General features: G+C 67.4%; 52 protein-coding genes (1 of these 52 cut by a window edge). 24 read left to right on the top strand and 28 right to left on the bottom strand.

All coding sequences use genetic code 11. The features are described 5' to 3' along the window. Both HF989_RS07190 and HF989_RS07185 read left to right on the top strand, forming a co-directional pair. On the top strand, positions 1-3,141 hold the 3' portion of the coding sequence (locus HF989_RS07190; RefSeq protein WP_168685219.1) for a Pls/PosA family non-ribosomal peptide synthetase. It extends 690 nt beyond the left edge of the window; only the last 3,141 of its 3,831 coding nucleotides appear in the window; its start codon lies off the left edge, out of view; the stop codon is at positions 3,139-3,141. Between the two features lie 151 nt (positions 3,142-3,292). Further along, entirely contained in the window at positions 3,293-4,156 is an 864-nt protein-coding gene (locus HF989_RS07185; protein WP_168685217.1) for a GDSL-type esterase/lipase family protein, read from the top strand. On the opposite strand, the gene HF989_RS07180 is transcribed toward HF989_RS07185, so the two are convergent. The 5 genes from HF989_RS07180 to groL form a co-directional block, all read right to left on the bottom strand. Beyond that, positions 4,153-5,151, bottom strand: coding sequence for a metallophosphoesterase family protein (locus HF989_RS07180; RefSeq protein WP_246233850.1), 999 nt, complete (start codon positions 5,149-5,151; stop codon positions 4,153-4,155). The two genes, HF989_RS07185 and HF989_RS07180, sit on opposite strands and share 4 nt — an antisense overlap. Before the next feature lie 190 nt (positions 5,152-5,341). Continuing rightward, positions 5,342-6,241, bottom strand: a complete 900-nt coding sequence (ppk2, locus tag HF989_RS07175; protein WP_168685215.1) for a polyphosphate kinase 2 — start codon at positions 6,239-6,241, stop codon at positions 5,342-5,344. A 106-nt stretch (positions 6,242-6,347) separates the two neighbouring features. Then, positions 6,348-6,557, bottom strand: a complete 210-nt coding sequence (locus HF989_RS07170) for a hypothetical protein (RefSeq protein WP_168685214.1) — start codon at positions 6,555-6,557, stop codon at positions 6,348-6,350. Positions 6,558-6,586: 29 nt separating this feature from the next. Then, complete coding sequence (locus HF989_RS07165; RefSeq protein WP_168685213.1) at positions 6,587-6,748, bottom strand: PorH family porin; 162 nt, start codon at positions 6,746-6,748, stop codon at positions 6,587-6,589. A gap of 409 nt (positions 6,749-7,157) precedes the next feature. After that, positions 7,158-8,795, bottom strand: a complete 1,638-nt coding sequence (gene groL / locus HF989_RS07160) for a chaperonin GroEL (RefSeq protein ID WP_168685212.1) — start codon at positions 8,793-8,795, stop codon at positions 7,158-7,160. 225 nt (positions 8,796-9,020) lie between these two features. Between groL and HF989_RS07155 the strand changes: the two genes are divergently transcribed. The 7 genes from HF989_RS07155 (at position 9,021) to HF989_RS07125 (ending at position 16,972) form a co-directional block, all read left to right on the top strand. Then, a complete protein-coding gene (locus HF989_RS07155) occupies positions 9,021-10,373 on the top strand; it encodes a M20/M25/M40 family metallo-hydrolase (RefSeq protein WP_168685211.1) in 1,353 nt (450 codons plus the stop codon). Between the two features lie 173 nt (positions 10,374-10,546). Beyond that, the gene (locus HF989_RS07150) at positions 10,547-13,537 is read left to right on the top strand and encodes a Na+/H+ antiporter subunit A (protein ID WP_168685210.1); all 2,991 of its coding nucleotides are present in this window, start codon (positions 10,547-10,549) and stop codon (positions 13,535-13,537) included. Further along, positions 13,538-14,029, top strand: coding sequence for a Na(+)/H(+) antiporter subunit C (locus HF989_RS07145; RefSeq protein WP_168685209.1), 492 nt, complete (start codon positions 13,538-13,540; stop codon positions 14,027-14,029). It begins immediately after the preceding gene. Then, on the top strand, positions 14,019-15,803 hold the full coding sequence (locus tag HF989_RS07140; protein ID WP_168685208.1) for a Na+/H+ antiporter subunit D: 1,785 nt from the start codon (positions 14,019-14,021) through the stop codon (positions 15,801-15,803). Before HF989_RS07145 ends, HF989_RS07140 begins: the two co-directional genes overlap by 11 nt. Then, the gene (locus tag HF989_RS07135; RefSeq protein WP_168685206.1) at positions 15,803-16,315 is read left to right on the top strand and encodes a Na+/H+ antiporter subunit E; all 513 of its coding nucleotides are present in this window, start codon (positions 15,803-15,805) and stop codon (positions 16,313-16,315) included. The genes HF989_RS07140 and HF989_RS07135 overlap by 1 nt, the downstream gene beginning before the upstream one ends. Before the next feature lies 1 nt (position 16,316). Then, positions 16,317-16,595, top strand: coding sequence for a monovalent cation/H+ antiporter complex subunit F (locus tag HF989_RS07130; protein WP_038613061.1), 279 nt, complete (start codon positions 16,317-16,319; stop codon positions 16,593-16,595). After that, positions 16,592-16,972 carry a monovalent cation/H(+) antiporter subunit G gene (locus tag HF989_RS07125; protein WP_038613063.1) on the top strand — a complete coding sequence of 127 codons (381 nt, stop codon included), beginning with the start codon at positions 16,592-16,594 and terminating at the stop codon, positions 16,970-16,972. Before HF989_RS07130 ends, HF989_RS07125 begins: the two co-directional genes overlap by 4 nt. On the opposite strand, the gene HF989_RS07120 is transcribed toward HF989_RS07125, so the two are convergent. The 3 genes from HF989_RS07120 to HF989_RS07110 all read right to left on the bottom strand — a co-directional run bounded on the left by HF989_RS07120 (position 16,962) and on the right by HF989_RS07110 (position 19,542). Next, positions 16,962-18,092: a glutamate--cysteine ligase gene (locus HF989_RS07120; RefSeq protein WP_168685205.1), complete on the bottom strand. Its 1,131-nt coding sequence runs from the start codon at positions 18,090-18,092 to the stop codon at positions 16,962-16,964. The genes HF989_RS07125 and HF989_RS07120 overlap by 11 nt on opposite strands. Positions 18,093-18,290: 198 nt before the next feature. Next, the gene (locus tag HF989_RS07115) at positions 18,291-19,259 is read right to left on the bottom strand and encodes a LytR C-terminal domain-containing protein (RefSeq protein WP_168685204.1); all 969 of its coding nucleotides are present in this window, start codon (positions 19,257-19,259) and stop codon (positions 18,291-18,293) included. A 58-nt stretch (positions 19,260-19,317) separates the two neighbouring features. Continuing rightward, positions 19,318-19,542 carry a DUF3263 domain-containing protein gene (locus tag HF989_RS07110; RefSeq protein WP_168685203.1) on the bottom strand — a complete coding sequence of 75 codons (225 nt, stop codon included), beginning with the start codon at positions 19,540-19,542 and terminating at the stop codon, positions 19,318-19,320. Positions 19,543-19,557: 15 nt separating this feature from the next. Between HF989_RS07110 and HF989_RS07105 the strand changes: the two genes are divergently transcribed. Genes HF989_RS07105 through HF989_RS07090 form a run of 4 tightly spaced genes read left to right on the top strand, consistent with a single transcriptional unit; the run spans position 19,558 to position 23,012 of the window. Next, on the top strand, positions 19,558-20,136 hold the full coding sequence (locus HF989_RS07105; protein ID WP_168685202.1) for a peptide deformylase: 579 nt from the start codon (positions 19,558-19,560) through the stop codon (positions 20,134-20,136). 2 nt (positions 20,137-20,138) lie between these two features. Continuing rightward, positions 20,139-20,735: a GNAT family N-acetyltransferase, cg3035/Rv0428c family gene (locus tag HF989_RS07100; protein ID WP_168685201.1), complete on the top strand. Its 597-nt coding sequence runs from the start codon at positions 20,139-20,141 to the stop codon at positions 20,733-20,735. 5 nt (positions 20,736-20,740) lie between these two features. Further along, positions 20,741-21,532 (top strand): exodeoxyribonuclease III, encoded by a 792-nt coding sequence (locus HF989_RS07095; protein WP_168685200.1) that lies wholly within the window; start codon positions 20,741-20,743, stop codon positions 21,530-21,532. A gap of 7 nt (positions 21,533-21,539) precedes the next feature. Beyond that, positions 21,540-23,012 (top strand): phospholipase D-like domain-containing protein, encoded by a 1,473-nt coding sequence (locus tag HF989_RS07090; protein WP_168685199.1) that lies wholly within the window; start codon positions 21,540-21,542, stop codon positions 23,010-23,012. Between the two features lie 68 nt (positions 23,013-23,080). On the opposite strand, the gene HF989_RS07085 is transcribed toward HF989_RS07090, so the two are convergent. From HF989_RS07085 to HF989_RS07070, 4 genes are read right to left on the bottom strand one after another with little or no spacing between them, the layout of a single operon-like run. Then, on the bottom strand, positions 23,081-24,088 hold the full coding sequence (locus HF989_RS07085) for an endonuclease domain-containing protein (RefSeq protein WP_168685197.1): 1,008 nt from the start codon (positions 24,086-24,088) through the stop codon (positions 23,081-23,083). A 53-nt stretch (positions 24,089-24,141) separates the two neighbouring features. Beyond that, positions 24,142-24,873, bottom strand: a complete 732-nt coding sequence (locus HF989_RS07080; protein WP_168685196.1) for an ABC transporter permease — start codon at positions 24,871-24,873, stop codon at positions 24,142-24,144. Then, a complete protein-coding gene (locus HF989_RS07075; protein ID WP_168685195.1) occupies positions 24,866-25,804 on the bottom strand; it encodes an ABC transporter ATP-binding protein in 939 nt (312 codons plus the stop codon). The genes HF989_RS07080 and HF989_RS07075 overlap by 8 nt, the downstream gene beginning before the upstream one ends. Next, positions 25,797-26,276 carry an NUDIX hydrolase gene (locus HF989_RS07070; RefSeq protein ID WP_168685194.1) on the bottom strand — a complete coding sequence of 160 codons (480 nt, stop codon included), beginning with the start codon at positions 26,274-26,276 and terminating at the stop codon, positions 25,797-25,799. The genes HF989_RS07075 and HF989_RS07070 overlap by 8 nt, the downstream gene beginning before the upstream one ends. Before the next feature lie 37 nt (positions 26,277-26,313). Between HF989_RS07070 and HF989_RS07065 the strand changes: the two genes are divergently transcribed. Genes HF989_RS07065 through HF989_RS07055 form a run of 3 tightly spaced genes read left to right on the top strand, consistent with a single transcriptional unit; the run spans position 26,314 to position 31,063 of the window. Further along, positions 26,314-27,696, top strand: a complete 1,383-nt coding sequence (locus tag HF989_RS07065; protein WP_168685193.1) for a hypothetical protein — start codon at positions 26,314-26,316, stop codon at positions 27,694-27,696. Then, a complete protein-coding gene (locus tag HF989_RS07060; protein ID WP_168685192.1) occupies positions 27,693-28,694 on the top strand; it encodes a transporter substrate-binding domain-containing protein in 1,002 nt (333 codons plus the stop codon). Before HF989_RS07065 ends, HF989_RS07060 begins: the two co-directional genes overlap by 4 nt. After that, positions 28,691-31,063 (top strand): serine/threonine protein kinase, encoded by a 2,373-nt coding sequence (locus HF989_RS07055; RefSeq protein ID WP_168685191.1) that lies wholly within the window; start codon positions 28,691-28,693, stop codon positions 31,061-31,063. The genes HF989_RS07060 and HF989_RS07055 overlap by 4 nt, the downstream gene beginning before the upstream one ends. A 7-nt stretch (positions 31,064-31,070) precedes the next feature. Here HF989_RS07055 and HF989_RS07050 read toward each other — a convergent pair whose 3' ends face one another. From HF989_RS07050 to HF989_RS07035, 4 genes are all read right to left on the bottom strand, one after another. Next, entirely contained in the window at positions 31,071-32,276 is a 1,206-nt protein-coding gene (locus HF989_RS07050; RefSeq protein WP_168685190.1) for an acetate kinase, read from the bottom strand. Continuing rightward, complete coding sequence (gene pta, locus HF989_RS07045) at positions 32,277-33,626, bottom strand: phosphate acetyltransferase (RefSeq protein ID WP_168685188.1); 1,350 nt, start codon at positions 33,624-33,626, stop codon at positions 32,277-32,279. A gap of 78 nt (positions 33,627-33,704) precedes the next feature. Further along, on the bottom strand, positions 33,705-34,787 hold the full coding sequence (locus tag HF989_RS07040; RefSeq protein ID WP_168685186.1) for an ATP-grasp domain-containing protein: 1,083 nt from the start codon (positions 34,785-34,787) through the stop codon (positions 33,705-33,707). Positions 34,788-34,833: 46 nt separating this feature from the next. Continuing rightward, positions 34,834-36,123 (bottom strand): adenylosuccinate synthase, encoded by a 1,290-nt coding sequence (locus HF989_RS07035; protein ID WP_168685184.1) that lies wholly within the window; start codon positions 36,121-36,123, stop codon positions 34,834-34,836. A 52-nt stretch (positions 36,124-36,175) separates the two neighbouring features. On the opposite strand from HF989_RS07035, the gene HF989_RS07030 reads away from it, so the two are divergent. Both HF989_RS07030 and HF989_RS07025 read left to right on the top strand, forming a co-directional pair. After that, on the top strand, positions 36,176-36,970 hold the full coding sequence (locus tag HF989_RS07030; RefSeq protein WP_168685182.1) for a hypothetical protein: 795 nt from the start codon (positions 36,176-36,178) through the stop codon (positions 36,968-36,970). A gap of 324 nt (positions 36,971-37,294) precedes the next feature. Further along, positions 37,295-38,158: a PRC and DUF2382 domain-containing protein gene (locus tag HF989_RS07025; RefSeq protein ID WP_168685180.1), complete on the top strand. Its 864-nt coding sequence runs from the start codon at positions 37,295-37,297 to the stop codon at positions 38,156-38,158. Positions 38,159-38,239: 81 nt separating this feature from the next. On the opposite strand, the gene HF989_RS07020 is transcribed toward HF989_RS07025, so the two are convergent. The 8 genes from HF989_RS07020 to HF989_RS06985 form a co-directional block, all read right to left on the bottom strand. Beyond that, the gene (locus HF989_RS07020; protein WP_168685177.1) at positions 38,240-39,412 is read right to left on the bottom strand and encodes an FUSC family protein; all 1,173 of its coding nucleotides are present in this window, start codon (positions 39,410-39,412) and stop codon (positions 38,240-38,242) included. 71 nt (positions 39,413-39,483) lie between these two features. Then, complete coding sequence (fbaA, locus tag HF989_RS07015) at positions 39,484-40,518, bottom strand: class II fructose-bisphosphate aldolase (RefSeq protein WP_168685175.1); 1,035 nt, start codon at positions 40,516-40,518, stop codon at positions 39,484-39,486. Between the two features lie 48 nt (positions 40,519-40,566). Further along, entirely contained in the window at positions 40,567-41,763 is a 1,197-nt protein-coding gene (locus HF989_RS07010; protein WP_168685173.1) for a glycoside hydrolase family 76 protein, read from the bottom strand. A gap of 70 nt (positions 41,764-41,833) precedes the next feature. Further along, positions 41,834-42,487 (bottom strand): TrmH family RNA methyltransferase, encoded by a 654-nt coding sequence (locus HF989_RS07005; protein WP_168685171.1) that lies wholly within the window; start codon positions 42,485-42,487, stop codon positions 41,834-41,836. After that, positions 42,480-43,007: an orotate phosphoribosyltransferase gene (gene pyrE / locus HF989_RS07000; protein ID WP_168685169.1), complete on the bottom strand. Its 528-nt coding sequence runs from the start codon at positions 43,005-43,007 to the stop codon at positions 42,480-42,482. The genes HF989_RS07005 and pyrE overlap by 8 nt, the downstream gene beginning before the upstream one ends. Positions 43,008-43,011: 4 nt before the next feature. Beyond that, on the bottom strand, positions 43,012-43,992 hold the full coding sequence (locus HF989_RS06995) for a type III secretion system chaperone family protein (RefSeq protein ID WP_168685167.1): 981 nt from the start codon (positions 43,990-43,992) through the stop codon (positions 43,012-43,014). 43 nt (positions 43,993-44,035) lie between these two features. Beyond that, entirely contained in the window at positions 44,036-44,878 is an 843-nt protein-coding gene (locus tag HF989_RS06990; RefSeq protein ID WP_168685165.1) for a sulfurtransferase, read from the bottom strand. A gap of 21 nt (positions 44,879-44,899) precedes the next feature. Further along, positions 44,900-45,322 (bottom strand): DUF4265 domain-containing protein, encoded by a 423-nt coding sequence (locus tag HF989_RS06985; protein WP_168685163.1) that lies wholly within the window; start codon positions 45,320-45,322, stop codon positions 44,900-44,902. Between the two features lie 69 nt (positions 45,323-45,391). Between HF989_RS06985 and panB the strand changes: the two genes are divergently transcribed. Beyond that, positions 45,392-46,210, top strand: a complete 819-nt coding sequence (gene panB / locus HF989_RS06980; protein WP_168685161.1) for a 3-methyl-2-oxobutanoate hydroxymethyltransferase — start codon at positions 45,392-45,394, stop codon at positions 46,208-46,210. On the opposite strand, the gene panC is transcribed toward panB, so the two are convergent. Continuing rightward, the gene (gene panC, locus HF989_RS06975) at positions 46,207-47,010 is read right to left on the bottom strand and encodes a pantoate--beta-alanine ligase (RefSeq protein WP_168685159.1); all 804 of its coding nucleotides are present in this window, start codon (positions 47,008-47,010) and stop codon (positions 46,207-46,209) included. The genes panB and panC overlap by 4 nt on opposite strands. A gap of 11 nt (positions 47,011-47,021) precedes the next feature. Further along, a complete protein-coding gene (clpB, locus tag HF989_RS06970) occupies positions 47,022-49,568 on the bottom strand; it encodes an ATP-dependent chaperone ClpB (RefSeq protein WP_168685158.1) in 2,547 nt (848 codons plus the stop codon). A gap of 301 nt (positions 49,569-49,869) precedes the next feature. Between clpB and HF989_RS06965 the strand changes: the two genes are divergently transcribed. Continuing rightward, entirely contained in the window at positions 49,870-50,076 is a 207-nt protein-coding gene (locus HF989_RS06965) for a DUF2283 domain-containing protein (RefSeq protein WP_168685156.1), read from the top strand. A gap of 169 nt (positions 50,077-50,245) precedes the next feature. Here the strand turns inward: HF989_RS06965 and HF989_RS06960 are convergent, their stop codons facing one another. Continuing rightward, the gene (locus HF989_RS06960; RefSeq protein ID WP_168685154.1) at positions 50,246-51,577 is read right to left on the bottom strand and encodes a sodium/glutamate symporter; all 1,332 of its coding nucleotides are present in this window, start codon (positions 51,575-51,577) and stop codon (positions 50,246-50,248) included. 78 nt (positions 51,578-51,655) lie between these two features. After that, a complete protein-coding gene (locus tag HF989_RS06955; RefSeq protein WP_168685152.1) occupies positions 51,656-52,486 on the bottom strand; it encodes a carbon-nitrogen hydrolase family protein in 831 nt (276 codons plus the stop codon). A gap of 91 nt (positions 52,487-52,577) precedes the next feature. On the opposite strand from HF989_RS06955, the gene HF989_RS06950 reads away from it, so the two are divergent. The 4 genes from HF989_RS06950 to HF989_RS06935 all read left to right on the top strand — a co-directional run bounded on the left by HF989_RS06950 (position 52,578) and on the right by HF989_RS06935 (position 56,760). Beyond that, positions 52,578-52,829, top strand: a complete 252-nt coding sequence (locus HF989_RS06950; protein ID WP_168685150.1) for a hypothetical protein — start codon at positions 52,578-52,580, stop codon at positions 52,827-52,829. Beyond that, positions 52,826-54,022 (top strand): alpha/beta hydrolase, encoded by a 1,197-nt coding sequence (locus tag HF989_RS10765; RefSeq protein WP_168685148.1) that lies wholly within the window; start codon positions 52,826-52,828, stop codon positions 54,020-54,022. The genes HF989_RS06950 and HF989_RS10765 overlap by 4 nt, the downstream gene beginning before the upstream one ends. A 5-nt stretch (positions 54,023-54,027) precedes the next feature. Next, entirely contained in the window at positions 54,028-55,794 is a 1,767-nt protein-coding gene (locus HF989_RS06940; RefSeq protein WP_168685146.1) for a pyruvate dehydrogenase, read from the top strand. A 186-nt stretch (positions 55,795-55,980) separates the two neighbouring features. Further along, positions 55,981-56,760: a hypothetical protein gene (locus HF989_RS06935; RefSeq protein WP_168685144.1), complete on the top strand. Its 780-nt coding sequence runs from the start codon at positions 55,981-55,983 to the stop codon at positions 56,758-56,760. Positions 56,761-57,007: the final 247 nt, after the last annotated feature.

Below are 57,007 nucleotides of genomic sequence, written 5' to 3'. Positions count from 1 at the left end.
CCGGCCCCGCGCGCGCTGGTGCGTTCCGGGCAGGACTTGGGTCCGTGGTTGATCCGCCGCGACATCACGGTGGTGTCCACCGTGCCCACCTTGGCCGGGCTGTGGCCGAAGGAGGCGCTGGATAATATCCGCTTGCTCATCGTGGGCGGCGAGGCCTGCTCCCAGGAGTTGACCGACCGCCTGGCCGAGGGCCGCGAGATGTGGAACACCTACGGCCCCACCGAGGCGACCGTGGTGGCCAGCGCGAAGCGGCTGTACCCGGGTGAGCCGGTGACCATCGGTTGGCCGCTGGACGGCTGGGATCTCGCCATCGCAAGCGATGACGAGGAGGGCCAGGGAGAGCTGATCATCGGCGGCGTGGGCCTGGCCCGCTACCTGGACCCGGCCAAGGACGCGGAGAAGTACGCGCCAATGGGCGAGTGGGAGCGCGCCTACCGCACCGGCGACCACGTGAAGCTCACGGACCACGGCCTGGCGTTCATCGGCCGCGCCGACGACCAGGTGAAGATCGGCGGGCGCCGCATCGAGCTGGGCGAAGTGGAGGCCAACGTGGCCGCGCTCGCCGGCGTGTACAACTCGGCCGTGGCCGTGCAGGCGCTGCCCTCCGGCGACAAGGTGCTGGTGGGCTACGTCTCCCCCAACAAGGGCACCGACCTTGACGTGCTGCAAATGCGCGAGCGGCTGGCGGAGGTCATGCCGGCGGCGCTCGTGCCGCGCCTGCACGTGATGGAGGAGCTGCCCGTGCGTACCTCCGGCAAGGTGGACAAAAAGGCCCTGCCGTGGCCGCTGCCCGCGAGTGTGGACGCGGTGGGCCTCACCGAGACAGAGGCGTGGGTGGCGCAGCAGTGGGTGGAGGTGCTGGGCCTGGACGTGCCGGGCCGGGACGCGGACTTCTTCGAGCTCGGCGGCTCCTCGCTGGCCGCGGCCGCGCTGGTCACGCGCCTGCGCGATCGCGTGCCCACCTTCGCCGTGCGCGATCTCTACGACCACCCCAGGTTGGAAACGCTTGCCTCGCTTATCGACGAGCTAACGCTCGCCAGCCGCACCTCCCTACGCGAGCGCGCGGTGAAACCCGTCGGCGCGGGCACGCGCGTGGCGCAGACGGTGGCGCTGCTCCCGGTGATGACCCTCAAGGCTGCCACGGCGGTGACCTGGGTGGCCGTCGCGGCAAACCTGCTGGGGCTGACTGAGCTTCCCTGGGCGTGGCTCGCCGCCGCGTTTGTGGTCCTGTGCACCCCGCTCGGGCGCATCCCCGTCGGCGCGCTGGGAGCGCGTGTGATCCGCGGCCGGGTCACGCCCGGCGTGTACCCGCGCGGCGGGGTGCGGCACGTGCGCCTGTGGGCCGCCGAGCGCTGGCTGCACGCGTCCGGCGCGCTGAACATCTCCAGCGCGAACGCCGCCAAGGTCACCGGCCGGATGCTTGGCGCGAGCATCGGCAAGGGCGTGGACATGCACACCTTCGCCCCGGTCACGGGCCTGCTCACCGTCGGCGAGGGCGCGGCCATCGAGCCGGAGGTGGACCTGTCCGGCGTATGGCTCGACGGTGACGAGCTGCACGTGGGCGAGGTGTCGATCGGTGCGGAGGCCCGTGTCGGCGCGCGCTCCACGCTCATGCCGGGCACGGAGATCCGGCAGGGCGCGCACGTGGAGCCCGGCTCGACCGTCACCGGCGACAAGCCGGTGAAGAAGGGGTCGCGCTGGGCGGGTTCGCCCGCGCGGAAGGTGGGCCGCTCCAAGCACCGGTTCCCGGACGAGCGCCCGCCGCGCCGCACGTTGTGGGCGCTGGGCTACGGCCTGACGTCGCTGCTCCTGGCGCTGCTGCCGGCCGCCGCGGCCGTTGCCGGCGCCGCCGCGACGGTGGGCCTGGCGCGCCTCGCGGATACCGCGTCGGTGTGGGGGCTGCTGGTGTTCGCGCCGGTGGGCGGGCTTGTCTACTTCGGGCTCGGTTTGGGGTTGACGTGGGTAGCCGTGAGAGTGGCGTCGATAGGCATAAGGCCCGGCGTGTTCCCCGTGCGCAGCGTGCATGGCTGCGCGCTGTGGACGGTGACCAGGCTGATGGACGACGCCCGCACCCGCTACTTCCCCATCTACGCGGGCTTGGCCACGCCGGTGTGGCTGCGCTCCCTGGGCGCGACAATCGGCGAGCGCGCCGAGGTGTCCACCGCGGTGCTGGTGCCCAAACTGACGGAGGTGCGCAGCGGCGCGTTTCTGGCGGACGACACCATGGTGGGCACGTACGAGCTCGGCGACGGCTGGATCCGCACCGAGCGCACCGTGGTGGGCAAGCGCTCCTTCGTGGGCAACTCCGGCATGGTCGCGCCCGGCCGCAAGCTGGCGAAGCAGTCGCTGGTGGCGGTGCTCTCCGCCAGCCCGAAGAAGTCCAAGGCGGGGTCGAACTGGTGGGGCTCGCCGCCAGAGCGCATGCGCCGCGTGGAGGTGGAGGCAGCCGGCGAGGCGACGTACGCGCCGTCGCGCGCGCTCATGCGCAAGCGCGGTCTGGTGGAGACGCTGCGCCTGCTCGCGCCGATGGCGCAGGCGGTGCTGGCGGCCGTGTTCGCGGCGGCCGCAGTCACACTGCTGGAGCGCTTCGGTGTCTGGACGTACCTGCTCGGCGGGCTGGTGTGGATGGCCGTGGGCGCGCTGGCGGTTGGCAGCGCGGTGGTGGCGAAGTGGGTGCTGGTTGGGCGCCAAAAGGCGGGCGAGCACCCGCTGTACTCCTGGTACGTGTGGCTCAATGAACTGCAGGACCAGTTTGTGGAGGTCGTGGCCGCCCCCTGGTTCTTCAACCACGCCGCCGGCTCCGGGGAGATGAACCTGGCGCTGCGCGCGCTGGGGGTGCGCGTGGGCCGCGGCGCGTGGATCGAGTCCTACTGGTTCCCGGAGACCGACCTGTGCCAGGTGGGCCGCGGCGCGTCCGTCGGCCCGGGCACGGTGGTGCAGACGCACCTGTTTCAGGACCGCGTGATGTCCCTGGACACGGTGGCGATCCAGGACTCCGCGACGCTGGCGGCACATTCGGTGTCCCTGCCGGGCTCCGTCATCGGGCAAGGCGCCACCGTGGGCCCAGGCTCGCTGGTCATGCGCGGCGACGAGGTGCCCGCGATGACGGTGTGGCAAGGCAACCCGGTGGAGCCGCGGTAGCGGCCGGAACCTGGGATCAGGCTCGAAGAAATCTGGGAAATATGTAACGCCGTCTGCCGGTTCCCGATGTATTTGAGGATAGGCCGGGCCACAAGCCCGGCCTGCTGACATCTGGGAAACCGGCTTTTTTCAACGAGAAGGAGCGTGCATTTTGAAGCTTGCCAAGACCATTGCGCGGTGCGTTGCGGGCGCAGCCCTTGCGGCGGGCCTCGTCGCGGCACCGGCCGCGGACGCGGCGCCGAACCGCAACATTGTCACCCTGGGCGACTCCTACACCGCGAACCCCGACCAGGTGCGCAACGCGCTGCGGGACCTGAACTGGCAGCCCGTCCAGGATTACGTGAACAACTACCCCTCCAGGAACGGCTGCCTGCAGGCCCCGAACAACTGGCCCCGCCGCCTCGCCGCGATGGAGGGCGCCCCGCTGGCCGACTGGTCGTGCACTGCGCAGACCTCCCAGACCATGCTGCACCGCCTGGACAACGCCATCGCCAACGGCGACGTGCATCGCGGCACCCGCGCGGTGATCATCGCCGTGGGCATGAACGACTTCGGCCCGTTTGGCATCCAGCAGGGCTTCCAGCCGTGGAACCCGGGCAAGATGGCCTCGGACCTGTCCATGAACATCCGCATTGCCAAGGACAAGATCCGCTACCACGCGCCGCAGGCAAAGATCATCCTCTCCGGCATGATCGCGGTTGCAGACCCAGCCGCGCCCAACATGTTCTGCCCGGTGAACATCGTCCCGAACGCACCGGGCGGCTTCCCGCTGCCGCCGCTTGCCGCCGTCGAGGCCGCGAACGAGGCGAACCAGCGCGCCGCAGCCGCGGCCAACGGCATCCAGTTCGTGCCCATGCGCATGGAAACCCGCGGCAACACCACCTGCGCGCCCGACCAGGCCCGCTTTGTCAACGGCGGCATTGACACCACCGTCCCGGGCGGCGTGACCATGAGCCTCCACCCGTCGCACGCGGGCAACGAGTTCATCGCCCGCCGCCTCTCGCAGTCGGTCTAAAACTGCGGCAGCGGAACCGGGCTCAGCGCCCGGATCTGCTGGCCAAAGTGGGTGGCCACAAACGCGAAGGATCCGCCGAGCACGGCGAGGATCCCCAGCACCAGTGCCACCTTCTCCCCCGTCGAGGAGCCCGCGGCTGCCGGGGTGTTGTCCTCGGCGGGCTGCACCGGCGGCGCGGAGAGGCGGCGCTGCTTGGAAAAGTCCTGGTACTTAGTCATCTTCGCCTCGCCCTCGGGGTTGAGCAGGCTGTGGCCGTCTTTGAAGTCCCAGGCTTCGACGCGCACGCGGTCGTCGTAGATCTTCACGCGCAGGCCGGTCGCCGCCTGCCCGTCCACGATGTCCTCGTCATGGTCGCCGTCCGGCAGGTACTCGTTGAGGATCGCGCGGGTGTTCACCACCGGGAAGCCGATCGCACCTTGCGGGGTGCCGTCGTAGCGCCTAGTGCCCCACCAATTGTTCTGTCGCAGCGAGGAGTGGGAGTGGCTGGTGAAGGCGACCACGCCGTTGTACTTGGACAGCACGTCGGAGACGGCCTCTTCGTCTTCAAAGTCGTTTTGGTACCACGCGGAGTGCGACATGGACACCGTTCCCGGTAGCAGTGGGCGCGTGAACACGAGCGCGGTCACGCCCTGCGCGTCCCAGTGCGCCAGCCGCTCGTCCAACCACCGCAGCTGCTCCGTAGAAACGCGCTGGAAGGGCTCCTTGCCGTCGCGGTCGACATCGGAGTAGTACTCGGTGTTGATGGAGATCATCGGCGTGCCGTTGACCACCACCTCGTCCCACGGCTTTTCCTGACCGGAGTATTCGAGGAAACGGTTCAGGTGCACCTCGGACGTCTCGGGGCCATACATTTCGTGGTTGCCGATGGTCCACAGCTCCACACCCGAGCCGTGCATCACTTCCTCGCGCGCGGCGAGGAATGTGTCCCATTGCTCCTGGCCGCCGTTGTCCACCAAGTCGCCGTTGATTACCAGCGCGTTCGCCTTGTCGGGCATCGCGTTGAGGCGCCGGACGGCCAGCTTGTAATCCTCGGGGTCGTCCTACGTGTCGGAGATGACGTCGATGATCGCGCGCGGCTTCTCTCCTCCCCCCACCGGGGTTGCGCACCTCTTCGGAGCTTTCTAATTAGAGGTACGGACGGGCAGGATCCGACGGCCCCGCTCCGCAGCGCGAGCGCGCTGCCGCCTAATCGCCGATCTGGTCGCGGCCGCGCTTGACAATCAGCGGGTCCGGCTGGCCCACAACCTCGTGGTCCTTATTGGTGTACTCGAACTTGGACAGGATGTAGCGCATCGCGTTGAGGCGGGCGCGCTTCTTGTCGTTGGACTTGATGGTGATCCAGGGGGACTCGTCCGTGTCCGTGTAGCGGAACTGCTCCTCCTTGGCGCGGGTGTAGTCGTCCCACTTGTCCAAAGACGCCAGGTCCATCGGCGAGAGCTTCCACTGGCGCACCGGGTCCACCTGGCGGATGGCAAAGCGGGTGCGCTGCTCCTTCCGGGTCACGGAGAACCAGAACTTCGTCAGCGAGATACCGGAGCCCAGGATCATGTTCTCCAGCATGGGCACCTCGCGCAGGAACTCGGCGTGCTGGGACTCGGTGCAAAAGCCCATGACGCGCTCGACGCCGGAGCGGTTGTACCAGGAGCGGTCGAAGAAGACGATCTCGCCGCCCGACGGGAAGTGCTCAATGTAGCGCTGAAAGTACCAGGAGGTGGACTCGCGCGGCGACGGCTTCTCCAGCGCGACGGTGCGGGCACCGCGGGGGTTCAGGTGCTCGTTGAAGCGCTTGATGGTTCCGCCCTTGCCGGCGGCGTCGCGGCCCTCAAAGAGGATGATGTGGCGCTGGCCCGTGTCCTTGGTCCAGTTCTGCCACTTCAACAGCTCGATCTGCAGGGCGCGCTTTTCCTTCTCGTACTCGTCGCGGGACAGGCGCTCCTCGTACGGGTAGTTCTCCCGCCACGTCTGGATGGCGGTGCCGTCGGGCATAAGCAGGACCGGATCGTCCTCGTCGGTGTCGTCCACGACCCAACCTTCGGTCTCGGCGAGGTCGATCAGCGGCAGGTCGTCGTCTTTGATGTCAGCCATGGTGCACACTCTATTCTGGGCGGGGGAAGTACGCCGGGGAAGCTTTTCAGGGGGATAAGAAAAACCCCGCCGCTTAGCGACGGGGCCTTCGGCGAGTGCGCGTTACTTACGCGACCAGGCCGATGAGCTTGGCGAGGTAGCCAGCCAGCTCACCGAAGTCAGCGAGCAGGTTGAGCAGTGCGCCCGGCACCTTGGTGATGTCGTTGTCACCGGTGCCGGAGGAGAGGGAAACCCAGTTGTTGATGGCCTGTGCAGCATCGACCTTGGATTCGGTGTCCTCGGTGGAGGAGGAAAGGTTGGCGAAGAAGTCCTTCATGTTGTGTGCTCCTTAGATTCAGTAGTGGCTTAGTTGTCTTTAGCGGCCGTGGCGGCATCGCTGCCGTCGGCGATTGCCTTCGCGAACTTCTGCAGCGCGACCGGCAGCTCCTGGAACAGCTTGGTCAGGTTCTTGGCGAAGGTGGAGAAGTTGTCCAGCTGGGTCTGGATGAACTTGAGATCGACAGGCATGTGCGTTCCCTATCTGATTGGCGCCAGCGGACAGCTGGCGGGACTTGTCAGGTACGGACCCCCCTTGCGGGCGTCACAGGCGGTATTTTGCCACAGGAATCAGCCGCGTCAAGGGTTCTTTTACGCTTCCGCCTATCGCATTCACTCTGCGCACAGGTGGTTTTTGTTCACCTTCGCGTAACCTTGGCGGTTCCTGGCAGGAAAATTAGCCCCTGCGTTCTTCCGAAGGTGAACACGGGTTAAATTCCGCGTTGCTCGGCGTCTCTCTGGGGTGTCAAAACTGGTTCCGTAAGGCCTGCCTTTTACACCAATCCGGGGGTGGTCCGGAGGGGCGTCGAGAAGCAGAAGCAGGCCGCTCCGGGCAAGAAAAAACGCGCCCCGAAGGGCGCGTGTGCAGCTCAGGGGCGATTTACATCATGCCCATGGCCTCCGGGTCCATGCCCGGGTTCGCGGAGGCCGGCTCCGGCTTGTCGGCCACGACAGCCTCGGTGGTGAGGAACAACGCGGCGATGGAGGCAGCGTTCTGCAGCGCGGAACGAGTCACCTTGGCCGGGTCGGCGATGCCGTTGGCCAGCATGTCCACGTACTCGCCGGTAGCGGCGTTCAGGCCCTGGCCGTCGGGGAGGTTGACAACCTTGTCTGCCACCACACCCGGCTCCAAGCCGGCGTTGAGGGAGATCTGCTTCAGCGGGGCGGACAGCGCCTCGCGGACGATCTTCACGCCGGTCGCCTCGTCGCCCTCAAGGCCGAGGTCGCCCTCGAGCTCGTTGGCGGCCTGCAGCAGGGCCACGCCGCCGCCGGCGACGATGCCCTCCTCAACAGCAGCCTTGGCGTTGCGGACAGCGTCCTCGATGCGCAGCTTCTGCTCCTTCAGCTCCACCTCGGTGGCGGCGCCGACCTTGATCACCGCAACGCCGCCGGCCAGCTTGGCCAGGCGCTCCTGCAGCTTCTCGCGGTCGTACTCGGAGTCAGAGTTCTCAATCTCGGCGCGGATCTGCTTGACGCGGCCGTCGATCTGCGCCTGGTCGCCGGCGCCCTGGACCAGGGTGGTCTCGTCCTTGGTCACCACAACCTTGCGTGCCTGGCCGAGCAGCTCGAGGCCAGCGGTCTCGAGGGAAAGGCCGACCTCCTCGGAGATGACCTGGCCGCCGGTGAGGATAGCCAGATCCTGCAGCATGGCCTTGCGGCGGTCGCCAAAGCCCGGAGCCTTCACGGCCACGGACTTGAAGGTGCCGCGGATCTTGTTCACCACGAGGGTGGACAGAGCCTCGCCCTCGACGTCCTCGGCGATGATTAGCAGCGGCTTGCCGGACTGCATGACCTGCTCCAGCACCGGCACGAGCTCCTTGACGTTGGAGATCTTGCCGGAGACCAGCAGGATGTACGGGTCTTCCAGCACGGCCTCGCCGCGCTCCATGTCGGTGGCGAAGTAGGCGGAGATGAAGCCCTTGTCAAAGCGCATGCCCTCGGTGACCTCGAGGTCCACGCCGAAGGTGTTGGACTCCTCCACCGTGATCACGGACTCCTTGTTCACGGAGCCGTTGCCCACGGCGTACATCGCCTCGGCGATCTTCTTGCCAATCTCCGGGTCGGACGCGGAGATGCCGGCGGTGGAGGCGATCTCCTCCTGGGTCTCCACCTCCTTGGCCTGGTTGAGCAGGTACTGAGAGACCTTGTCGGTGGCAGCCTGGATGCCGCGCTTGATGCCCATCGGGTTGGAGCCAGCGGCCACGTTGCGCAGGCCTTCGCGCACGAGCGCCTGGGCGAGGACCGTGGCGGTGGTGGTGCCGTCGCCAGCGACGTCGTCGGTCTTCTTGGCAACTTCCTTGACCAGCTCGGCGCCGATCTTCTCGTACGGGTCCTCGAGCTCGATCTCCTTGGCGATGGTCACGCCGTCGTTGGTGATCGTGGGGGCGCCCCAGGACTTCTCCAGCACCACGTTGCGGCCCTTGGGGCCCAGCGTGACCTTCACGGCGTCGGCCAGGGTGTTCAGGCCGTTTTCAAGGCTGCGACGTGCTTCCTCGTCGAATGCGATCATCTTTGCCATGTGAGTGTGTCACTCCTTATTGAATAGAGTTCATCTGACGCTCACTCAGTTCGTCGGTGCAAGCAGGCGCCCGCGACGGCACGGCTGACGAGTGGTCTCAGCCTCACCCGCTTTATTCGTTTATTTGGCACTCGGTTTACGTGAGTGCCAGCCACCATGTTTAGCACTCGGCCGGGTTGAGTGCAAGGCACGCAAGGGGCCGGGCGCTGCTGCTAGCGTGGGGCCATGACTGAACAGACTGCACAGCACTTCTCCCCGCAACGCGACCGCATTTTCAAGGACCTCTCCGAGCTGGTCGCCTTCAACTCGGTGCACTCCACGCCCGCGCTGGCCGACCAGCACGAGGCCGCCTGCGCCTGGACGGTGGAGGCCCTGCAGGCCTTGGGCCTGGACGTGACCCGCTACCCCACCGTGGATGACGCGGACACGATCGTCGGAAAGCGAGAGCCCATCAACGGCGCCCCGACGGTGCTGCTGTACTCCCACTACGACGTCGTCCCCGCAAACAACCCGGAGGCCTGGACGAGCGACCCGTTCGAGCTGACGGAGCGCGACGGCCGCTGGTACGGCCGCGGCGCCGCCGACTGCAAGGGCAACCTGGCCATGCACCTGGAGGCGCTGCGCATGCTCGAGGAGAACGGCGGCACCGACCTGGGCCTGAAGGTCGTGGTGGAGGGCTCGGAGGAGCTCGGCGGCGACGACGGGCTGGGCAAACTCATCGAGGACAAGCCCGAGGTCTTCGAGGCGGACGCCATCCTGATCGCGGACACCGGCAACATGGCGGCCGGCGTGCCCACGCTGACCACCTCCCTGCGCGGCGGCGCCCAGGTGAAAGTGACGGTGGAGACGCTGGCCAACCAGGCCCACTCCGGCAACTTCGGCGGCGGCGCCCCGGACGCGGCCCACGCGCTGATGGTCATTGCCACATCGCTGTTCGACGAACACGGCCGCACCACTATTGACGGCGTGGACACCACCGCCAAGTGGGACGGCGACGCGTACGACCGCGAGACCTTCCGCACCGACGCCACCGTGCTGGAGGGCGTGCAGCTGCTGGGCACCGTCGACGACGAGCCGGCGGACCTGGTGTGGGCGCGCCCCGCGGTGACCATGATCGGCTTCACCTCCACCCCGGTGGCAGAGGCGCTCAACGCCGTCAACGCCCGCGCCGAAGCGCAGTTCAACCTGCGCGTGCCGGCCGGCCAAAGCACCGCCGAGATCACGCAGAAGATGGAAGAGCACATCAAGGCCCACACCCCGTGGGGCGCGAAGGTCGAGGTTGACATCAGCGGCGTGAACGAGCCGTTTGCCACCAACCCGAAAGCCGGCGCCGTTGCCACGCTGGGCGAGTGCCTGCAGGAGGCCTACGGCGCCGACGAGCTGGCCGTCGTCGGCTCCGGCGGTTCCATCCCGCTGACCATCACGCTGCAGAACACCTTCCCGGACGCAGAGATCGCACTGTTCGGCGTTGAGGAGCCGCAGTGCGGCATCCACGGCGTGGACGAGTCGGTGGACCCCACCGAGATCGAGCGCATCGCTGCCGCAGAAGCTGCCTTCTTGCAGCGATACGGCAAGTAGCACCAAATATCGCTAAAATTTCTTCCCAACGGCCGCGCCACTGGTGTTGACGCGTAGATACCCAGATAACTCAGCCCCCTGCTGTGTGAGTATTTCTGTGTGAACTCAATGAGCTCCCCCGCTTGAGGCGCGGTGTGCCCGCACGCACACAACACAAGGAGGGCCGCGCACTCGTGCTGATATTGCTCATCGCTCTCACCGTTGCCACGCTCGCCGCCCCCGTGCTTTTGCGCACGGTGGGCCGCGCCGCGTTCGGCATCATCGCGCTCGTACCGCTTGGCGGGTTCATCTGGGTGGCCAGACTCTTCGCCACAGGGGTGTTCGCCAACGGCGGCGAAATTTCCGCGGCGTTCACCTGGATGCCGTCCGCCAACCTCAACTTAGAGTTCCGCCTCGACGCCCTCGCCGGGCTGTTCAGCCTGATCATCCTCGGCGTGGGCGCGCTGGTGCTGCTGTACTGCTGGGGCTACTTCGATAGCAACCCGCGCCGCCTGGCCAAATTCGGCTTTGAGCTGACGTTCTTCGCCACCACCATGTACGGCCTGGTCATCGCCGACAACTTCCTGCTCATGTACGTGTTCTGGGAGCTGACGTCGGTGCTGTCCTACATGCTGGTGTCCTACTACGGCGAGCGGGCCTCTTCCCGCCGGGCCGCCATGCAGGCGCTCATGGTGACCACGTTCGGCGGCCTGGCCATGCTGGTGGGCATCAACCTGCTGGGCTACAAGGCCGGGATTTGGAAGCTCTCCGAGGTCTCCCAGATCGCGGACATTGAAAACACCCAGGCCATCTCCGCCGCGATCGTGCTGATCATGCTGGGCGCCCTGACCAAGTCCGCCCAGGCGCCCTGGCACTTCTGGCTGCCCGGCGCGATGGCAGCGCCCACCCCAGTGTCTGCGTACCTGCACTCCGCGGCGATGGTGAAGGCGGGCATCTACCTCGTCGCCCGCCTCGCACCCGACCTGTCCGCGGTGACCACCTGGCACCTCGTGGTGCTCTCCACCGGCGGGTTCACCATGCTGCTCGGCGGCTGGATGGCCCTGAAACAGCAGGACCTGAAGCTGGTGCTGGCCTACGGCACGGTGAGCCAGCTCGGCTTCATCATCACCGTCATCGGCGTGGGATCGCGCGAGGCCGCCATGGCGGGCCTGGCCATCACCTTCGCCCACTCGCTGTTCAAGGCCGCGCTGTTCATGATCGTCGGCGCCATCGACCACACCACCGGCACGCGCGACATCCGCGAGCTGTCCGGGCTGGGCAAAAAACAGCCGCTGCTCATGGTGCTGGCGGTCATCTCCGCGGCGTCCATGGCCGGTATCCCGCCACTGTTCGGCTTCGTGGCCAAAGAGACGGCGCTGGATGCCATCCTGCACGAGGAGCTGCTCACCGGCATGCCCGGCAACATCACGCTGGTGGTGCTGGTTGTCGGCTCCATCCTCACCATGGCCTACTCCGTGTACTTCTGCTACGGCGCTTTTGCCACCAAGCGGGAGCAGGCCACCAACGACGCAGGGCAGTCTGAGGCCGTGGAAACCATGCACCACGTGGACTCGAAGCTGTGGATCCCTCCCGCCGTCCTCACCGCCGGCACCGTGGCGTTCGGCCTGATGCCGCAGTTCCTCTCCCGGCCCATCAACGAGTACTTGAACGTCCGCTTCCCGGACGTGGAGGGCTCGAAGCTGGCCCTGTGGCACGGCTTTACGGTGCCGCTGGCGCTGTCCGCCGTGATCATTGCCGCCGGTGCGATCATGTTCTGGCAGCGCGGCATTGTGGCCAAGGCCCAGTTCGAGCGCCCCGCGCTTGGCGACGCCAACGATGTCTGGGACGCCATCATGGGCACACTCAAGCGCTGGTCGCTGAAACTCACCGCGTCCACCCAGCGCGGCTCCTTGACCATCAACCTGGCCATCATCTTCATCGTGCTCGCCGTGGTCCCGCTGTCGGCGCTCATCCTGGGCGATTCCAACAACATCCGCATGACGGTGTGGGACAACGTCTGGCAGGGCCTGACCGTCACCCTCATGGCGGGCCTGGCGTTCTTTGCCACCCTCCAGCACAACCGCCTCTCCGGCGTGATCATGGTGGGCCTGACCGGCTACTTCATGGCGCTCATCTTCGCGCTGCACGGCGCACCGGACCTGGCGCTCACCCAGGCGTTGGTGGAGACCATCTCCCTGGTGCTGTTCATGCTGGTGCTGCGCAAGATGCCCACGGAAACGGAGCCGCGAAACGACGACAACCGCCTGCGCGCCTGGCTGTCCATCGGCACCGGCGTGTCCGTGGTCACCGTGGCCATGACCGCCATGTCCGCGCGCATTGCAGACCCCATTTCCAAGTACATGCCGGAGCTGGCCTACGAGATCGGCCACGGGCGCAACACCGTCAACGTGCTGCTGGTGGACCTGCGCGCAGCCGACACGTTCGGCGAGACGCTGGTGATCGTGGCGGCCGCCACCGGCATCGCCAGCCTCATCTTCGGCACCTTCCGCTTCGAGCCGGAGTCGCGCCGGCCCACCCTGTCCACCACCAAGGCGCGCTGGCTCGCCTCCGGCGTGGAGACGGAGACCGGCCAAAACCGCTCCATCCTGGTGGACGTGGTCACCCGCCTGCTGTTCCCGTCCATGATGCTGCTGTCCGCGTACTTCTTCTTTTCCGGCCACAACGCGCCGGGCGGCGGGTTCGCCGGCGGCTTGGTCGCCGCGCTCGCGCTGACGCTGCGGTACCTGGCTGGCGGACGCCGGGAGGCGGAAGAAACCCTGCCGGTCCACCCGGGCCGCGTGATGGGCATCGGCATCATGTTCACCACCGCCGCGGCAGTGGTGCCCATGTTCTTCGGCTACCCGCCGCTGACCTCCTCCTACGTCGAGTTCACGCTGCCGCTAATCGGCGAGGTCACCGTGCCGTCGGCGCTGGTCTTCGACGCCGGCGTCTACATCATCGTGGTCGGCCTGATCATGCACGTGCTCGCCTCCATGGGCGCGTACCTGGACCGCGAGGAAGACACACGCAAGCAGCGCGCCCGCGACCGCGCGCGCGAGCTGCAGGTCAAAAACGAGGAACGCCGCCGCTCGCTGTCGCGGGGCCGCAGGGCGCGGTTTGCGCAGCGCCAGGCGGTGGCGGCCAGCGGATCGTCCATAAGCAAACGCGAAGAAAGGAGCGAGTAGATGGAAGCGAACCTGTTCCTGCTCATCGGCGCCGGTGTGCTCATCGCGTGCGGGGTGTACCTCATGCTGGACACCTCGATGACGCGCATGATCATGGGCGTGACCCTGATCGGCAACGGCGCGAACCTGCTCCTGCTGCAATCGGGCGGACCCGCGGGCTCGCCGCCGATTATCGGGCGCGACTCTGAAGCGGCGGCCAACGGGGCCGACCCGCTCGCCCAAGCCATGATCCTCACCGCCATCGTGATCTCGATGTCCATGGTGGGCTTCATGCTCGCGCTGGCCTACCGCCAGTACCGCTACCGCACCGACGACGTGGTCGAGCGCGACGAGGAAGACCGCGCCGTTGCCGCCCGGCCCCACACCCCGGGCCCGGAGCGCGAGAACTCCGACGACGCGCCAGCCGGCAAGGCCAGCGCTCCGGGCGAGTCCAGCCCGAAGCCGTTCGAGGACCCGGTGAAAGAAGTGAAGGGGCGCGCCGATGCGAGCTAGCTTTATGACGTTCGCGGACTGGGCCCTGCCCGCCATGCCCTACCTCACCGTCATGCCGATCGTCCTGCCCGCCCTCGCCGCCGGGCTGATCGCGCTGTTTCGCGGCGTGAACCTGCAGCGCACAATCGCACTGGCCACCCTGGCCGCCCTGACCGTCATCGCCGCGGTGATGATCATCGTGGCCGACACCCACGGCATCCAGACCGTGCAGATGGGCGGCTGGGACGCACCGGTGGGCATCACCATGGTGGCGGACCGGCTGTCCTCCATCATGCTGTTCGTCTCCTCCATCGTGCTGTTTGCGGTGATGTGGTACGGCATCTCCCAGGGCCTGCGCGACGGCGACGAGGACGACCCAGTGGCCGTCTTCCTGCCCACCTACATGCTGCTGACCTTGGGCGTGAACCTGTCCTTCCTGGCCGGCGACATGTTCAACCTGTACGTGGGCTTCGAGGTGTTCCTGGTGGCGTCCTACGTGCTGCTCACCCTGGGCGCCTCGCCCCAGCGCGTGCGCGCCGGCATCGGCTACACCTTGGTCTCCCTGGCGTCCTCCATGATCTTCCTGTTCGGGCTCGCCCTGGTGTACGCGTCCACCGGCACGGTGAACATGGCCCAGGCCGGCGAGCGCATGTCGGAGCTGCCCTCCGGCACCAGCGCGGCCATCTTCGCCACCTTCATCGTGGCGTTCGGCATCAAGGCCGCCATCTTCCCCCTGGACGCCTGGCTGCCGGACTCCTACCCCACCGCCGCCTCCATCGTCACCGCCGTCTTCGCGGGCCTTTTGACCAAGGTGGGCGTGTACGCCATCATCCGCGTGCGCTCCACGGTGTTCACGGACGGCTCGCTGGACTCCACCCTGATGGTGGTGGCGCTTTTGACCATGATCGTGGGCGTGATGGGCGCGATCGCCCAGAACGACATCAAACGCCTGATGTCGTTTACCCTGGTCAGCCACATCGGGTACATGATCTTCGGCGTGGCGCTCGGCTCCGTGGCGGGGCTGTCCGGCGCCATCTTCTACGCCGTGCACCACATCCTGGTGCAGACCTCCCTGTTCCTGGTGGTGGGCCTGGTGGAGCGCCAGGCCGGGTCTTCGAACCTGCGCCGCCTGGGCTCGCTGCTCTACACCGCGCCCGTGATCGGGGTGCTCTACCTCATCCCGGCGCTGAACCTCGGCGGCATCCCGCCGCTGTCCGGCTTCCTGGGCAAGGTCATGCTCATCCAGGCCGGCGCCGAGGACGGCTCGTGGCTGGCGTGGGTGCTCATCGGCGGCGCCGTGGTGACATCCCTGCTCACCCTCTACGCCATGATGAGCGTGTGGTCCCAGGGCTTCCTGCGCGACCGCGCCGACGCACCCGAGGGCGACGTCGTGCTCGCCCGCCCCGCCAACTTGGTCGCGCGCGAGGAAACCGTTGCTTCCGGCGATCGCGACGACGTGGGCCGCATCCCCGTGGGCATGTTCCTGTCCACCGCGCTGTTGGTGGCCACGTCCACGGCCATCACGTTCCTGGCCGGCCCGATGTCCAACATCACGGACCGCGCTGCCCAGTCCGCCACAGACCTGTCCATCTACCGCGGCGCCGTGCTTGGCGACGACCCTTCGGACCCCACCCGCGACCTGGACGCGTTCCGCGAGGAAAGCGGCGAGGGCGGCACGCGCGATGCCCTGGACCGCCGCGACAACTCCAGCCCAGCCGGGCCCACGTTCACCGGTGTGACCACCGAGATGGTGCCGGAGCCCGTAGACGCTGAATCGAACGAGGTGGAGAAGTAATGCTTTCTGGACTCTCCAACCGCTTCCGGCCGTGGTCGGTGGTGTGGCTGACCTTCATGTGGATCCTGCTCATGGGCGAGATCAGCTGGGGCAACGTGGTCGCCGGGCTCGCCCTGGGCACCATCATCGTGCTGGCCCTGCCCCTGCCGCCGATCCCGCGCAGCGGCAACCGGGTCAACTGGCTCAAACTCGCCGCGTTTATGGCGGAGTGGCTCTGGGACCTCTTGACGGCCTCCGCCAAAGTGGCGTGGCTGTCCCTGCGCCGGGCACCCCAACCGAGGAACGCCATCCTGCGCGTGCCCATGCGGCTGAGCAACGAGATGGTGCTCTACCTGGCCGCCTGCGCCTACAACCTGCAGCCCGGCGGCACGGCCACCGACATCGACCTGGCCAACCGCGAGTGGACCATCCACGTCCTCGACGCCGAGACCGACGAGGACATCGCCCGCGAAATTGCCAACGTGCAAAAATTGGAACGCCAAATGATCGCCATCTTCGAAGGAGGACGCTGACATGGACAGCACCATCTACACCGTCTTTTTGACCGTGGCCGCAGTGTTCCTCGTCGCCGGCTTCTTCATCTTCGCCTGGCGGATCGTCGTCGGCCCCGACTCCATGGACCGCCTGCTGGCCAACGACGGCATCACCGCCTCCCTGCAGTGCGCGCTGGCGCTCTACATCTGCTGGACGCTGGACACCACGGTGGTCAACGTCATGATCGTCATTGCCCTGCTCGGCTTCATCGCCACACTGTCCGTGGCCCGCTTCCGCAAGAGGGACGGTTCCCTGTGATTACCGACATCATCTCGCTCATCTTCATCCTCCCCGGCGCGTTTCTGGTCTTCTCCGCCGCCGTGGGCACCGCCCGGTTCAACTCCACCCTCGCCCGCGTGCACGCCGTGACCAAGCCGCAGACCACCGGGCTGGTGCTCATGATCACCGGCACCATCATCCGCGTCACCACCGCCGACGACTTCGGCGTGCATGAAAAAGGCGACATCGGCATGATGGTCCTGCTCGTGCTGTTCGCGCTGATGACCAGCCCGGTCACCGCGCAGCGCGTGGGCCGCATCGCCCGCCGCGAGGGCCTCTACGGCGGCGAGGAGCAGCTCAGCCGCAACGACCGTCCGGCCAGCTACCACCCGCGGCGCATGAACCCTAAGGGGTAAGCTCCCACATCTCCGCGCAGGTGGTGTCCACGACGTCCTTCCAGTCGCCGGTGCGGGCGTAGATGGCGCGCTGGCGCTCATACCCCGCGCCGCGCTGGATAATCTCGCGGACTAGGTTCAGCTCGTCCACGCAGCCGAGGTCGGCGGCGACGGGCGTGAGCTCGTCGATAAGCAGCTGCAGCTCGTCTTTCACCCACGCCTCGTCCGTGTCGCGGTTGGTGATGACCAGGGCGTCCATGCCGTAGCGGGCCCCGCGCCACTTATTCTCCGCGACATGCCACTGCTGCAGGGTGGGCAGCTCCGCGCCGCGCTCGAGCATGCGGTCGTAGTGCACGATGAGGCAGTGCGTGAGCGCGACGACGGCCGCGAGCTCGCGCAGGTTGCTCGTCGCGTCCGAGATGCGGACCTCGATGGTGCCCCACTTCGCGGCCGGGCGGACATCGAAGTGCATGGAGCCGGTGTGGTTGATCACGCCCGACGTCTGCTGATCGCGCATGAAGCTGACCCACTCGTCCCAGCTCTGGAACTGGTACGGCATGCCCGCGGTGGGCAGCTGCTGGTAGAGCATCGTGCGGTTGGAGGCGTACGAGGTGTCGATGCCGTCCCACCCCGGGCTCGACGCCGAGATGGCCAGAAGGTGCGGGTACTTGGTCATCACCGCGTTGATGATGGGCCACACCTTGTCCTCGTGGCTGATGCCCACGTGGCAGTGGATCCCCCACAGCAGCATGTGCTGGCCCCAGTACTGGGTGCGGTTGACGATCTCCTCGTACGTGTTCTTCGGGCTCAGCGGGTTAGTGCGGAAATCCGAGAACGGGTGGCCGCCGCTCGCCCAGAGCTTCAGGCCCTTCTCGTCCGCGACCTCCTTGATGGCGGTGAGGTCCTTGTTTAGCGCCTGGATGGCCTCGCTGGTGTTCGCGCAGATGGGGGTGACCAGCTCGATCGTGTTCTGCAGGAACTCCCGCTCGAGGTGGATGTCGGGGTGCCTGGCCTGCACTTCGTCGATGACCTCGGCCGCGCGGGGCACGAGGTCGCGCGTCTCCGGGTCGACGAGGCAAATCTCCCACTCGACGCCGAGTGTCGGGCCTGCGGACCTGGCAAAGTCGCGGAATGGATCCATAGTGCTCGAGCCTATCCGGTGGGGCGCGTTTGGCTGGCTCCGGCGGTGGTTTTTATGCGGGGCGTTTGCCGGGCGGTTGCCGGTTTTTGCCCCTCTGCGCACAGATGGTGAGCTAACGATGGTGAATCCGGCCCGAAACGGGGTATTTTCACCATCCTTAGCTCACCATCTGTGGGCTGGCGGGCCCGGGTGCTGGTGCTAGCGCGCCAGGACGACCGTGACGGCCTCGCGGTTGTTCGCCTGCTCCGGCAGGCTCGCGCCGTCCGGGATGTCGCTCTTCGCGCGCGCGGTGCCGCCGACGCGGCCGGCCACATCCGCCGCCACCTGCTCGGCGCCCGGCACGGCAGGGTCGTAGAAGACGTAGGTCTCCGGGAAGACGCCGTAGACCTGCTCCGGCATGTTCATCACAGCGGCGTCCGCGGAGTCGTTGGCCACGTTGAACTGGCCCTTCAGCTGGTCAGCGGTGCGGCTAGCCAGGTCCGGCACGCCGGAGTTGTTGTAGACGTACACCTGGGCGGAGGCGGCGTCGAGGGTCGCTCCCCCCGGTGCCGGGGCCGGCGCGGGTGCGGGCTGGCCCTCAGCGCCCTGGTCGGGCTGCGCGTTGGGGTCCTGCGCGTCCTGCTCGTCGGCGCGGACGGTGTCCGTCACCGTCGCGGTGGCCCGGGCGTTCGGGTCCTGCGACGGCTGGCTGGGCTGCGCGTTGGGGTCCTGCGACGGCGACGCGGCCGGGGCGGCAGGGGTGCCGATCACGGTGGATGAGGTCGGTGCGGCGTCCTCGCCGGCGCCGTCGTTGTCGTCCTGGGTCAGCTTCCAAATGCCCCACAGCGCCAGAAGCGCCGCCACGGCGATGAGGATCATGGCCAGGCCGCGCTTGGGCAGGCCGCCCTCGGCGCCGCCGGCTGCGCGCTCGGCCGGCTCATCCTCGAAGGGCTCGTCGTAGACCGCTTCGTCGGCGCCACCTGCGTAGACGACGTCGTAATCAGCATCATCCTCGTCTCGGCGGTGCGCACCGCGGTAGGCGGGGTCATCGTCGACGATCTCGGCGTCGATCAGCTCGGCGTCGTACGCAGTCTCGTCCCCACCCTCGCGCAAGGACGGGGTGTAGCGCGTGGAGCCGGCGTCGGGCTCGAGATCGGGGCGGTCGTTGCCAGAGTTGTCTTGAGTCACACCAGTAACTCTAACCACACCAATGCGCGGGGCCGGCGCAACACACCGTAAACCTCAACTAGAGGTTGGGGTGCCCTTGGCCGTCGCGAAGCCGCTGCAACCTCCGCACCAGCTGCGGCTCGGCGGCGAGCGCGTCGGGCGAGTCCAGCAGCCTGTTCAGGTGCTGGTAGTAGCGAATGGGCTGCATGCCCAGCTCGGAGCGCACGGCGTCCTCGCGCGCGCCGACCGACCTGGGGGCGCGCGCGGCGAAGCGGAGCACGGCGAGGTCGGTGTCGGAGAGCATGCCTAATATATTGGCATGACAATCCGACCCATCGTTATCCACGGCGATCCGGTGCTGCACGAGCCCACCAAGGAAGTCACGCAGCCCGTGGAGGAGCTGGCAGAGCTCATCGCCGATATGCACGAAACCATGGACGCCGCGCACGGCGTGGGCCTGGCCGCCAACCAGATCGGCGTGCCGCTGCGCCTGTTTGTCTACCACTGCCCGGACGGCGACCAGATGCGCCGCGGCACCGTGATCAACCCGGTGCTGGAAACCTCCGAGATCCCCAAGACCATGCCCGCGGACGACGGCGAGGACGACGAAGGCTGCCTCTCCGTGCCGGGCTACAGCTGGCCCACCGGCCGCGCGGACTGGGCGAAGGTGACGGGCCTGGACGAACACAGCAACGAAATCGAGGTCGAGGGCACCGGCTTCTTCGCCCGCTGCCTGCAGCACGAGACCGGCCACCTGGACGGCTTCCTTTACACCGACGTGCTCACCGGCCGCTACAAGAAGGAGGCCAAGCGCGTCATCCGCGACAACGGGTGGAAGGAAGCCGGCCACACCTGGCTGCCGGGCACGGACGAAGACCCCTTCGGCCACGACGAGTAGCCGTGTCCCGGATTTTCCGCTCTGACGAGGTCGCGGTCGGCGACCGTGTCGTAGTGCGCCAGCGCCGCGGCGAGCACGCCAGCGACATCATCGGCCACGTGGTCTCGCTGGACCCGCTGGTGATCCGCCCGCAGGAGGTCGGCGGTTTCCCCTCCGCGAAGGAGGCGATCGAGGTCGCGGACGTGCACATCATCAAGAAGCTGTCCCCGCGCACCGTGCGCAACTCCGAAATCCGCGCGCTGGAAGCCCGCCTTGCCGAGCGCCTCGACGTGCACGAGGAGGCCTGGGCCGGCGGCTGGCTCATGCGCACAGGCACCACCGAGGAGGCCAATTCTGCCGTGCCGCTGGGCCCCTCGGCCGGCTTTGAGCCCCTGCCTATCGACGCCATCCGGTCCTTCTACACCCAGCGCGACCTCCCCGTGCGCCTGACCATCCCCGAGCGGATTGGCAAACCGGCGCTGAAGGTCGTCGACAGCGGGTGGACGCTCCAGGACGAGCAGGTTGTGTGGGAGGCGGGGGATGCCTTTGGCGTGGCGTCGATAGGCGATGTGCCCGAGGGAGCACTCGAGCACCACCGCAGGCGGCTGGCGCTAGGCTAGGCCGCATGCGAATCGCCACATGGAACGTGAACTCGGTGCGCACCCGCGCCGAGCGGATCGCCGCCTTCCTCGAGCGCGAGGACGTGGACGTGCTGGCGATGCAGGAAACGAAGACCGCGGACGCGAAGTTCCCCTACGCCACGTTCGAGGCGGCCGGCTACGAGGTCGCGCACGTGGGCGTGAGCCAGTGGAACGGCGTGGCCATCGCGTCGCGGGTGGGATTGGACAATGTCCGCGACCACTTCGACGGCCAACCCGGGTTTGCCAAGAAGGGCGACCCGGAGATCGAGGCGCGCGCCGTGGGTGCGTTCTGCGGCGGGGTGGACGTGTGGAGCCTGTACGTGCCCAACGGCCGCGAGATCGGCGACCCGCACTACGACTACAAGCTGCAGTTCCTCTGGTCCCTGGCGGGCCAGGTGCAGCCGGGTGAGCTGCAGGTGTACATGGGCGACTTCAACGTTGCCCCGCGCGATGAGGACGTCTGGGACGTGGCCTGGTTCGAGGGCAAGACCCACGTGACGGAGCCGGAGCGCGCCGCGTTCCAGATGCTGCTGGAGGCCGGGCTGCACCAGGTCACGCACGAGGACCAGTACTCGTTCTGGGACTACAAATCCATGCGGTTTCAGAAAAACGAGGGCATGCTCATCGACTTCCAGCTGGCCACCAAGCCCTTGTTCGAGCGCGTGGAAAAGGCCTACGTGGATGTGGAAGAGCGCGAGGGCAAAGGCGCGTCCGACCACGCACCCGTGATCGTGGAGTACGACACCCGCGGCCTGGCCTACGACGAGGTCCGATGAGCAACCGATGACGCTCGACCTGTCCTGGTGGCAGTTCGCGGCCATGGTCGTGGACTACGCCATAAAGTTCGTCATGATCGGCGTGGTGCCGGGCGGGCGCAAGCCGTCCTCCGCCAACGCCTGGCTGCTGCTCATCCTGCTCCTGCCGGTGGTGGGTCTGCCGCTGTACCTGCTGTTCGGCTCCACGTTTGTCTCCCGCCGCCGCCACCGCATCCAGGTGCGGGCGCGCCGCGCGCTGGACGGGGCGTGGGCCGGCCCCGACGACACGGTCCGCCACCTCCCGCCCGAGACCGCGTCGCTGGTCCACCTCAACCGCGAGCTCACCGGCTACCCCGCCGTCCGCGGCCAAGTGCGCGCCCTGTGGGCGGACTACAGCAAGACAATGCGGCGCATGGCCACGCTTATCGACGAAGCATCCGCCACCATCTCCATCGAAATCTATGCCGTCGCCTGGGACGACACCACCGACGTGGTGTTCCGCGCCCTGGAGCGCGCCGTCGCGCGAGGGGTGCACGTGCGGCTGCTGTTCGACCACATCGGCTCGGCCAAATACCCCGGGTTCCGCGCGTTGAAGCGGCGGCTGACTGCGATTGGCGTGGACTGGCACATGATGCTGCCCCTGGCACCCCTGCGCGGGCGCTGGCGCCGCCCCGACCTGCGCAACCACCGCAAACTGGTGGTGATCGACTCGCGGGTGGCACTGATGGGCTCGTTCAACCTCATCGACCGCGGCTACCTCATGCGCGGCCACCGACGCGCCGGCCGCCAATGGGTCGACGCATTCGTGGAGCTGGAGGGCCCGATCGTGGGCTCCATCGAGTCCATGTTCGCCGTGGACTGGTACACCGAGTCCGGGGAGACGATGGAGTTGGAGTCGCAGTTCCAGGCGGTGGAGGGGCCGGAGGAGGCGTCGAGAAGCAATGTGCTCCAGCTCGTGCCCTCCGGGCCGGGCTACCTCACCGAGCCGAACCTGCGCATGTTCAACACGATCGTGCACAACGCGAAAGAGCAGCTCACCCTGTGCTCGCCCTACTTCGTGCCGGAGGAATCGCTGCTGGAGGCGATCACCTCCGCCTGCTATCGCGGGGTGCGCGTGGACCTGCTCGTGGGCGAGCGGGCCGACCAGTTCGTGGTGCAGCACGCGCAGTCCGCGTATTACGAGCAGCTGCTCAAGGCCGGCGTGCGCATCTGGGAGTTCCCGGCGCCCTACGTGCTGCACACGAAGTTCGTGCTTGCGGATCCGGGGCGCGAGGGCGGCGTCGGCGTGGTGGGGTCCTCCAACATGGACATCCGCTCGTTCTCGCTGAACTACGAATCGTCCCTGCTTGTCGCCTCCGGCGGGCTCATCAACGCGCTTGAGCAGCTCGGTGCGAACTACCTGGCCGTGTCTCGGGAGCTGACGCTCGAGCGGTGGTCGCGCAGGCCCTGGTACCGGCGGTACGTGGACAACGTGATGAAGCTGACGTCCGCGCTGCAGTAGGGGTACGCAGATGGTGAACCAAGGATGGTGAAACTGGCCCATTTTGGCGCATTCTCACCATGCTTAGTTCACCATTTGCGGCCGAGTTGCTCGGCCAGCGCTTGGGGGAAGAACTGCTGGCGCCGCGGCCCCCTCGGCTCGCACAGGCGCGGCTGCTCCCGCAACGGCCGCGATTCCTCCTCGAGCTTGTCTAGAACACGGCGCACCACCTCTACCTCGTTGCGGTCGATCTCGCCGGTCCTGACGCGCAGCACCTTGAAGCCCTGCTCCCGCAACCAGTCCTCCCGCTCGAGTTGTTTCAGCACCACGTCTTCGGGCTGCTTTGCGTACTTCACCCGGCCGTCGATTTCGATGATGACGTCCCCGGCCAGCAGATCCACCCGGTACGGGCCAATGCTCACCTGGGCGTGGCATGTGATGCCGTGCTCCTGCAGGATCAGCCGCAGCAGCGTCTCGTACGCGGACTCGGACCGGTTGGTGGCCTTCGCGAGCGCAGCCCGCGCCTTGCCAATGCCCTTCGTGCCCTTCATGCGGCGCATCAGCGCCGTGCACTCCTGCCGCACGAGGTCGGCCTGCGCGTCGGTGCACCCCGCCAAGAGGCTTTCAAACGCGATGATGCCGGACCGCTCCCCGGCGCTGCGGGCGATATCCACGGCGGTGCGGACGGCGTTGGTGAAGCGGATCCCGGCGCGCTCGACCACGTCTTCGGCCGGGACCGCCATTCGCTTGTACTCGATACCCGGGCTCTGCGACTTTGCCGACGGCGGCTTGCCGCTCGGCAACGCGACCTGCACGCCAGGCTTGACGTCGGAGTGCACCCACACGTCGCACATGCGGGCGGCCGAGAAGCCGACCAAAATCGCCTTCCGGCTCTGCCTGGACGCGGCGCAGCACCGGAGAAACTCCTGCTCGTAGCCGGGCAACGCGTCCCACTGCGCCTTCTCGACGTACACCGACGCGGTCAGCTGCCGCATCTCGCCATCACGTAACCGCGAGTGGGTCGCCTCGTCGTGCGCGGCGACCCGACGAACGTCCACCAACAGCTCCAGCAGCGCGTTCTTGCGCGAACCTTCCATGTCTGAACCCCCCGTTCAGTAACCCAGCCCGAACAGTACCCAATACGGGCCGCCTACGCGTCGCGGGCCTCCAGCGTGACCAGGCCAGCGGCCCACAGCGCCACCGCCCACACCGCGAAGATGCCCAGCGACGTGCCGAGGGACCAGTACGCGGTGGGTTGGTTGGTCATGAACGCGATGAGGTTGCCAAACGGGAGGTACTTCGCCACGTCGGGGCCGAGGCGCGGGATGAGCACGACGACGGTCTCTACCAGCAGCATCATGCCCATGCCCGTCACCACGGCGCCGGAGGTGTTGCGTACGAGCCACCCCACGCCCTGCTGGAACATGGCAATCAGCGCCATCCCCAGCGGCACGGCCCACAGCGAGCGCCGCGCGGCGGGGTTGCTGGGCCAGTCGGCGGGCACGGTGGCGGTGAGGTCGCCGAGCACGAAGGCGAGGACCAACCCCAGGCATGTGAGCACGGCCGCCAGAAGGGCGCCGAGTGCCAGCTTGACCAGGGCCACCTGCCACCGTTTGGGCGCCACCCGGAAGTTCGTGGCGGGGATGCCAAAGCGGTACTCGGTGGTGACCAGCATGGATTGCTGCACGATCACGATGATGCCCGTGGTCATGGCCACGGTAGCCACCACCTGGAGGGGGATGTACGGCAGGCCGCCGGAGCGGGAAAGCGTGCCGAAGAGTGCGCCGTACAGGGCGCTGAAGAGCAGGATCAGGCCGGCGGTCCACCAGAAGGAGGCGGTGGAGCGCAGCTTGGTCCACTCGGCGGGAAACAGGTTAAGCATTGGTACCTCCCGATGAGACGTACTGGGCGTGGCCCTCGGTGGATCGCATGTAGGCCTCTTCGAGGGAGGCGCGGCGCTCGGAAAGCTCGGACAGTGCCACGCCGGCGGCGAACGCCAGGCGGCCGACCTCGTCGGAGGTGCGGTCGGGCACTTCGATCACCCAGCGGCCGTCAGCGTCCTCCGCGCGCTGAAACGCCACCGCCTCGCGCTCTAACGCGCCGGCCAGCGCGGCTGCCGCGTCCTCGGTCGGCGTGCGCACAATGGTGGTGACCCCGGAGTTGGTGCGGATGAACTCCGCCACGGAGGTGTTGGCCACCAGGCGCCCGCGCCCGATGATGATCAGCTCCTCGGCGGTCTGGGCCATCTCGGCGAGCAGGTGGGAGGACACCAGCACGGTGCGCCCCTCCGCGGCGAGGGACTGCAGCAGGCTGCGCACCCAGCGGATGCCGGCGGGGTCGAGGCCGTTGACCGGCTCGTCCAGGATCAGGTACTCCGGGTCCCCCAGCAGCGCCGCCGCGATGCCGAGGCGCTGCCCCATGCCGAGGGAGAAGCCGCCGACGCGCTTGCCGGCGACGTCGCTCAGGCCCACCAGCGCGAGCACCTCGTCCACGCGCGAGCGCTCGATGCCCGCCGCCTGCGCCTGCCAGAGCAGGGTGGCGCGGGCGGAGCGGTTGGGGTGGACCCCTTTGGCGTCGAGAAGCGCGCCCACTTTGCGCGCGGGGTTCTCGAGGGAGCGGTAGGGCACGCCGTCGATGAGCGCGGTGCCGGCGGTGGGTTTGTCTAGCCCCAGGATCATGCGCATGGTGGTGGATTTACCTGCGCCGTTGGGGCCGAGGAAGCCGGTGACCACGCCGGGTTTGACCGTGAAGGTGAGGTCTTCAACCGCTTGGACGGCGCCGTACCGCTTGGTCAGGCCTTGCACTTCAATCATGCGGATCAGTATGCCCCATCGCTATTTCGAGCACATTGCCTAGCGACGCCGCGAAGCCCGGGTGCAGCGCAAACCCCGAAACGTCGCGCAGTGGCACCCACCGCAGCTCCTCCGACTCCTCGTTGGCGGTGACGGCAAGCGGGGCGTCGCACCGCGCGATGACGGTGGTGTAGCTCCACCCGGGCACGTCGGTGGTGACCAGTTCCTGCACCACCCGGATGCGGCCCGGGTCGATGCCGCACTCTTCCACGGACTCGCGGATGGCGGCCTCGGCCGGGGTCTCGTGGCTGTCGCGGGCACCGCCAGGCACGCCCCACGTGCCGCCTTGGGCGGTCCAGACGGCGCGGTGCTGGAGCAGCACTTTCGCGTTGTCGCCCTCGCCGGCGACGAGGAAGAGGCCGGCCGCGCCGTAGAGCCCCCAGAGTCGTGTGCCGTCGGGTGCGTGGACCCAGCCGTTTCCGTCGCCAAGCATGGCACCCACTGTAGGTGGCAACGGTTATCATTGCGGAATGGTGACGCAGCCGGTGAGCGACGACGCGTGGCTCGACGAGCTTGAAACGCGGCCTGCGCACCCGCGCCTGCACGGCGTGATCCACGGCCCGCTGGCCGGTCCGCTGCGGCTGGGGCGGCGCAGCAAGGCGTTCGCGCAGACCACGCCGGGCAAGATCATTGTGGTGATGGTGCTGCTCACCGCGAGTTTGTTGGCGGCGGGGCTGTCCATGAGCCAGTCCATGGCCGGGCGCAACCAGGCCCTGGACACGGTGCGGGAGGCCACCGAGCCGATGAGCGCCGCCGCCCATCTGCTGTCCACTTCCCTGCTGCGCGCGGACACCATCGTCGCCGGCGGCTTTGTGCAGCCCGGTCCGCTGTCGGAGGAGGACACGCGGGCGTACGCGGCGGCGATCGATACCGCGGTCACCGCAGCCGGCGAGATTTACAAGGGCGCGGTGGAGGCGGACTCCCCCTCCAGCGCCCGGATCGAAGCGCTGGTGGGCGACATCCAGCGCGACCTTCCCGTCTACGCCGCCCTGAACGAGCGGGCGCGCGTGAACCAGCGGATGGGCAACCCGGTGGGCGTGGCGTACATGTCCGAGGCCTCCGGCATCATGCGCTCGCGCATGCTGGTGGCCGCCTCCGAGGTCAACGCGCTCACCCGCGCGGACGTGGCGGCGGAGATGCGCCGGTTGTCCCAGCCCCAGTGGGTCCCGCTGTCCGGCCTGCTGGCGGCCCTGGCGTTCCTGCTGCTCGCGCAGTGGTGGCTGTGGCGCGTGTTCCGGCGCCGCCTCAACCGGGGCTTCCTCGCCGCCACGCTCGCTGTTGTGGTGTCGCTGTGCTGGGTGGGCGTGTCCAACTACCAGTCGTGGCGCAACGGCTCGGTGGGTTACGAGCGCGCCGCCCAGCCGTGGGAGGAGCTCACCGCCGCGCGCATCGACGCGTTGGAGACCCGCACGGACGAAACCTTCGCGCTGCTGCGCCGGCAGTCCGTTGTGCATTCGTCGCGGGCGTTTGACGGAACGTATGCGTCAGTAAGCGGCGCCCTCGGCACGGTCGAGTCCTACGGCGGCAGCCAGCAGCCTATCGACGACGCCCGCGCCGCCCTCAACACCTGGGCCTACGATCACAACGAGCTGGTCGCCGCCCTAAACACCGGCAGCTACGACCAGGCGGCGGCGCTGCTGGCGTCCGGGGGCGCGGCAGGCGAGACGGCGTCCAGGGAGCTCGACGCCGCGCTGTCGGAGCTCATCGCGTCTTCGCGCGGGAGCACCCGGGCTTACATCGACGCCTCCCTGGACGCCACGCGCCGGGTGTCCGCGGCGGTGGCGCTGCTGTCGGTGCTCGCGGTGATGTGCATCTGGCTCGGCATTCGCAGAAGGTTGGGTGAGTACCTGTGAAACGGACGCTGATCGCATGCGTGGCGGTGGCGGCGCTGCTTGCCGGTTGCGCGGACGCGCCGACGCCGGTGGACACACCCGCCGACCCGGAGCTTGCGGCCTCCCCCACCCGCGAGGTGCTGCCGCTGCCGCCCGACGCGACGCTGCAGGACGCCGAGGGCCTGCCAGCCGAGCCGTACGTGCCGCAGCGGCTGCAGTGGGAGGGCTCCCTGAACCCGCGCGGGGCCGAGGAGGTCACCCCGAGCGTGGACCGCATCCGCGACCGCGGGCGTTTGGTGGTGGGCATCGACCAGTCCCTCTACCTGCTGGCTTACCGCGATACTGCCAGCGGCACCCTGCAGGGGTTGGAGGTGGATCTCGCCCGCGCCATCGCCGACGACATCTTCGGCGACGCCGCCGGCGCGGACCGTGTAGACCTGCGGTTCGTGGATTCCGCGGCGCGCACGGACGCGCTGCACACCGGGGATGTGGACGTGGTCATCCGCACGATGTCCATCACCCCGGAGCGCGCAGACGAGGTCGAGTTTTCCACCCCCTACCTCACCTCGCGCGTGCGCGTGCTCGTGCCGCGCGACCGCGGCGTGGCAGACATCAACCAGCTCGAGGGCAAGACGGTGTGCATCGTGGACGGCACCAACCTCGACCAGATTGCCCGCGCGTTCGCCCCGCACTCGGCGCTGCTGCGCACCCGCTCGTGGTCGGACTGCCTCATGGCAACCCAGCAGTTCCAGGCGGACGCGGTCATGGCAGACGACGCGATCCTGGCCGGCCTGGCCGCCCAGGACCCCTACGTGAGCATCCTGCCCGGCACGCTGGCCACGCAGTACTACGGCGTGGCCGTGGGCAAGGGCCAGGGGGACCTCGTGCGGCAGGTGAACGCAACGATGGAGCGCATGCGTAACGACGGCACGTGGTCCGAGCTTTACGGCACCTGGCTCGGCGGCTCCATCGCAGCATCCTCCCCGCCGCCGCTGATGTACCGGAAAGAGGAGCAATGAGCGACACACCCGAAGAAGCCCAACCCACCGAGGCCGTCGCGTTCGACCCGTTCGCCGACGACGAGGAGCCGGCCACCGAGGCCGTCGCGTTCGACCCCTTTGCGGACGACGAGGACGAGACCGACTACTCGGCCATGGGCGAGATGGCCGGGCTGCTCCAGGACTTGGACAAGCTGCGCAAGGGCGGCAAGCGCGAGGACACGTCGCAGCGCTCGCGCAGGCAGGCGCTGGACACCTTCCGCGAGCGCCGCGGCGCCCGGCGCGTCACCCGCGTGGTGGCCGACGGCATGGTGGAGCTGCCCTGGGTGGAGCCGACGCAGCCGAAGGAGGCGCTGATCGACCCGGAGCCGGCCGTGGTGCGCAAGGGGCTCACACCGCCGGTGCTGCAGCCGGGCGACGTGGTGGCCGGCCAGTACGAGATCATGGGTGTGATCGCCCACGGCGGCATGGGCTGGATCTACCTGGCGCAGGACCACTACGTGGCCGGTCGCGTGGTGGTGCTCAAGGGCCTGCATTCGACGGAGAACCCGGACGAGGCGGCCGCGGCCGCGGCGGAGCGGGAATTCCTGGCGGACATCACCCACCCCGGCATCGTGCAGATTTTTAACTTCATCGACGATCCGCGCGTGCCCGGCGGGTTCACGGTCATGGAGTACGTGGGTGGGCCGAGCTTGCGGGCGTGGCGGAACGCGTCGAAAAGCGGAGTAATCGAGCCGGACATCGCCATCGCCTACCTCCTCGAGGTGCTGCCGGCGCTGGACTACTTGCACTCGCGCGGGGTGGTGTACAACGACCTGAAGCCCGACAACATCATCGTCACCGAGGACCGGGTCACGCTGATCGACATGGGGGCGGTCTCCGGCATCGGCGCCTTCGGCTTCATCTACGGCACGAAGGGGTTCCAGGCGCCGGAGGTGGCGTCGCAGGGCCCCTCGATCGCGTCGGACGTGTACACGGTGGGGCGCACGCTCGCGTCACTGGTGGTGGACCTGCCGCAGACCGACGGCGTGTACGACGCGGGCATTCCCACCCCGGCGGAGGAACCCCTGTTTCGCCAGTACACCTCCCTATACCGCCTGATCGCGCGCTGCTGCGACGAGGACCCGGCGCGGCGCTTCACCAGCCTGCCCGAGCTGGAGGCGCAGCTGCTCGGCGTGTTGCGCGAGGTGGTGGCGGTGCGCGACGGGCGCACGTTCCCCGCGCAGCACTCGCTCTTCTCGCCGCAGCGCACGACATTCGGCACCAAACACCTGGTGTTTCGCACCGACCAGCTCATCGACGGCATCGCGCGCAGCGTGGACATCACCCCGCAGGAAGTGGTGGCCGCGCTGCCCTCGCCGCTGATCGACCGCTCCGACGTCGGCGCCACCATGCTGCAGGGATCCTCCTACGCCGAGCCGCGCGAAACGCTCGAGATGCTGCGCCACGCCATGTCCACCCCGCAGTACGAGCACTCGGTGGAGATCCCGTTCGGCGTCGTGCGCACCATGATTGACCTGGGCCTGACCGGGCAGGCGCGCGCCTGGCTGCGCTCGCTGACCGAGCGCTTCGGCTCCAACTGGCGCTACTGCTGGTACACCGGCGTGGTGGAGACGCTGCTGGGCAACTTCGACGCCGCCAAGAACTCGTTCGCGCAGGTGCTGTACCAGCTGCCGGGCGAGGCCGCGCCGAAGCTGGCGCTGGCGGCCGTCAGCGAGCTCATCCTGCAGGAAGAAGGGTTGCAGGACAGCGAACTGCTTGACGACGAGCTCGCGCCCGCAGCTGCCGGCCTCGCCCAGCACCTCTGCGACGTGCCGAACTCCGCGTTCGAGCAGATGGCCGCGTCCGGGGTCACCGACGCCACCTGGTCCATGCACACGCCGTCGCCGGAGGGCCTGCGCTTCCACGCCATCCGCCTGTACGCCTTAGTGTGGCTGACCAACCCCACCACGGTGTCGTCCGCGTTTGGGCTGGCGCGCATGCTCATGTGCGAAGAAGAGGTGGACCTGGCCATCAAGGCGCTGGACAAGGTGCCGGGCGCCTCGCGCCACTCCCGCATGGCGCAGCTAACGGCGATCCTCTGCCTGGTTGCGGGCCAACCCACCGAGTCGCAGATCCGCCTGGCTGCCCGGCGCCTGGAGCAGATCCCCTCCACCGAACCGCGCTTCTTGCAGATCAAGGTGTCCGTGATCGAAGCGGGGCTCACCCACCTGCGCGAACACGGCACCGCCGGCCCCGCTCCCCTGTTTGAGTACCCCTTCACCATGCGGGAGCTGCGACGCGGGCTGGCGCACACGTTGCGGGCGCAGGCGCGCATCGCCCCCTACCCCAGGCACCGGTACGCTTTGGTGGACATGGCCAACAAGGTGCGCCCCGCCACCTGGTTCTAAGGCGCGCTTATCGCACGCGCGCGGCCACGGCGGCGGCCTTCTGCGCGATTGCCAGCTCCTCGTTGGTGGGCACGACCAGCACCTTCACCTTGGACTCGTCGGTGGAGATGATGCGCGGGCCGTCGTTGGGCAGCGCGTTCTTCACCGGGTCGACCTCGATGCCGTACATCTGCAGGCTGTCCAGGGCGTCCATGCGCACGGCCTGGTCGTTCTCGCCCACGCCCGCGGTGAACGTGATGGCGTCCACGCGCCCCAGCGCGATCATGTACGAGCCGATGTAGCGGCGCAGCTGGTTCAGGTACACCATGTAGGCCAGCCAGGCGTTGTCGTCCTCGTTTTCAATCATGGCGCGCAGCTCGCGGAAGTCGTTCACGCCCGACAGGCCCTTCACGCCGGACTGGCGGTTGAGCAGGTTGTCAATCTCGTCGATGGACATGCCGCCCTCGCGCACCAGGTGGAAGATGATGCCCGGGTCGATGTCGCCGGAGCGCGTGCCCATGACCAGGCCGGCCAGCGGCGTCAGGCCCATGGAGGTGTCAATCGGGTGGCCGTTGGCAACCGCGGAGGCGGACGCGCCATTGCCCAGGTGCAGCACGATCTGGCGGGTGTGCTGCGGGTCGCGGCCAATCAGCCCCGGAACCTGGGAGGAGACGAACTCGTGCGAGGTGCCGTGGAAGCCGTAGCGGCGGATCAGGTTCTGCCCCGCCACCTCGGCGTTGATGGCGTACAGCGCCGCCGCCGGGGGCAGGTCGTGGAAGAAGCCGGTGTCGAAGACGGCCACGTGCGGGATGTCCGGCAGCAGGGCGCGGGCGACCTCGATGCCGTCGATGTTCGCCGGGTTGTGCAGCGGCGCCAGCGGGATCAGGTCGCGGATTTTCTCCACCACCGGGTCCGAGATCAGCTCCGGCTGGGAGAACACCATACCGCCGTGCACCACGCGGTGGCCCGCCGCGACGATGTCTAGGTGGGTGGGGCCGATGCCTTTGGCATCGAGAAGCTTGAACGTTTCCTCCAGGCCGCTCGCGTGGGTGGGCACCCGCTTCTGCACGACGTACCTCTGGCCGTCGTGCTTGATGGTGACACGGCCCTGCGGCTCGCCGATCTGCTCCACCAGGCCGGAGACGAACGGGGTGTCCGACGCGTCCGCCGCCGGGTCAACGATCTGGAACTTGATGGAGGAAGACCCCGAGTTGATGACAAGGACGTAGGACATCTACTTCGCCCCTGCCTGGATCGCCGTGATGGCAACGGTGTTCACGATGTCCGGCACGGTCGCGCCGCGGGACAGGTCGTTGACCGGCTTGTTCAGGCCCTGCAGGACCGGTCCAACGGCGAGGGCGCCGCCGGTGCGCTGGGCGATCTTGTAGCCCGCGTTGCCCGCCTCCAGGTCTGGGAAGATGAACACGTTGGCCTGCCCCGCCACCGGGGAATCCGGGGCCTTCTTCTTGCCCACCTCCGGATCGCACGCCGCGTCGAACTGCAGCGGGCCATCCACCAGCAGCTCAGGGTCCGCCTGCCGGGCCGCCTCAACGGCGGCCACCGCGCGGTCCACGTCCGGGCCGGAGCCGGAGGTGCCGGTGGAGTAGGACAGGATGGCCACCTTGGGGTCGATGCCGAACTGCTGGGCGGTGCGCGCGGACACCGCGGCGATCTCGCCGAGCTGCTCCGCGGTCGGGTTCGGGTTCACCGCGCAGTCGCCGAACGCCCACAGGCGGTCCTGCATGACCATGAGGAAGATCGAGGACACCACGGAGGTGCCGGGGGCAGTCTTGATGATCTGGAAGGACGGCTTAATCGTGTGCGCCGTGGTGTGCGCCGCGCCGGAAACCATGCCGTCTGCCAGGCCTTTGTGCACCATCATGGTGCCGAAGTAGGACACGTCCTTCATGGTCTCGCGCGCCTCTTCGAGCGTCACGCCCTTCTTCTTGCGCAGCTCCGCAAAGTCCGCGGCGAACTCGTCGGCCAGCTCCGACTCGAGGTGGTTGATCAGGTGCGCGCCGGACAGGTCCAAGCCCAAATCGTGGGCGCGACGGTGCATGTCGTCGACGTCGCCGAGGATGGTCAGCTCCGCCACGCCCTGCTTGAGCAGTTGGTCCGCGGCCTGCAGGATGCGGTCGTCCTCACCCTCCGGCAGCACCACGTGCTTGCGGTTGGCCTTCGCTTGCTCGATCAGCTGGCGCTCAAACACCACGGGGCTCATCACCTGCCGGGCGCCAACGTCAGCGACCTGCAGGTCCCCGAGATCGCCCGTGCTTACCGACGCCACGGTCGCCCCGGCCTCCTCGATGCGTGCCTGTGCGAGGCCGGCCACTGCCTCGTCGCCCGCAGCCAGCACCACCGGGACCCCGATGGCGGCGGCGAGCTGGGCGTCGAAGTTGTAGTCCCCGGTGCCCACGTACAGCGAGGGCACATCCGTGACCTGCTCCGAGTTGAAAATATCGGCCACGCTGTCGCCCGTCAGGCGCACGACCGCCAGGTCGAGCCGGCTGGCAAGTTGCTGCAGATCAAGGCCGTCGAACGTGCGGTTAGCGAGGGTTACCAGCAAAGATTGACGGGGAGACATGGCTTCACCTTTCGTCGTGGTCGAACACCCACGAGTTTACTGGCGTTGCCGACACAACGACCGGCAGAAAGGTGTGATCTATTTCTCGTCGATGCGGGTGATCGCCTGGACGGCCTCGTCCGCACGCTGGCGGGCCTCGTCGGCGGAATCGGCCGTTGCGAGCACCAGCGTGCCGTCGCCAAGCATTCGCACCGTCGTCTCCTCCACCGCCAACGCCGCGGCGAGTGCGCGCTGCGACGGCCAGTGCCCAGCCAGCAGCCGCGCGGCACCCGGGCTGACCAGCGTCGAATCAATCGGCAGCTGCTGGGTCGCGCGCGCCTGGAGGTCGAACTGGTTGATGCGCTGGGTGGCCAGGGTGACCAAACCGTCGCGGCTGGGGCGCGGGGTGACCTGGGAGAAGTAGACGTCATCGCCCGAGACGAACATCTCCACCGAGAAGATGCCGCAGCAGGCGAGCGCGCCCGTGATGCGCGCGGCGATGGAGCGCGCGTTGTCCATCGCGCCCTCCGGCAGCGGGGCGGGCTGCCACGCCTCGACGAGCTTGCCGTCGCGGTGGCGGGTGCCAATTGGCTCACAGAACCAGGTGGCCAGCTGGCCCGTCTGTGGGTCGATGGAGCGCGCCGTGAGGATGGTCACCTCAAAGTCGAAGTCGATGTAGCGCTCTACCACCGCGCCCTGGCCGTCTCCCCGGTCAGCGCCGCGCCACGCGTCCGCGAGATCCGCGTCGCTGCGCACGAGGCTGAACCCCTCGCCGTCGTTGAACGTGGGCGACTTGACCACGCACGGGTAACCGATGCGCTCGACGGCGTCCTGCATCTCCTGCGGGGTGCTGGCGAACTCGTCGTCCAGGGTGGGTAGACCCAGCTCCTCGTTGGCGTGGGTGCGCACCGCCATGCGGTCCGCGGTCCGGCGGCACGCGTCTACCGACGGCGCTACCGACGCCCCGACGCGCTCGGCGGCCGCCTCCACGTCCCCGATGGCATCCGAGGCCTCGCCCGTGGTGACGATGATGTCCGGGCGGAACTCGTCGGCGTCGCTGGCCGCGCCGGTGCGGGTGACAAACCCGAGGCGCCGGTATGCCTGCTCCAGCTCAAACGCGATGGGCGAGGTGCCCAGAATGAGCGCGCGGCTGGGGGACTCTGCGGGATTCGCGTCAGTCATGGTGGTTCATTATCCCACAGTGTCCGGTTAGGACGGAATGACCGACCTAGCGCTCCATCACATCGTGGCGCACGATGGTCTGGTCCCGGCCCGGCCCCACGCCGATGTAGGAGATGGGTGCGCCGGAGAGCTCCTCGAGGCGCAGGACGTAATCCTGGGCCTTCTGCGGCAGCTCGTCGAACGTGCGGCACCCGGTGATGTCCTCGTCCCACGCCGGCATGGTCTCGTAGATCGGCTCGGCGTGGTGGAAGTCGGTCTGGGTCAGCGGCATGTCGTCGAAGCGCGTGCCGTCGACGTCGTAGGCCACGCAGATGGGGATCTCCCCGATGCCGGTGAGCACGTCCAGCTTGGTCAAGAACAGGTCCGTGAAGCCGTTCACGCGCGACGCGTAGCGGGCGATCACACTGTCGTACCAGCCGGTGCGGCGCTTGCGCCCGGTGTTGACACCCACCTCGCCGCCGGTGACCTGGAGGAACTCACCCCACTTGTCAAACAGCTCGGTTGGGAACGGGCCCGCGCCCACACGGGTGGTGTACGCCTTGATAATGCCGAGGGACGCCGTGATGCGCGTCGGGCCGATGCCCGCGCCCACGCACGCGCCGCCGGCGGTGGGGTTGGAGGAGGTGACAAACGGGTACGTGCCGTGGTCCACGTCCAGCATCGTGGCCTGGCCGCCCTCCATGAGCACGTGCTCGCCGCGGTCCAGGGCGTCGTTGAGCACGCGCTCCGCGTCGATCACCATGGGCTGGAGGCGCTCGGCGTAGCGGCCGAAGTAGTCCATCGTCTCTTCCACGGAGATGGCGCGGCGGTTGTACATCTTCACCAGCATCTGGTTCTTCACGTCCAGGGCCGACTCGATTTTCTGGCGCAGGATGGATTCGTCGAAGACGTCCTGCACCCGCAGGCCCACACGCGCGACCTTGTCCGCGTAGGTGGGCCCGATGCCGCGGCCGGTGGTGCCGATGGCGCGCTTGCCCAAGAAGCGCTCCTGCACCCGGTCCAGCTGCTGGTGGTACGGGGCCACCAGGTGGGCGTTGGCAGAAACCTTCAGGCGCGCGGCGTTGGCGCCGCGGGCCTCAAGCCCGTCGATCTCCTCGAACAACGCTTCCAGGTTCACCACGACGCCGTTGCCCAAGATTGGCGTGGCGTTTTCACTGAGCACGCCGGCAGGCAGGAGCTTCAGTTCGTACTTCTCCCCGCCCACTACAACGGTGTGGCCCGCGTTGTTGCCGCCGTTCGGCTTGACCACGTAATCCACCCTGCCGCCGAGGATGTCGGTTGCCTTGCCTTTGCCCTCGTCGCCCCACTGGGCGCCCACGATGATGATGGCGGACATCGCACACTCCTTATATATGGCGCAATAACGGCCATATTGTAGCGTGAGCGCCATGCGGCTCATCCACTGCGCGTGCGGCGAGGCTCCGGCCATCCCGGGGGCCCTGCGCCTCGACCTCCCCCAGCACCCCAGCCAGAAAGAGCTGCGGGTTCTCACGGACATCGCGCGGGAGGTTCTGCCGGAGGACCCAACCCCGTCTTTGGATGAGATCCAGGCAAACCCGTCTGTTTCCCACCTTGGGGACCCCGCGTTCGCGCCGCAGCAGCCCGACGAGCCGGTGCGGGTGATCGTCTCCGGCGACGACCGCGCGCTCGGCCTCGTGCTCACGCGTTTGATGCGCTCTGACGTCATGTGGGTGGAAGTCGGGTACGTGCCCGTAGACGCGCACTCGCCTGCGGCGCTTGTGTGGGGCGCGGGCGACGTTGCGCTTGCGGTCGAGGGCGCGGTACAGCCGATGCCGAGCGTGCGCACGGACTTCGGCGAGGTGGTCGCAGGCTCGGCAGAACTGTTCACTGGCGACGGCTCCGCGCCGTTTACCGGCGAGATCGTGGTCGACTCGGAGGTGCTGGCCGGCGCCGGGGAGTACGGCGCGCGCCTCGTACCCACCGCAGACGCGCCCGGGCTCGTCGCCGTGCCCTACGTCAGCCCGCTCGTGCCCACACGCCGGTTCCTGCGGCGGCAGCCCGTGGGCCGCACCGACGCCTCCCGCGTCTTCGCAGGCCGCGCCCTGCAAGCGGGGGGCCAAGAGATCGCGGTGCGTATCGACGGCGTCGCGCGCCCCCGCCCCGTGCAGCGAGTCACCTTCTACCGCCATCTGCGCGACATCCAGAGCGTCCGCGAACCCTAACTTCCGCATTGTGATTTATCTCACATTGTGAAGATTGGGGCGCATGTGACCCCGTTCGTTACCGCGCCGATACACGGCGGCAGTCCCAGCTCCAACAATTTCGATGACGACAGGCCATGAACATCCACGTCATGCGGGTGTGACGGGGGCTACATCAAACGCGGCAGTTTGTCGCTCGACCACATGTTCGAATGGGCTAAATTGAACGAGTGTCCACGCGGCGGCGGCGCGGCTCCCCTACGTTCGTTGGTGTTCCCGCAACGACCGGTTGCCGGCTTGCGGAAGCACAACAAATTTACAAGCCAAAATCTTTAAGGAGAAATCATGGCTGAGACGAACCGCATCGAAGACCTTGCAAACGCAACCGCATACGACGTTGACGGCGAGAAGCTCGGCGGCGTCAAGGACGTTTACGTCAACGACGCCACCGGCCAGCCGGACTTCGTGTCTGTGAACCACGGCATGTTCGGTGGCGGCGACTCCATCGTTCCGCTGCGCGGCCACACCCTCCGCGACGGCGAGCTGCACCTCGCATTCCCGAAGGACCGCGTTGAGGACGCTCCGGAGCTGGACGAGAACGGCCACCTCACCACCGAGGACCAGGACGCGTTCTACCGCCACTACGGCCTGGAGGGCACCCAGGACGTGACCACCTACGAGACCGACAACCGCACTGCACAGGCTGGCGCTGCCGGCACCGGCGCAGCAGCGGGTGCTGGCTACGCAGCTGGCGAGCGCGAGGTCGACGCTGACCGCCGCGACGTTGTTGATGCCGGCCGCCACGTTGCAAACGATGACGAGATCGTCCGCTCCGAGGAGCAGCTCGACGTTTCCAAGGACCGCGTCGAGACCGGCCAGGTTCGCCTGCGCAAGTACGTCGTGAACGAGACCGAGAACGTCGAGGTTCCGGTTGAGCGCGAAGAGGTCCGCGTTGTCCGCGAGCCGATCACCGACGCTGACCGCGCTAACTACGACGGCAACATCGGCGAGCAGGAAGCTTCCGTCACCCTGCACGAGGACCGCGTGAACGTTGCCAAGGAGTCCGTCCCGGTGGAGAAGGTTTCCCTGGAGAAGGACACCGTTCAGGACACCGAGCGTGTTTCCGAGGAGGTCCGCAAGGAGCGCTTCGAGACCGACGGTGTTGTCGAGGGCGACGTCCGCGACGCTGACCGCGACAACCTGCGCTAAGCAGCGCGTTAGCTGCCGCTAGCCCAAAGCGTTCACCCCGGTGGGATTGCTCCCACCGGGGTTTTTGCTGCTTGGGGCAAGCTAGTCGAGGTCGAAGGTTTCCGGCTCCACACTTGGTGTCTCGGACGTGGGAGCGAGCGCGGCCAGCGCGGACTCGTGGGACATGCCGCACACCATGAGCAGGTCCACAATGAGCGAGCGCGTCTGGGCCAAGATGGCGTAGGCGGACAGCACGCCGTTTTCGGGGATGAGGTCCATGCCCGCTTTCTGCCCTGCGGCGCGCAGCTCGTTGACGCACTGCGGGATCACGGTTGCCTGCGCGACGCGGGAATTGACGTCGTACACCTCCGACAGCTCCAGGCAGACCTGGGAGAGGGAATCCAGCAGCTCGATCTGGGCGGGGGTGGCGGAATCGTTGTCATCGGCAAGCACGCGCGCCCGCCGCGCAAGGACGCGGGCCGTGCGCACCGCATTATCGACGGGCGGGATCACGCGCGCGAGCGAGTTGATGTAGCGGCGCGTGCCCCAGAGGAAGGGCGAGACCAGCGACGTTTCCTGGCCGGCCTTAATGGCGGCGGCGAGGTCGTCGATGCCGGTCTGGGTGCCGCGGATCAGCTCCAGGGCCTCGTCGATGACGTCGGGGTTGTGGTCGCGCATGCCGTCGGCGACGTCGTCGAGCACCGACGACATGATGCCGAGCACTTTGGACACCTCCGCGCGGGCGGACTGCATCGGCGCCTGCGGGATCAACGCGATGGTGGCCATCGCGACCACGCAGCCGATGATCGCGTCGATGGTGCGGTCGATGCCGGTCACCTCCGCGCCCGGCGGCATGATCGTGGCGATCAGGATGGCGCCGATGGCGGCCTGGTTGTTCACCAGCACGGAGCTGGAGAAGAACGACGCGATGAGCAAGGAACCTGCGACGATGACCGCGATCTGCCAGCCGCCGTCGCCCAGCCTGTAGAAGATGAGGTCCCCCACCAGCACGCCGAGGATGCAACCGAGCGCCATGTCCACGGACTTGGACACGCGGTCCCCGCCCGTCATGCCGATGATGATGACCACGCTGATCGGCGCGAAGAACGGCCGCGGGTGGCCGGCGAGGTCGTGGGCGAGGAAGTAGGCGAACCCGGAGGCGAGGCCGATCTGCATGATCGGCAGCAGGCGCTTGCGAACCCGCTTCACGCGCGCCTGCACAGACTTATCCACTAGTTGGAGCCGCTCTCGCGTGCCCATCCTCTGTTTCGCCATGGTTAGACAGTGTAGGCGGGCATGAAAAGAACCTCCGGCGGACCGGAGGTTCGTCGTGAAGCAGAAAGCGCTTACTTGGACACGGACTTGCCCACGGAGTGGAGGTCCTGGCAGGCCTCGATGACGCGCTCGGACATGGCCTGCTCGGCCTTCTTCAGGTACGAGCGCGGGTCGTAGGCCTTCTTGTTGCCCACCTCGCCGTCGACCTTGAGCACGCCGTCGTAGTTGGCAAACATGTGGCCGGCGATCGGGCGGGTGAACGCGTACTGAGTGTCGGTGTCCACGTTCATCTTGATCACGCCGTAGCGCAGCGCCTCCTCGATCTTCTCCTTTTCGGAGCCGGAGCCGCCGTGGAAGACGAAGTCGAACGGCTGGGCGCCCTCGTCCAGGCCCAGCTTGCGGGCGGCGACCTTCTGGCCCATGTCGAGGACCTCGGGGCGCAGCTTCACGTTGCCCGGCTTGTACACGCCGTGGACGTTGCCGAAGGTCGCGGCCAGCAGGTAGCGGCCGTTCTCGCCGGTGCCCAGGGCGTCGACGGTCTTTTCAAAGTCCGCCTCGTTGGTGTAGAGGTTCGCGCCGGCCCTCGCCTCAACGCCGTCCTCTTCGCCGCCGACGACGCCGATCTCCACCTCGAGGACGATGTTCGCCGCGTTGGCCTTGGCCAGGAGGTCCTGGGCGATTTCCAGGTTCTCGTCGATCGGCACCGCGGAGCCGTCCCACATGTGGGACTGGAACAGCGGCAGCTCGCCGGCGTTGACGCGTTCCTGTGAGATGGCGATGAGCGGGCGGACGTACTCGTCCAGCACTTCCTTCTGGCAGTGGTCCGTGTGCAGGGCGATGTTGACGTCGTAGTGCTGCGCGACCTCGTGCGCGAACGCGGCCAGCGCCTTCGCGCCCGCCACCTTGTTCTTCACGCCCAGGCCGGAGCCGAACTCCGCGCCGCCGGTGGAGAACTGGATGATGCCGTCAGACTCCGCCTCCGCGAACCCCTTGATTGCCGCGTTAATGGTCTCAGACGACGTGCAGTTGATCGCCGGGAACGCGAACCCGCCCTTCTTGGCGGTGTCCAGCATCTGGTTGTAGACCTCGGGGGTTGCGATAGGCATGGGATCCTCCTGCGTACGGGTTCAGTTACGCCCCCAAGTATGCCCGTTTTACCCCTGCGCCGCAGCTACCCGCGCCGCCGCCTCCAGCAGCATCCAGCCGGACAGTTGGACCGAGAGGTCGCGCTCGTCGATGCGGACGAGCCCAACCGCCTCGCTTATCGACGCAGGCCCGAGCCCGTAGTTGTGCGGCAACTTCGCATCCTGGGTCCACTCCGCCGCGAACACCGGAAGGCCGTCCACCTCGAGGCGGTGCGCCCAGAGCGATTCCGCGGACTGCATGACCAGGCGCGCGGCGATCTTCTTCGTGGCGATGTTCTCCTTCGAATCCTCCGGCAAGCGCACCGCGACCTCAGCCAGGTAGCGTGCGAGGATGCCCTTGAACAGGCCGCCATCGCCCTCGCCCGATTCTTCCGGCGGGCTGAGCAGGACCCCCTGCGGGTTCGCCATGCGCAGGGCCACTGCCTGCACGATCGCGCGGATGTGGGTGATGTAGAACATGGAGGCGTCCGCGCGCTCGGAGTACTCGAAGGAATCGATCTGCTCGTCGTGCGCGAGGCCCACGTCTTCCCGCAGCGCCAGCGCGATCTCCAGGCTCGCGCCCAGCGCGGTGCCCTGGTTGTAGGTGTAGATCTTCTCAACCACCTCTGGCCCGCTCATGCGCATCCGGATGCCGTCGTTGAGCAGGCCATCTTCCCGCACGAGGTTGTCAAAGATCCAGTCCACGATCTCCTGCGCTTTGTCCAGGCGTCCGGTGCGGGCGAACAGCAGGGCTGCGGTGGCGTTGGAGGGCACGTTGTAGAAGGTCTCGCCGGTGCGCCACGGCAGGACGCCCATCACCGGGTCGATGCCCGCGAGCAGGTCGAACTCCAGCGCCCCCAGGCGGCGAGTGCGGGTGATGCCGTCCAGGTTGGTCGCGCGGTTCCACGCCAGCGCCAGCCAGGCCTTATCGTCGAAGTGCCGGTTGGCGGTGAGCTTGCCGCGGTTGCGCCGCTGGATCCCGCGCAGCGTGTCCGCAATCCGCCGGCGGCGCGTTTTCGTCCCGCGCCTCGTCGCCGCGTCCACCTGGCAGTCCAGGTATTGCGCCTGCCACCAGTAGTGCCAGTGCCAAAACGCCCGGTCCTTCGGTCCCGGCGGCCACGTCACCACCGCCAGGTTGGTCTTGGGCATGCCCCACAGTCTCTGGGCGTGGCGCTCAGTCACGGCAGATTCAGCCAGGTCGGCGCGGTGCGCCCACGTTTCCGGCACGGGGTGCCTCCTCAGGAAGTAACGATTCGCCCTTATCTTGCCAGAGGCCGCAGGCGGGGTGATAACGGAGCTACCACGCCTGGGAGAGGTCCGCGTGCTGGCGGATCCAGGCGTGCATGGCAATGCCTGCCGCGACCCCGGCGTTGATGGAGCGGGTCGAGCCGAACTGGGCGATGGAGCAGGTCATCACCGCGGCCTCCTGCGCCGCCTCCGTGACGCCCGGGCCTTCCTGGCCGAACAGCAGCACGCACTCGCGCGGCAGCCGCGCGGTCTCCAGCGGCACGGACCCGGGGGTGTTGTCGATGGCCACGACGGGGATGCCCTCCGCCGCCGCCCACGCCATGAGGTCCGCTACCGTCTCGTGGTGCCGGATGTGCTGGTAGCGGTCCGTCACCATCGCGCCGCGGCGGTTCCACCGTTTGCGGCCCACGATGTGCACCTCCCGCGCCAGAAACGCGTTGGCAGTGCGCACCACGGTGCCGATGTTCATGTCGTTTTCAAAGTTCTCGATGGCCACGTGGAAGGGGTGCCGGCGCTGGTCCAGGTCCGCAACGACGGCCTCCAGCGACCAGTACCGGTACGCGTCGACGACGTTGCGGCGGTCGCCCTCCTCCAGGAAGGCGGGGTCGTAGCGCGGGTCCTCCGGCCAGGCGCCCTCCCAGGGGCCGACGCCGTGGCGGCCTTCGTTCCACTCGGTGGGGCCGCGGAGTTCGTCGTTAGGCAAGGCCCAGGTCTTCGAGTCCGAGAAGGTAGCGGTACTCCAGGCCTGCGTCGCGCAGGACCTGCTCGGCGCCGGTCGCGCGGTCCACGACGGTGGCCACCGCCACCACCTCGGCGCCCTCCTCGCGGCAGGCCTCCACGGCGGTCAGCGGCGAGTTGCCGGTGGTCGTGGTGTCCTCCACAACCAGCACGCGCTTGCCGGCGATCGACGGCCCCTCGATGCGGCGCTGCATACCGTGCTTCTTGGCCTCCTTGCGCACCACGAACGCGTCGACCGGGCGGCCCTCGGCGTGCATGATCGAGGTCGCGACGGGGTCCGCGCCCAAGGTGAGGCCGCCCACGGCGTCGAACTCCAGGTCCGCGGTGAGCTCGCGCAGCAGCGCACCGATGAGCGGGCTGGCCTCGTGGTGCAGTGTCGCGCGGCGCAGGTCCACGTAGTAATCCGCTTCCTTGCCGGACGACAGCGTCACCTTGCCGTGCACCACTGCCAGCTCCTTGACCAGTTCAGCGAGCCGTTCTTTCATGTCTTTACTCCTTGTCGTCGAAAATCGAGCTTGGCCCTTGCACCCGGCGCACCCGCGTGAGATCCACCACGCGGCGCTCGTCGCCCGCGATGGCTTTCACATCGTCACCGCCGAGGTCATGGTCCTCCACCTCGCCGCGCGTCCCGCCGGTGGTGCGGGTGGGCAGCGCCACGGGGTCCTCCGGGCGCTGCATCACCGGCTCCGGATCGGCCTCCGGCAGCGCCGCGGGTTGCTCGCCCGGGATGGTGCGGGTGGGGTACGGCAAGGTGAGTGGAACGTCCTCGACGGGCGGCAGCGTGCGCGCCGCGTCCGCCAGCAGCGCCAACGGCGCGAGTGCGGCGTCCCAGTCCCCCGGGCCCGACTCGCGCGTGAGCTCCGCGATGGCCCACGCCCCCTCGAACCACACCGCCTGCACCGAGGTGGGCAGCTGCTCGAGCGCCGTGAGCACTCGGCTATCGACGAACCTCCGGCCCGCCCCCGCCTGCGTAGCGAAACACCGAAACCCGCTGTAGCTGTCCAGCTCCACTAGGTCGTCGGACGTTTCTGCAGCAAGGCCCTCCCGGCGGAAGTCGACCACCGCCCGCGTCTCCGCGCCCGTGCCCATCGCGACAACGACGGAGTCCCCCAGGTCCGCCACGTGCACGTCGTGGCCGTACGCGTTGCCGGTTGCGACGTTGCGCGCCGACGCTCCCCCGGCCGCTGCGCCACGCGACCACTCGCTGGCAAGCAACTCGTCGGCGCTCTCGAAGTTGAAGCCGCGCTCGCGGGCCCAGGCGCGGCGGGCGCGTTTGCCCGGCGCGCGGGATTTCACCGGCTTCTCGGCCGGCGTGTCAGTGCGTGCCTCGTCCTTCTCGGCGGGCGCTGCCGTGGTGGCGGCGCTGTCTGTGTTGCCTGTCTCGGCCGAGCGCTCGCGCGCATCCGACACGAAAAGCGCCACGGCGCCAAGCAACGCCGCGAGCGCGAGGAGAAACAACAGGGTGACCATCGCGGACTATGCTACCGCGCGCCCCGACACGGCCACGCCTGGCTTACATGTCAGATGCCACCGGGTTGTCCCGGTTGGCGCTCCACTGCGACCAGCCGCCCACGTAGTGCGTGAGCAACGGCAGGCCGGCGTGCTCCAGCGCGGCTAGGAGCAGGGCGGAGTGGTTGCCGGAGCCGGAGTAGGCGATCACGCTGGCCGGGTCCGTGTTCTGCGTGACGCCGATCTGGGCGAAGCTCTCCCGGATGGCGTCGGCATCCTTGACCGTGTTGGTGTCGTCGTCGAACAGGTCGTTCACGGGCAGGTTCTTCGCCCCCGGGATGTGCCCGGCGCGCAGGTCCAGGGTTTCGCGGCGGCCTGCGAAACGGCGGGCACCCCTGGCGTCGATAAGCACGCCCTCGAATGCCCGCACGTCGTCCATGGTCGCGGCAGGCAGGCTGCCCGCGGTGAGTTGGGCCTCGCGCGGCACCACGACGCTGCCTGGACCCGCGATGGTGGGCAGGCCTTGGCCGTCCCAGGCCGCGAAGCCGCCGTCGAGAATATGCACGTCCTGCACGCCCGCCCAGCGCAAAACCCACCAGGCGCGGGCTGCGAACAGGCCGTTGCCGCCGTCGTAGACCACAACCGGGCGGCCGGCTTCGATACCCCAGCCTGCGGCGGCCTTCGCCACCGTGTCAATGCTGGGCATCGGGTTGCGGCCCACCCGCCGGCCCGGCATGCCCGCGAGCTGCACCGACGGGTCGCAGTACAGCGCCGTTGGGATGTGCTCCGATTGGAACTTGGACCACGCCTTGCCCGCTTTCGGCTCCCACAGCGCGGCAATGACGGTCTGTTTCTGGCCGGCCTGGATGCGCTCGTTGAGCTCAGCGGCGGAGACAAAGACGCTCATGGCCGCAAGTGTAACGGGGTTTTACGCCATGTACCCGGGGGCGAGCTGGATCGCGCCCTGCGCTTCCAGGCTGCTCAGCCACTCGGTGATCCCCTCACGCGGGCAATCCGCGCCGATGCTGGCGGCCAGCATGCCGCCCGGGCCGAGCTCCACGCGGCAGCCGAACGCGAGCAGCGTGCCGGCGATCTCGTTCGGGTCCTGGCCTTCCGGGTCTTCCGGCAGCACGCGCACCGTCGACGCGCCGCCGCGCACGACCACCCTGTCCACGTGGAACGCCCCGCCGACCGTCACGCACTCCACGATGTCGCCCATGGCGAGCGTCGTGTCTACGAACGGCACGCTCGCCACCACAAAGTGGTCCCGGCCGATCTGGTGCGCCTGCAGCTGCTCGCTTTCGACGCCGGGGACAGCAACGCGGGTGATGATCGTGGTGGTTGGTTGCATGCAGGGCAGTGTAAACGCTGCGGCCTCCTGCGTGGTTTTCGGCGCAGGGCGCTGACTTAGACTGCAGCTGTGACTGGATACCTTGCTCCAACGAAAAAGGTGCGCGTCGCGGACTTCGCGCGGAAGAAGGCCGACGGCGAGAAGTGGGCGATGCTCACCGCCTACGACTACTCCACCGCGCGCGTGTTTGCGCAGGCCGGCATCGAGTGCCTGCTGGTCGGGGACTCCGCCGCCAACGTGGTCTACGGGTACGAGACCACCAACCAGGTGTCTGTGGACGAGATGGCGTACCTCGGCGCAGCCGTCGTCCGCGGGGCCGGAAACGCCCTTGTGATCATCGATCTCCCGTTTGGCAGCTACGAGGCGAGCGACGAGCAATGCGTCCGCACCGCCACCGAGCTTGCGCGCCGCACCGGTGCCCACATGGTGAAGTTGGAAGGCGGCGAGCGGATCGCCCCGCGCATCCGGGCGTTGAAGAACGCCGGCCTGGCGGCGTGCGCCCACGTCGGTTTCACGCCGCAATCCGTGGACAACCTGAGCGGGTTCAAGGTGCAGGGCCGGGACGCGGGCGCCGACCAGCTGCGCCGAGACGTCGCGGCGGTGGTCGAGGCCGGCGCGGACATGGTGGTCTTCGAGATGGTTCCAGCCGCGCTGGCCGCTGAACTCACCGCGTCGTGCCCCATCCCCACGGTAGGCATCGGCGCAGGTGCGGGCACGGATGCCCAGGTGCTGGTCTGGCACGACATGGCCGACGTCCCGGCCGGGGATCACCGGGCAGCATTCGTGCGGAAGTTCGGCTCCGTTGGCGCTGACCTGGAAGCGGCGGCGACAGCGTTCAAGCGGGCAGTGCACCGCGGCGAGTTCCCGGCCGACGAGCACGCGTTCTAGCCGCGCTCAACCTCGATCGGGGCGTTATCCAGCAGCCGGGTCGCGCCGACCTTCGCCGCCACCAGCATCCGCGCCGGGCCGGTGTAACCAGCCGGCAGGTCGGTCATATCCGGGGCGGTGGTGACCAGGTAGTCGAGTTCGAGGCCTTCGGTAGCGTCGAGAAGCGAGCGCGCCTCCGACAGGCTGCCGGTTGCAAGCGCCCGCGGGATGGCCAGCGCGATCGCGCGCTCCTGCGCAGAGAGGTAGCGGTTGCGCGACGACAGCGCGAGGCCGTCAGTGTCGCGCACGATCGGGCAACCATGGATACGCACCGGGAGGTGCAGGTCCTCCGCCATCTGGCGGATCAGCGCGAGCTGCTGGTAGTCCTTCTCGCCGAAGAACGCGTCGGTGGCGCGGGTGAGCGCAAACAGCTTCGCCACCACCGTGAGCACGCCCGCGAAGTGCGTCGGCCGCGTCGCACCCTCCAACACCGACCCCAGCGGGCCGGGTTGGATCGTGGTGCGCGGGCCGTGCGGGTACATGGTCTCCGGCGCGGGCGCGAACACCGCGTCGACGCCGAGCGCTTCAAGCTTTGCGACGTCCTCCGGCAGCGTCCGCGGATAGTTGTCCAGGTCCTCCCCCGGCGCGAACTGCAGCGGGTTGACAAAGATACTGACCACCACGGGATTGTCCAGCGCTGCGGCGGCGCGCACGAGGGCGAGGTGGCCGTCGTGCAGCGCGCCCATGGTGGGGACGAGGGAGATAGGTCCGGTAGGAAGCGCCGCAGCCAGCGCTTCCGGAGTGTGCACGAGTTTGGTCATGCACCCATTATCTAGCGCGCCGTGACGTCCAGGCCCTCGCCGCCGTCGGCCACGTCGACGTGCACCGTATCGCCGTCTCGGATGTCGCCGGCCAGGAGCTTCTTGGCCAAGCGGTCGCCGATGGCCTGCTGAATCAGGCGGCGCAGCGGGCGGGCACCGTATGCCGGGTCGTAGCCGCGGTCCGCCAGCCAGCTCTTCGCGGAATCCGACACATCGAGCGTCAGACGCCGGGCGGCGAGGCGCTCGGCCAGGCCCTGCAGCTGGATGTCCACAATGCCCACGAGCTGGTCCTGGCTCAGCGGCTCGAAGACGACCACGTCATCGAGGCGGTTGATGAACTCCGGCTTGAAGTGGTGCTTGACCGCGTCCATGATCTGCTCACGGTTGCCGCCGGCGCCCAGGTTGGAGGTGAGGATGACCACGGTGTTGCGGAAATCCACGGTCCTGCCTTGGCCGTCGGTGAGCCTGCCCTCGTCCAGAACCTGCAGGAGCACGTCGAAGACGTCCGGGTGCGCCTTTTCCACCTCGTCGAAAAGCACGAGCGAGTACGGGCGACGGCGCACCGCCTCGGTGAGCTGGCCGCCAGCGTCGTAGCCGACATACCCCGGAGGGGCACCAACCAGGCGGGCGACGGAGTGCTTCTCGCCGTACTCGGACATGTCGATGCGGATCATGGCGGATTCGTCGTCGAAGAGGAACTCCGACAGGGACTTCGCCAGCTCCGTCTTACCCACGCCGGTGGGGCCGAGGAACAGGAACGAGCCGATCGGGCGGTTCGGGTCCGCCACGCCGGCGCGCGAGCGGCGCACCGCGTCGGAGACCGCGACCACAGCCTCACGCTGGCCGACGACACGCTCGCCGAGCACGCGCTCCATGTGGAGCAGCTTCTCGGTTTCGCCCTGCATCATCTTGCCGGCCGGGATGCCTGTCCAGGACGACACGACGTCCGCGATGATGTCCGGGGTGACCTCCTCTTCCAGCATGGTCTTGTTGCTGGCCTCGGATTCCGCCTTCGCCACCTCTGCCTCGAGCTCCGGGATGCGGCCGTAGCGCAGCTCGGAGACCTTGGCGTAGTCGCCTTCGCGCTCCGCGATCTCAGACTCGTTGCGCAGGCGCTCGAGCTCCTCCTTCGCGGACTGGACCTTGTTCACCTCGGCCTTCTCGTTTTCCCAGCGCGCCTTCATCTCGCCCAGGCGCTCGCGCTGGTCGGCAAGCTCCTCGCGCAGGTGCTCCAGGCGCTGCTGGGACGCGGCGTCGGATTCCTTCTGCAGGGCGATTTCCTCGATTTCCAGGCGGCGCACGATGCGCTCGAGCTCGTCGATCTCCTGCGGGGAGGAGTCGATCTGCATGCGCAGGCGCGAGCCAGCCTCGTCCACCAGGTCGATGGCCTTGTCCGGCAGGAAGCGGTTGGTGATGTAGCGGTTGGACAGCTCGGCAGCAGACACCAGCGCGGAGTCCTGGATGCGCACGCCGTGGTGCACCTCGTAGCGCTCCTTCAGGCCGCGCAGGATGCCGATGGTGTCCTCCACCGTCGGCTCGCCCACGTAGACCTGCTGGAAGCGGCGCTCCAGCGCGGCGTCCTGCTCGATGTACTGGCGGTACTCGTCCAGCGTGGTTGCGCCCACAAGGCGCAGCTCACCGCGGGCGAGCAGCGGCTTGATCATGTTGCCCGCATCCATCGCCGAGTCGCCGGAGGCACCGGCGCCGACGATGGTGTGCAGCTCGTCGATAAACGTGATGATTTGCCCGTTGGACTCCTTGATCTCGTCCAACACAGCCTTCAGCCGCTCCTCGAACTCGCCGCGGAACTTCGCGCCGGCGACCATGGAGCCCAGATCCAGCGAGATCAGGGTCTTGCCCTTCAGGGACTCGGGCACGTCGCCCGCGACGATGCGCCGCGCCAGGCCCTCAACGATCGCGGTCTTGCCCACGCCCGGCTCACCGATGAGCACCGGGTTGTTCTTGGTGCGGCGGGACAGCACCTGCACCACGCGACGGATCTCAGAATCACGCCCGATGACCGGGTCGATCTTGCCCTCGCGCGCACGCGCGGTCAGGTCGGTGGAGTACTTCGCCAGCGCCTGGAACTGATCCTCCGGGTTCTCCGAGGTCACGGTCTTGCCGCCGCGCACTGAGGAGAAGGCCTCCTTGAGCGCGTCGAAAGTAGCGCCGCGCTTGGTCAAAAGCTCCGCGGCGTCGTCGCCGCCCTTGGCAATGCCGGCCAGCAGCACATCGGCGGACACGAACTCGTCTCCAAGCTCGCCCGCGAGATCCTGCGCCGCACTCAGTGCGACCTGCAAGTCCCGGTTGAGGCCCGGGTTCGCCATGTTCTGCCCCTGCGCGCTGGGGTACGTGCTAATCAGCTCGCCGGCCTCGCGTGCGACCGTCTCCGGGTCCACGCCCGTGGCCTTGAGCACCGGGGCGGCGATGCCGTCTTGCTGCTTCAGCAGCGCCTCCAGCACGTGAGCTGGGCGTATCTCCGGGTTGCCTGCGGCGGAGGCGCGCATCTGCGCCTGCTGCAGGGCCTCCTGCGTCTTCTGCGTGTACTTGTTCGCCATGAATCCATGGTCCTTTCTTGCCTAACGTTGTTTCGCACTATGTGTAACGCACCAGGAGTTGAGTCTGTTCCTGTCAACGGCAAAAAAGCTGCGCGAGGGTGGCTCAGGGTTAAACAGCGAAAAGTGTACCTAGATGGTTGTGCCCCTTAGCGTGGTGTAACGCGTAGTGATGGTGGGCCCTGCGGAGCTAGTTGAACACGTTATTAAAAAAGTCGAACCAGCAGGGGTGATGCGACAACGGGATTCGAGCTATTGCTGATAATTGGAGTGGAAATGTGATAACCGTTACGAAAGCCAAATCATGAATTTCAATTATGACCCAGAAGCTGACGCAGCATATTTAGCCATATCGCAATCAGGTGCCCTTCCAGAAAAGCAGATATCAGCAATAACTACAGAAGGAATGGAAGGGGAAATAGAGATAGACGTTGATGAAGATGGAAAGGTTATTGGTATCGAGTTCGTGAACGCTTCCTTAATCCTTCCTGCAGATTACCTTCGAAAATAGCGTGGAATAGTGTCACCGCCGTGGCACCCGACGGGCAGAAGCAGCTTCGATTCCACCGCGTTTCCCACCGGCTCACGAACGCAATGAACCCCGCTGCCGCTGCCTGGCTAGCGGGGCAACAATACATCCCTTTGGCTATTCGTAAACGCCCGTCATAGAGCACCCCGCTTTACGACGACTCCTCGCGCACCGGTATCCATTTCAGCACGTACGCCATCACCACAACTCCGACTGCAACAGCGAAGGACACCCAGGCGAACCCGGTGACAAAGCCGGCGATGACGGCGATCGGCGCGAGGATGGTCATGCCGATCTCGAACGGAGCGAAACCGACGTAGGCCACGCCGTATTCGTTGAGCGTGCCAGATTTGAGTTTCGGGTCCACCATCTTCAAAAGCGCGATGCCGGTGGCAACGGCGGCGGTGGCCCAGCCCCAGCCGAACAGGCCGCGCTCGAGCCACTTTTCGCCGAAGAAGCGGGGACCGGCCCACAGCATCCACACAAGGCAGAACACGGTGCCGAGCACGAACAGGACGACGAGCGCCTGCCAGTAGCCGGCCAGGGCTGCGGGCACGATGGAGGCGATGCCGAAGGCGATCATGTAGTCGGTGGCGGCGCCGGAGACCGAGTTGATGGTGGAGCTGTCCAGGTAGTTCTGACGGCCGGTGAGCTTCAGCACGAGGCGTCCGACGAGCCCGACCACAAAGGCCATAGCGAACAGCGGGATGGAAACGTTCGACCACTGGTCCTTGATCACTGAGTTGAGCATGTAGGCGATCAGCACCGTAAACACGATGAAGCCGGCGTGCAGCGCGAGCGGCTCGATGGACGACGGGTTGGTCGTGGCCTTGCCGATGGAGGGGCGTTCTTCCTCGTTGCGGATGTAGCCGGTGCGCAGGTCGTCGGGAAGCGTGCCCGCGAGCTGGGATGCCTTGCCTTTGCGGATGCCCCAGTTGGCCATGATCACGCCGCCGACAATCGCCACGAGCGTGCCCACGGTCGCGGAGGTGAAGCCGAGCGAAGATGCGCCCTCCACACCGATTTCCTCCAGCGCGGAGCCGACGGCCGCGGCGGTGCCGAAGCCGCCGACGAAGCCGACTGGCAGCATCATACCGAACCAGATTTCGGTGCCGAACAACGGCGCGAAGAAGTACAGGCCGAGCAGCACAAATAGGCCCCACTGGCCCATGAACATTGCGGTGGAGTAGCCCCACATGTTGCGCGCACCCGAGGCGACGGAACCGCCGAGATCCATAGAGTACGCCATGGACGCGAACACGACCGCGATGAGCAGCGTGGTGTACGTACCCACCTGGTCGGACCAGTGGATGACGCCGAGGACTTCATCGCCCAAGAGCAGGCCGAGCAGACCCGCGGTGATGGGAGCGGGCAACAGCAGCGCCTGCAGCAGCTTCAAGCGGTTGCGCAAAATGTTGCCGACGATCAGCAGGACCGAGATCCAGCCAACGTCTGTAAGCAGCGTGTATGGGGTGAATTCCATCGCAGCACCTCTTTTCTATCCAGTTATTGCGGACAAACCGCGTGCAACTTTATCCCACGGGTGATGCCCAGCAGCGGTTCAGCGCATGACGCTGCTGTCGCGCATCGCGGCCAGCGGGAGCTCCTTACGCGCCGCCGCGGCGTCGCTCGGGTCGATCTCCACGACGAGCGTTTCCGGCCCGTAGCCGGCCTCAGCCAGGCGCACACCCGTCGGGCTCACCACCGCAGAGTGCCCGACCCCGGTGGGCCCGGACGGCTGGCCGGCCTCGACCTCGTGGTGCGGCCGCGCCTGACCCGCCGCCGCGATGAACACGCCGACATCCAGTGCGCGCGCCGCGGTGAGCGTGCGCCACTGCTCCACCTTGCTGTTCCCGTCCGCCCAGCTCGTGGGCACTACGACCACCTGCGCGCCGCGCGCGGCAAGCTGCTGGAACTGCTCGGGGAAACGAATGTCGAAGCAGGTAGCCACGCCCACCGTCGTCCCCTCGTGGACGAACGTGACCAGCTCCTCGCCGGGGCACACAGTGTCCGACTCCTTGTAGTTAAAGGCGTCGTAGGTGTGGATCTTGTCGTAGCCCGTGTGCACACCGCCGCCGGTAATCAACGCGGTGTTGTACACGCGGTTAAACTCCTTGCAGTTCACCGTCTTGGTGTCTGCCGGGCGGAACATGCCGGCGACGATGGTGACGCGGAGCTCGTCGGCAAGCGTGCGCAGGCCGGTGGCGAACGGCCCGTCCAATTCCTCGGCTTGAGTGTCCAGCCTGCCCTGCTCAAAGGCCTGGCTCGCACCCTCCGGCAGCACGATGAGGGTGGCGCCCGCCGCCGCGGCATCGCGCACCAGCGGGGTGATCATGGCCAAGTTGTCCATCTTGTTGCCGCCGGAGGCGATTTGCAAGAGCGCGATCTTCATGTGGATAACTCTAGGTGCGCGGAAGGGCGGTTATCCACAGTTTAGGACCAGCCCCTTGAATCGCTTGTTTCGTTCACGTTGGGTTGAGCGCATGGCAATCATTGAACTGACCACCAGCACCGCACCCGTGGCCCGGCGCTGCATCCGCAGCTTTGCGGCGCCACCGCTTGCCCACCTGCGCCCGTCGCGCTCCGCCGCTGCGCTAGCCTCGCTGCAGCAGCAGGAGCATGTGCGTATCGACGCCACCACGTCCCGCATCACCACCCACCTCGAGGATGTCGCCGCATTTGCGTTAGAGGTCGAACGGTTGGACACCTCGCTGAGCAGGAAATTGGCGCCGTGATCTACGCACCCGCACTCGACGCGAACGAACTGGCTGCCGCCGCTGCCGCGGTCCGCCTCGCAGCTGCGGCGGCATCTGAGCGCGCTGCACACGCCCCAGCGTCGGCTGCCGCGATTGGCGCTACCGGGTTTCGTGGCCCTGCCTTTGACGCCTCCACGGCACGCCTTGCAGGGTACGGAGCTGAGCTGGACGCGAGCGCCGCTCGGCTACACACGGCGGCAGGGCTGCTGGACAACGCGGCACAGACGCAACGCGAGCTGGACGAGGCTGCCCGTTTCGCCGCCAGGCACTTCCATTCGCGCGGCGTGTTGTGGCTCAACGCGATGTCCATGATGCTGGATTTGCAGTTGTCCCAGTCGTTGCTGGGCGCCGCAGGAAAAGAGCAGGTGTACGACCCGCTTTTTGCGCACCCGGATGAGGATCTGGCATCCCTGGACGCCAAGCATGCCCAGACCGTGCCGGCGTCCACCCGCGAGGCGGTGGCCGCCGCAGGCGGTGTGTTCCTGGAGGCGGGCCCAACTGCAGCCACTGTCATTGTGGGCGACGCTGTCGACCCGGAGCGCGTGATCACGATGGTCGCGGGCGCCACCACCGGGAAACCCTCCCAGCTGGCGGGGGAGCTGGAGAAAGCCCGCAACTTGTCCGAGCAGACCGGAGCGGCAGTCGTGGTGTGGCAGGGCTACGCCCCTCCCCCGCTGCTTACGGACGCGATTTCCCCGCACCGGGCGGAGGCGGGTGCGGATGACCTCGCCATGTTCCAGGCGGCGCTGGACGAACGGTACCCCGACGCCCAGAAAACCGTGGTCGCCCACAGCTACGGCACCCTGCTGGCCACCAAAGCGGCGAGTACGCACGGCCTGCTTGCGGATGATCTGTGGATCCTGGGCAGCGCCGGCGTGGCGGCCTCACACGCCTCCGAACTCACGCTGGCGGGGCCCGAGGCGACCGTGCATGTGGTGGATTCGCCCACCGACCCGATCTTGCTGCTGCGCTCGGGGCCGTCGGCGGCCCTCGGTGCGTCGCCGTCGTATGTAGGGTGGGGCGGCGAGCAGGTGCCTGGAGTTCGGGGCGGACACTGCGACTACTTCACAGACCCGGCCTTTGTGTCTGCTTTGCAACAACGCTCTGACCGTGCCACGGAAAACTCGTTACCATGGCGGGTGCCGAATGAAACGACCTTTGAGGAGAAGTAACTACAATGCCAAACTTTGCCGAACAGGTAGTGCAGCGCCTAGAGGACTTAGGCGTTAAGCGCGTTTACGGCCTAGTGGGCGACTCGCTCAACCCGCTGTCTGACGCAGTGCGTCAGAGCGATATTGAGTGGGTCCACGTACGCAACGAGGAGGCCGCCGCGTTCGCCGCTGGCGCAGATTCCCTCGCGTCCGACGAGCTCGCAGTGTGCGGCGCATCTTGCGGCCCGGGCAACACCCACTTCGTGCAGGGCCTCTTCGAGGCCCACCGCGACGGCGCGAAGGTGCTCGCCATCGCCTCCCACATTCCCACGATTGAGATCGGCTCCTCCTTCTTCCAGGAGACCCACCCGGAGCTGCTCTTCCAGGAGTGCTCTTCCTACTGCGAGGTTGTGCACGAAGCCGATCAGGGCATGCGCGTTTTGCACAACGCCCTGCAGAACACCATGGCCGGCAACGGCGTGTCCGTGATGGTCGTGCCGGGCGACATCTTCGCTGCCGACACCGCCGACGGCCCGCACACCAGCGACTCCGTTTACGCCACCGGTAAGAACAAGCGCGTCTACCCGGACCCGCACGAGGCCGCCCGCCTGGTTGAGGCGATTAACAAGGCCGACAAGGTCACCCTCTTCTGCGGCTACGGTGCGCGCGACGCGCGCGACGAAGTCTTCGCGCTGGCGGAAAAGATCAAGTCCCCGATCGGCCACTCTTTCCGCGGCAAGATGTACTTCGAGTACGACAACCCGTTTGATGTGGGCATGTCCGGTCTTCTCGGCTACGGCGCCTGCGTTGAAGCCATGGATGAGTCCGACCTGTTCATTATGGTCGGCACCGACTTCCCGTACACCGACTGGCTGCCGGACGAGAACGTCGCCCAGATCGACATCGACGGCGCACACATCGGCCGCCGCACCAAGGTGGACTACCCGGTGGTCGGCGACGTGAAGAGCGTCATCGAGAACATCCTTCCCCACATCGAGGAGAAGACCGACCGCAAGTTCCTGGACAAGATGCTCAAGCGCCACTACCAGCTGCTCGAGCACGTGGTGGACCACTACACCACCCAGGCCTTCGAATCCAAGAAGCCGATCCACCCGGAGCTCGCTGCATCCGTGCTGGATAAGCTTGCCGACGACGACGCCTACTTCACCGTCGACACCGGCATGTGCAACGTGTGGTCCTCGCGCTACCTCACCCCGAACGGCAAGCGTGATGAGGGCGCGTCCTTCCTCCACGGCACCATGGCCAACGCGCTGCCGATGGCCATCGGCGTGCAGGCCGCATTCCCGGACCGCCAGGTGATCTCCTGGTCCGGCGACGGTGGCCTGGGCATGCTCATGGGCGAGCTGCTGACCATCAAGCTGCACCAACTGCCGGTGAAGGTCATCTGCTTCAACAACTCGTCGCTGGGCATGGTGAAGCTGGAGATGATGGTGGCGGGCATGCCGTACTTCGGCACCGACCACGAGCAGGCCAACTACGCCGAGATTGCTAACGGCGTGGGCATCAAGTCCTTCCGTATTGAGGATCCGGACGACCTCGAGCCGGTGCTCAAGGAAGCCCTTGCCTACGACGGCCCGGTGCTCGTGGACATCGTCACCGACCCGGAGGCTCTCTCCCTGCCGCCGGGAATCACCTGGGACATGATGAAGGGCTTTGCCAAGTCCGGCGCCCGCACCGCCTTCCTCGAGGGCGGCGTCGGCCGACTGTTTAACCTGGCCAAGTCCAACCTCCGCCACATCGGCGGCGCCGCGGCCATCGAGTTCGGTGGCTAACGTGTAGCGCTTGCTACCGCATCCCTTAAGCCCAGAGCCTTCAGCGCTCTGGGCTTTTGTGTGTGCGTGGACGACGTCTGCATCCGTTCTGTTGGTCAAGTGTTACCGAACTGCGACCCATTGGTCGCACCAATCACGTACCGTGGTGTGAGTTGTCATTGATTCCACGAAGAAAGGTTTAGAACTATGACTTCTCCCCAGAACTCCCGCCGTGCTCAACGCGCGCCCCGCCCGGCGACATCCAGCACTGCCGTGCACTCTGAAACCGTCGCCGACGAGGACCAGCGCATCGGCCAGGAAGCCTGGATCGGCACCGATTCCACCGAAGTGTCCACCGGCAACGTGTCCTGGGGCGCAATCTTCGCTGGTATGGTGACGTTCCTGGCCATCATGATCCTGCTCGGCGTAGGCGCTGCGGCAATGGGGTTGCAGGGCTCCGGCGGACTGGCCACCGGCATCTTCGCGCTCATCTCCCTGGCCGTGGCCTTCGCCGCCGCTGGCTATGTCTCCGGTGCACTCGGCGTGCGTGCCGGCCTGTTCCACGGCTTGGGCACGTGGGCTACCTCCCTGATCGCCTCCCTGATTCTGGCCGGCTGGCTGGGCTCCTCCATTATCGGCGGCCTGGGCTCCGTGCTGGGCAACGTCAGCGGAACTGTGGCGGAGACCGTTGGAAACGCCACGAACGTCACCCGCGAGGATGCGCAAGACGCGTCCAACGCCGCGCAGGACAACGTGTCCCAGGAGGACATCAACAACGCCGAAGACCGCGCCCGCGACGCTGCAAACGATGCCGCCGACCAGGCACGCGACACCTACAACGAGTACTCCGATGACGCCGCAGAGGGCACGTGGTGGACTTTCGCCGGCCTGCTCATCGGTGCCGTAATCTCGGCCTTCGCCGGCGCCGCTGGTGCACGCTCTGTGCTCAACCGCGACGAGACGCAGGTTCTTACCACCCGCCGCTAGCGTGAGCTCGAGTGCCTCGCGCGGTAGCGCGGGGCACGACGCTTGCCCACACGGTCCGAACAGGGGCGAAACCATCGCCCTCAAAACCAGCTATAAGGACCCAGCTATTCGGTATTCAAACGGGGGTGCGGACAAAAAGTTGGAGTGCGTTTTGGGGGACGTTGTCTCGTTGTTACGCACTTAATGCTTGCCGGTGCTCGGCGATGGTGGTGCACCCTTTGCCGAGTGTCGACTTCAACCGACGGTG

Origin of the sequence: Corynebacterium mucifaciens, assembly GCF_012396315.1 — a bacterium.
GTDB classification, from domain to species: Bacteria; Actinomycetota; Actinomycetes; order Mycobacteriales; family Mycobacteriaceae; genus Corynebacterium; species Corynebacterium mucifaciens.
This window is presented reverse-complemented; position numbering and strand designations above follow the sequence as displayed.

Bases quoted from the DNA above. Each gene is read 5' to 3' on its own strand.
- HF989_RS07095 (WP_168685200.1), top strand. From the start codon at position 20,741: ATGCGAATCGCCACATGGAACGTGAACTCGGTGCGCACCCGCGCCGAG.
- HF989_RS07075 (WP_168685195.1), bottom strand. From the start codon at position 25,804: ATGATTGAAGTGCAAGGCCTGACCAAGCGGTACGGCGCCGTCCAAGCG.
- HF989_RS07085 (WP_168685197.1), bottom strand. From the start codon at position 24,088: ATGGAAGGTTCGCGCAAGAACGCGCTGCTGGAGCTGTTGGTGGACGTT.
- HF989_RS07180 (WP_246233850.1), bottom strand. From the start codon at position 5,151: ATGCCCGACAAGGCGAACGCGCTGGTAATCAACGGCGACTTGGTGGAC.
- HF989_RS06990 (WP_168685165.1), bottom strand. From the start codon at position 44,878: ATGAGCGTCTTTGTCTCCGCCGCTGAGCTCAACGAGCGCATCCAGGCC.
- HF989_RS06985 (WP_168685163.1), bottom strand. From the start codon at position 45,322: ATGCAACCAACCACCACGATCATCACCCGCGTTGCTGTCCCCGGCGTC.
- HF989_RS07155 (WP_168685211.1), top strand. From the start codon at position 9,021: ATGACTGAACAGACTGCACAGCACTTCTCCCCGCAACGCGACCGCATT.
- pyrE (WP_168685169.1), bottom strand. From the start codon at position 43,007: ATGAAAGAACGGCTCGCTGAACTGGTCAAGGAGCTGGCAGTGGTGCAC.
- HF989_RS07020 (WP_168685177.1), bottom strand. From the start codon at position 39,412: ATGGCGAAACAGAGGATGGGCACGCGAGAGCGGCTCCAACTAGTGGAT.
- HF989_RS07050 (WP_168685190.1), bottom strand. From the start codon at position 32,276: ATGTCCTACGTCCTTGTCATCAACTCGGGGTCTTCCTCCATCAAGTTC.
- HF989_RS07130 (WP_038613061.1), top strand. From the start codon at position 16,317: ATGGACAGCACCATCTACACCGTCTTTTTGACCGTGGCCGCAGTGTTC.
- HF989_RS07135 (WP_168685206.1), top strand. From the start codon at position 15,803: ATGCTTTCTGGACTCTCCAACCGCTTCCGGCCGTGGTCGGTGGTGTGG.
- HF989_RS06935 (WP_168685144.1), top strand. From the start codon at position 55,981: ATGACTTCTCCCCAGAACTCCCGCCGTGCTCAACGCGCGCCCCGCCCG.
- HF989_RS07080 (WP_168685196.1), bottom strand. From the start codon at position 24,873: ATGCTTAACCTGTTTCCCGCCGAGTGGACCAAGCTGCGCTCCACCGCC.
- HF989_RS07025 (WP_168685180.1), top strand. From the start codon at position 37,295: ATGGCTGAGACGAACCGCATCGAAGACCTTGCAAACGCAACCGCATAC.
- clpB (WP_168685158.1), bottom strand. From the start codon at position 49,568: ATGGCGAACAAGTACACGCAGAAGACGCAGGAGGCCCTGCAGCAGGCG.
- HF989_RS07055 (WP_168685191.1), top strand. From the start codon at position 28,691: ATGAGCGACACACCCGAAGAAGCCCAACCCACCGAGGCCGTCGCGTTC.
- HF989_RS07070 (WP_168685194.1), bottom strand. From the start codon at position 26,276: ATGCTTGGCGACGGAAACGGCTGGGTCCACGCACCCGACGGCACACGA.
- HF989_RS07090 (WP_168685199.1), top strand. From the start codon at position 21,540: ATGACGCTCGACCTGTCCTGGTGGCAGTTCGCGGCCATGGTCGTGGAC.
- HF989_RS07170 (WP_168685214.1), bottom strand. From the start codon at position 6,557: ATGAAGGACTTCTTCGCCAACCTTTCCTCCTCCACCGAGGACACCGAA.
- HF989_RS06995 (WP_168685167.1), bottom strand. From the start codon at position 43,992: ATGGTCACCCTGTTGTTTCTCCTCGCGCTCGCGGCGTTGCTTGGCGCC.
- HF989_RS07030 (WP_168685182.1), top strand. From the start codon at position 36,176: ATGCGGCTCATCCACTGCGCGTGCGGCGAGGCTCCGGCCATCCCGGGG.
- HF989_RS07140 (WP_168685208.1), top strand. From the start codon at position 14,019: ATGCGAGCTAGCTTTATGACGTTCGCGGACTGGGCCCTGCCCGCCATG.
- HF989_RS07110 (WP_168685203.1), bottom strand. From the start codon at position 19,542: ATGCTCTCCGACACCGACCTCGCCGTGCTCCGCTTCGCCGCGCGCGCC.
- HF989_RS06940 (WP_168685146.1), top strand. From the start codon at position 54,028: ATGCCAAACTTTGCCGAACAGGTAGTGCAGCGCCTAGAGGACTTAGGC.
- HF989_RS07035 (WP_168685184.1), bottom strand. From the start codon at position 36,123: ATGTCCGCCATCATCATCGTGGGCGCCCAGTGGGGCGACGAGGGCAAA.
- HF989_RS06955 (WP_168685152.1), bottom strand. From the start codon at position 52,486: ATGAAGATCGCGCTCTTGCAAATCGCCTCCGGCGGCAACAAGATGGAC.
- fbaA (WP_168685175.1), bottom strand. From the start codon at position 40,518: ATGCCTATCGCAACCCCCGAGGTCTACAACCAGATGCTGGACACCGCC.
- HF989_RS07145 (WP_168685209.1), top strand. From the start codon at position 13,538: ATGGAAGCGAACCTGTTCCTGCTCATCGGCGCCGGTGTGCTCATCGCG.
- HF989_RS07165 (WP_168685213.1), bottom strand. From the start codon at position 6,748: ATGCCTGTCGATCTCAAGTTCATCCAGACCCAGCTGGACAACTTCTCC.
- groL (WP_168685212.1), bottom strand. From the start codon at position 8,795: ATGGCAAAGATGATCGCATTCGACGAGGAAGCACGTCGCAGCCTTGAA.
- HF989_RS07120 (WP_168685205.1), bottom strand. From the start codon at position 18,092: ATGGATCCATTCCGCGACTTTGCCAGGTCCGCAGGCCCGACACTCGGC.
- HF989_RS06960 (WP_168685154.1), bottom strand. From the start codon at position 51,577: ATGGAATTCACCCCATACACGCTGCTTACAGACGTTGGCTGGATCTCG.
- ppk2 (WP_168685215.1), bottom strand. From the start codon at position 6,241: ATGGCTGACATCAAAGACGACGACCTGCCGCTGATCGACCTCGCCGAG.
- HF989_RS06965 (WP_168685156.1), top strand. From the start codon at position 49,870: ATGAATTTCAATTATGACCCAGAAGCTGACGCAGCATATTTAGCCATA.
- HF989_RS07040 (WP_168685186.1), bottom strand. From the start codon at position 34,787: ATGACTGACGCGAATCCCGCAGAGTCCCCCAGCCGCGCGCTCATTCTG.
- HF989_RS07105 (WP_168685202.1), top strand. From the start codon at position 19,558: ATGACAATCCGACCCATCGTTATCCACGGCGATCCGGTGCTGCACGAG.
- panC (WP_168685159.1), bottom strand. From the start codon at position 47,010: ATGACCAAACTCGTGCACACTCCGGAAGCGCTGGCTGCGGCGCTTCCT.
- HF989_RS06950 (WP_168685150.1), top strand. From the start codon at position 52,578: ATGGCAATCATTGAACTGACCACCAGCACCGCACCCGTGGCCCGGCGC.
- HF989_RS07065 (WP_168685193.1), top strand. From the start codon at position 26,314: ATGGTGACGCAGCCGGTGAGCGACGACGCGTGGCTCGACGAGCTTGAA.
- pta (WP_168685188.1), bottom strand. From the start codon at position 33,626: ATGTCTCCCCGTCAATCTTTGCTGGTAACCCTCGCTAACCGCACGTTC.